We start from the raw sequence: 57,671 nt of genomic DNA, 5'->3' as shown, positions 1-57,671 counted from the left end.
GTTTCCAGTAATTTCTGGTACGCCAGCGCAGCATCCGCTTTTGCATTCGATACATTGATCTTTGATGATAACAGCGCCACATTAGCATCCAGCAGATCCGTGATCGTCACAAGGCTATTGTCATATTTATTCTTGGTGATGCGGTAGTTTTCTGCGGCCTGTATCTCTGCTTTATTGTATACTTCTATCTTGCGCCGCGCCAGTATCGAATTCTGATAGTCGCGGTTGATCTGCAGCCGGACATTATCATTTAATAATTCCCTGGAAGCCGAAAGTTCCAGTGCCTGGGCCTTGGCTTTCCTTACTGCTGCACCGGCTTTCCAGAGGCTCGATACATTGTACTGAAGACCGATCCCTCCATTGATGGCATTGGTTACTGTTAAGAACTTGGGAACATTCACCGCAATATAGCCACCGGTAAGGGCCAGTGAGGGCAGGTAATCTGCCCTGGCAGATTTGATGCCCAGCGCTGCTGCTTTTTGCTGATAATCCAGGGCCTGTATATCATTTCTGCTCTGAAAGGCTTTGTCTTCATAATACACCAGCGATTGTTCCTCAGCAGTTGCACTGATGAAGGCACTGTCCACCTCGATAACGGTGCTTTCCGGCAGTCCCAGCAGGAGGTCCATGTTCACATTGGCGATGGTATAGTTATTTTGTGCTTCCAGCAGCTGTAATTCAATATCCGATGTCTGAAGCTGCGCTTTCAGCCGGTCATTACGCGCCATCAGCCCGTTGTCCTCCAGCCGTATAAAATTGGAGTCCCGGTTTTGTGAGGCCGCCAGGTTCTCTTTGATCACCTGGATGGCCTGGGCGGCTTTAAACAGGTTGGCATAGGCCTCAATCAGGTTATAGGCAATGGCATTTTTATCATTACCGGTATTCAGTCGCGCTGCTTCAAGCAGGTATTTTGCCGACTGGATGCCATACCGGATCTTTCCACCTGCATAAAGCGGCATGGTAAGGTTGGCCATACCATACATCGCCTGCGATATCTTTGGCATTGCCGATCCGCTGCCGGATCCGTCTGCCGGCTCCTGTGCGCTTTTCATATTGATGTGTGCACTGGTGAGCCGCATATAGGACCCGCTGATCTTTAGATCAGGTAATTGATGATTCTTTGCTTCTTCAACCGCGGCAGTAGCCTGCAGGATCTTTGCCTCGTCTATCTTTAAATGCTTGCTGCTTTCCAGGCCCAGCGTTACCGCTTCCTCTACCGAAAGCTTTTTCACTTCCTGTGCGGAGAGATTACCGCTCAAAACCACAAGTGCCAAAAACAGGGCAATGATGGTTGTGATTCTTTTATTCATACATTCGATCGCTTTACTTTTGTACATTGTTTTATGATTCTTTAACCAGCAGATAACTTTTCACTACTGCTTTTAAATGTGCCTTCAGCTTCGGAATGATCAGGGTCAGAAATTCCTGGTCATTGTTAGGATCAATATGGAACTGCTCACACAAAAACCGCTTGGTATTAAAGGCCTGGTTAATGGTTCCGAAAACGGTCAGGGCCAGTATCATCATATCTACGTTCTTCCGGAATATCCCGGCCTTCACACCCGCTTTTACAGCGCTCTTCATCAGCGCGTTGTTCTTCAGCTTCATACTTTTCACTGCCTCATATAAAACCGGGTTCTTCATTACCCCCTGCTCCCGTACCATCAGCAGGTGAAAGCTGCGGTTGGCCGCGATGGTATCGATATAGGTATCAATGATCAGATCGATCTTCTGCACCGGAGCCAGGTCGCTGGCAAAAACAATTTCTTCCAGCTTGCTGCGGATCATTAATACATGCCGCATAAAAATGGCCTCCAGCAATTTCTCTTTTGATCCGAAATAGTAGGAGATCATCGCCACATTTACATCAGCCGCTTTTGCAATGTCACGCACAGACGCATTGTCAAATCCCTTGTCGGCAAACAGCCTTACTGCTGCTTCCATGATCTCGATCTGTTTTTGTGTGAATTCTGTGGACACTATAAATAAATTGCAGGCACAAAGGTATTTAAACAATTGTTTAATTAATCAAACACTTGTTTAATTTTTTTATTGCAAGCCGAAAAAATAACCCACATCAAGTCCTGAGTTCCAGCCGGTTGTATAACCCGGAACTTGGGCATAAAGACCTTATTTTATATATATAATTGAATATTAAATAAAAAAGAGGCCGGGATGGCCTCTGGAGATCATATCATTACTGAAACAGTGACGAACAATTGTTATTGCAGTCCGTAACGGTGTTTATAGCGTTCGTACAATTGTGTATGCTTGTTACTCAGATCGATTTGCCGTCCCTGGATATAGGCAGCGGTGATGATGCTTTGATCCATGTCCAGGATATCACCCGCCGCTATAACGATATTGGCATCCTTTCCTTCTTCAAGGGAACCCGTACGGTCGTCAATCCCCAGTATCTTCGCAGCATCCAGTGTAATGGCCTGCAGGGCCTCTTCTTTGGAAAGTCCGTAGGCCGCAGCCGTTCCTGCCATGAATGCCAGGTTCCGGTAACGGGGGGTGCTTTCATTATCATTCAGTGCGAAAAGCACACCTGCCTTCTTCAGCTGGGCGGGGGTTTTGAAAGGCTGGTCCACATCATCGTCTTCCAGTGTGGGCAGCACATGTACCGAATTTAAGATCACCGGTATATTATTCTGCTTCAGCAGGTCGGCCAGCAGGTAGCTGTCGCTGCCGCCTACGATCACCACATTGATGTCGAACGTTTTTACAAAATCGATCGCCATCAATATCTGACGGGAAATATCCGCATTGATAAACAGTTTTTGTTTCTTTTCAAACAGGGGCCGCAGGGCTTCAAATTTCAGGTTTGTTTCCTTTTTCTCCGGGGCAGCGGCATATGCCTTTGCTTCCCTGAAAAATGCTTTCAGGTCTTCGATCCGCTTCATACCTGCTTTTACAGGATCGGAAGCGCCGGCGGTTTCACGAGGGGAGCGCAGTAACGCGGGAAGGTCCAGGAACATACCGTTATCTGCTTTGTACAGGGCATCTTCCCAGGTCCAGGCATCCAGCTGCACCACCGACGAAGAGCCGGTCAGCAGGCGTCCGGCCGGAACGATATTCGCCAGCAGGATCCCGTTGGACCGGAGCGTGTTGATCACTTTGGAATCGGTATTGTAGGCCACTACAGACCGCACATCCGGATTATAGTCCCCGATCTCATAATAATCGTTACTGCCCCGCACTCCGCTGATGATCTCACGCAGTCCCAGGTCAGTACTCGATAATATCAGCCCCGGATAAATATGCTTCCCGGTGGCATCCACCACTGTTGCGCCCGCAATGGTTTCCGGCTGTCCGCTTACTTTCCGGATCTTACCATTTTCAACAACAACTGTTCCCTGCGGGATCACCTGTCCTGTACCGGTGTGGATGGTGCCGTTATTGATCACCAGCACCCCTTCCTGTTTTTTTGCGGGGTAGATATCATCCTGTGCCATTACCGGAAGTGCCAGGAGCAGGATGCCTATATATATCAGAAATTTCATTGAATGTTGATTTAAGGATTAGAAATCGAATGCATCGGCGGCCAGCACCCCGTCTGCATGTTCATGATCTTCGCAATGCAATACTACCTGTGCGGTTGGTTTTGCAGGCACTGCAGGAGCTCCGCCTTTTACCGCTGCCAGCATCTTCTGTATGAGCCGGTTCCGTTCTGCAGCGATCTGCTGCCGTTGCTGCCGGTCTTTTTCCTGGTCGAAATAAACCGTTCCGTCCACCAGTGTATACAGCGCACGTGCATAAATACTCAGCGGCGGGGCACTCCACAATACCAGGTCCGCATCCTTCCCTACTTTTATACTTCCCGTGCGGTCATCGATGTGCAGGGCCTTTGCAGGGTTAAGCGTTACCATTTTGAACGCTTCTTCTTCCGGCACGTTCCCGTATTTGACGGTCTTTGCTGCTTCCTGGTTCAGCCTGCGGGCCATCTCCGCATCATCGCTGTTGATGCAGACATTCAGTCCCAGCCGGTACATGATGGCTGCATTATAGGGTATGGCATCCTGCACTTCATTTTTGTAGGCCCACCAGTCGGAGAAAGTAGATACATTGGCACCGTGCTGTTTGATCCGGTCGGCCACTTTATACCCTTCCAGGATATGGGTAAAGGTATTGACCTTAAAACCGAATTTTTCTGCCACACTGATGAGCCCCAGTATCTCACTCTGAACATAGCTGTGACAGGTAATGAACCGTTTTTTATCCAGGATCTCCACCAGAGCATCCAGCTCCAGGTCGCGCCGCAGGGTTTTATCCCCGGCTTTCAGCGCCTTCTCATAATCCCGCGCCCGCTGAAAGGCGTCATTGAGCACTTCATATACGCCCATACGCGTATCCGGGTAACGGCTGTTTCCCTGTGTGGCCGCAGTGCGTTTTACATTTTCGCCAAGCGCAAACTTGATGAACGGATCCGCTCCTTTGAACTTCAGCCCTTCTGCATCCGCACCCCAGCGCAGTTTGATCAGCTGACTTTGCCCGCCAATGGTATTGGCAGATCCGTGCAGGATCTGCGAACTGGTAACACCACCACTCAGCTGACGGTAGATATTGATATCATCCGGGTTGAGGTTGTCGCCGATCCTTACTTCTGAAGTAACAGATTGCGCGCCCTCGTTAATGGAGAACGCCGCAATATGGGAGTGCTCATCAATAATGCCCGGTGTAAGGTATTTTCCGGTACCATCGATCACCCGGGCACCGGCCGCGGAAAGCCCTTTACCGATCTGCGCGATCTTTCCTGCCTTTACGAGCACATCCGTTTGTTCCTGTACACCGTCCGCTTCATTGGTCCATACCGTGGCATTTTTGATCAGTATGGTTTCCTGTTGCGGCAGGGCTGCATTCCCATAGGCATTGAAGGGGTATACAACAGGTGCTTCGGGCTTTGTCCAGACCGGGCGGGAGGAATCCTTACCGGCTGCGGTTTCCCCGACAAGCGTTGCCGTCCAGCTTACGGGCGCGCCGTTTTCGTTTGTTCCCACGCCCTGCCAGTTCGTGCCGTAGTTCATACCACTCAACCGGATCAGCGCACCGGCCTGTTTGTTTTCAAAAACCGAGTCCTTCTGCCCGGTACCGATCACTTTGGTGGTAGGTTTCAAAGAAAAGCTGAGTGCAATAAGATTGCCGTCGGAACTGAACTTGGTGGTAAGAGGCCCCTGTGCGGTAACGGTTGCCAGGCTGTTGCTTTTTACCTCCAGCCGGTACTGTGTTACGCCCTCCCCGGTGATGTTCAGGGTATATTGTCCTTTTAACTCCGTACTGTTCTTGGCATTCACATCATAGCGTTCGCCCTGGATCCAGTTCTCAAGCAGGGTGGTCTTCTCTGCAAAAAGATTACCGGTCGTGATCAGGAAATTGGCCACATAACCGGGCTCCAGGCGCCCTACCTTATCTGCTATTTTTAAAAAGGCAGCCGGTGTGGTGGTCAGCGCCTCCAGGGCCGTTTTCTCTGAAAGCCCCGCCAGGATGGCCTTCCGCAGGTTGGGCCAGAAGGTCTTGGGGTCTTTCAGATCCGCTGTAGTCAATGCAAAGGGGATCTTTTCCTTTTCAAAAGCCGCCGGATTTACCGGCGCCAGCTCCCAGTGCGCCAGGTCGCTCCAGGCCACAAAACGGGCATCGGCCGGATCCTCCACCTTCTGGGCATCCGGAAAATTCAGCGACAGGATATAGGGGGCCTTTGTGGCCGCGATCTCCTTTATCCGCTGGTATTCATTTCCACCTCCTTTAATTATGTACTGCACGCCGAACTCATCGCCGATGCGGTCGGCCCTCAGACCACTCCATTTATCAGCCGTTTCAAAGATCTGCGGCAGGGCCTGTACTTCATTCCACGCCTCCAGGGTTTTATTGATCCCTTCTTTTTCCGGCCGGGTCTTATACCATTGCGCATCCAGGTAGTTCTGTCGCAGCAATGCCACGGCCCCCATCATACTGGTAGGATAGCTTTGCGTGGAGGAGCCTTTGGAAAAAGAATAAAAAGCTGCCGCTTTTTCTTTTAAAATAACGAGGTTCTCTTTTTTACCGGACAGCGTGGCCACGACACCGGTGCCCCGGGCGATACCGTCTTTCTGATGTGACAGCACCGTCCCGAATCCCAGCTCCCGCAGGGGTTGCGCTTTGGAATCATTGGCTCCGAACAGATCTGCAGCATTCACTTCACTGTGGATGGCCTGGTTCCAGTTATACGGACCTTTTGTATTGCTGTTGAATTGCTGCGGACCAAAAAAGGCAAAGGAGCCGCCCTGCCGCTGTACTTCGGGCAAGCCATAATCGCTGTAGCTGTCGATAAGGGAGGGATAAATATATTTTCCTTTACAATCGACCACTACTGCATCACGGGGAATACTGCCATTACCCACACTTACGATCCTGCCCTCTTTTATAACGAGTGTGGCCTTCTGAAGCGTGGTGGAAGGGTCTTTTACAATGGTGGCATTGGTAAAGGCAAAACTTCCGGACCGGGGATCTGCCACGCCATTCACCGGGAAGGTGACCTGGGACGCCGCCATCAGCCCCGGAAGCAAATTCAGGAGCAGCAACAATTTTTTCATCCGCAATAATTTTTCAGGAAAATAGCAAAAATAATCGGTATCCGTATGATGAATGTTGCAGGGCTTAAATAGTTGTAGGAGACCAGTTGGTCTCCTACGGTATTGCTGCATCCTTGCAGCAGTATTATTAAATACTATTTATAAACTCTCTCCGTGCTGCGACCGGTCAAGGCCTTCCAGTTCTTCATCCTCGCTGGCGCGTAACGGAGTGATCAGGTCGGTTATTTTTAAAAGTATAAAGGACATTACCAGCACAAAAACGATCACACCCAGCAACACCAGCACATGGGTGGTGAACAGCTTGGTTTCACCAAAGAACAAACCATTGCCGGTTGCATTCCCGGTATTGATCGCCTGGTTGGCAAAAACACCGGTCAGCAGCATACCAACCATTCCACCTATCCCATGACAGGGAAATACATCCAGTGTATCATCGATACCGGTCTTTGTTCTCCACTCCACCATCAGGTTGCTGATAATGGCCGCCACCACACCAATTACCAGTGCATGCGGAAGACTTACAAAACCTGCTGCAGGAGTGATGGCCACCAGTCCCACAACAGCGCCGATACTGGTTCCCATTGCGGAAGGCTTTTTTCCTCTCAGTGCATCGAAGATGATCCAGGCAAAGGCCGCAGCGCCCGATGCCACAGCGGTAGTAGCCAGCGCAGAAGCAGCCAGTGCATTGGCTCCCATTGCAGAACCGCCGTTAAATCCGAACCAGCCAAACCAGAGCAGGCCGGTACCCAATAATACATAGGTGATCCGGGCGGGCTTGTTCTCTCCGGTATCCGTCCGTTTTTTCAGGTATATGGCACCTGCCAGCGCTGCCAGACCGGCACTCATATGTACTACGGTTCCTCCGGCAAAATCAAGTACGCCCAGCTTGGCCAGGATACCATCCGGATGCCAGGTGGCATGTGCCAGGGGACAATAGATAAAAATAATAAACAGGCAGATAAAGAAAATATAAGAGGTAAACCGGATGCGCTCAGAGAATGCCCCGGTAACCAGCGCCGGTGTGATGATGGCAAACTTCAGCTGGAAAAAAGCAAAGACCACCAGGGGCACAGTGGGAGCCAGCTTCCAGGGCTGACTTTCCAGCACGTTATTCATCAGGAAAAAAGTGCGGGGGTTCCCGATCACACCACCTATAGAATCTCCAAAAGCCAGACTAAACCCGAAAACCACCCAGATGATCGAAACGATTGCCATACAGATAAAGCTTTGCAGCATCGTGGAGATCACATTCTTCTTTTTAACCATACCTCCGTAAAAAAAAGCCAGTCCCGGTGTCATGATCAGTACCAGGGCTGCCGAGGTCAGCATCCAGGCGGTATCGCCGGAATTGATCTCCGCATATTGTTTTATCTCCGTGGGGTTATGCCCAAACAAAAGACTTAAGATTACAATAAGAATTAATAAGGCAAAAGGGATGATAGCTAGTTTTCGAGTCATTGACATATTATATATATTTTGTATTTTATATAATTAATAGAATAAGAGGAGATATATCTTGTGATGAAATTAATTTCATACCAAAAATAAGTATCACACATTAAATTTCAATGAATATAAATAACAAAATATTATATATTATTTTTTATAATTTATTAAAATAGAACTTTATCAGTATTTATCAACGTTTTAGCTTAAAAAACATTACATATCATTTAATTACAATATAACGTTTTGATGTCTTTTATCTTGTTTTTTATCAAAAAAATTAAAAAAAAGAGTCTGGAATCCAGACTCTCTAAAATTGATCCTAAAAATATATAGCTTATTGCCGGCCGGGGTATTCTTTCAGGGCCTGTTCCAGGCAATCCATAGCCGTATTGATGGCATCCGTATTCAGCACATAGGCAAGCCTTACCTCGTTGAGGCCCAATCCGGGTGTGGCATAGAATCCGGTGGCCGGCGCCAGCATCAATGTCTGGTTCTTATAGCTGAACGACTCCAGGAGCCACTGGCAAAACCGGTCGCAATCATCAACCGGTAAACGGGCAATGGTATAAAAAGCCCCGCCGGGGTTGGGACAAAACACACCATCCATCGCATTGAGACGCTGTACAAGCAGATCCCTGCGTTTCCGGTATTCCTCTCTTGTTCCGTCGAAATAATTTTCCGGAAGATCCACCGCCGCTTCACCCAGCACCTGGGCCAGTCCGGGCGGACTTAACCGCGCCTGGGCGAATTTCAGTGCCGTCTGGTATACTTCTTTATTATGCGTGACCAGGGCCCCGATCCGTGCGCCACAGGCACTGTAGCGTTTGCTGATGGTATCCATCACCACCACATGCTCTTCCAGTCCGGGCAACTGAAGCGGGCTGAGGTATTCGCTGTCGTCTTCATACCGGAACTCCCGGTATGCTTCATCAGAAAAAAAGTACAGGCTGTGTTTCTTACAGATACTTCCAAGCGCCTCCACTTCCTCCCTGCTGTACAGATAACCGGTAGGATTATTGGGGTTACAGATAAGAATGGCTTTGGTCTTTTCGGTGATCACCCGTTCAAAGTCCCCGATCGGCGGCAGCGCAAAGCCGGTATCAATCCCGGAGGGAATGGGTGTTACCTTTATACCTGCCGTACACGCAAAACCATTGTAATTGGCATAGAACGGCTCGGGAATAATGACTTCATCCCCGGGATTCAGGCAGGCAAAAAATGCGAACAGGATCGCTTCGCTCCCCCCGGTGGTGATCATGATCTCCTCGTGGGTAACGGCTATCCCGATCCGTTTATAATATTCCATCAGCTTGCGCCGATAACTTTCATTTCCCGCACTGTGACTGTATTCCAGCACCCGCATATGTACGTCTCTTACCGCCTGCATAATGGCCGGCGGCGTTTCAATATCCGGTTGCCCGATATTTAAATGATATACAGTTACCCCCCTGCGCTTTGCATCCTCCGCATACGGGACCAGCTTGCGGATCGGCGAAGCCGGCATCTCCACTCCTCTTTGAGAAATTCTAATCATACATAAAAATAAGAGGGCAAAAATAAAAAAATTCCATCTTTACAGATGGAATAAGTTGAAACTGTTCAATAAAACTAAAAAAACTAAACTCTTAGATGATCTCCCCGGTAAAATATACCGTTTTGGCCTGGGCGCCTTTGATCTTTATGGTTACATCTTTATTAAAAGGCTGACCGGCAGGAGCCGTAGCATCATAACCTACTTTTATTTTACCTACTTTCCCCGGCATTACAGGCGCTGCGGGCTTTTCTGCCACTGTACAGCCGCAACCCACCAGCACATTCTCCACGATCACCGGTTTTTTGCTGATATTGGTGAACTCCATAAAAAAGGTAGTTCCCTCCTTATACTTGATCTTTCCCAGATCATATTTTTCTTTTGACATTTTGATCACCTGATCCGCTGGTACAGCATCCTGCGCTTTGGTTGTTACAGCAAATCCCAGAAAAAATAAAACGGCCAGAAGGTAAAATTTCCTCATATTCTTATTATTTTATGACAACTGATATAAAAACAACAAAATTACGATATAGATGTTCAACAGTTTCCAAAAGTTGCAAGGTTCTTTGAAAAATTATTCAGCAATGAGTATATTGTGATATCCCTATTTTTGCCAATATGGAGCAGATCACTTCCAACCTTACTACCCCGGGCGAAATGCTGTCTTTTGAAAAATTCAAAGATGGCATCCTGCACGACTATTATATTGCCTGCCTCAGTCGTGAAACCAGCTTGCTGGGCCGTAGAGAAGTACTGACAGGTAAAGCGAAGTTCGGAATTTTTGGAGACGGAAAAGAGGTGGCCCAGGTTGCCATGGCAAAATTTTTCAAACCGGGCGACTGGCGCAGCGGTTATTACCGCGATCAGACCTTTATGTTCGCCCTTGGAATAGGTACACCACAGCAATATTTTTCGCAGTTATATGCCGACCCCGACCCACAGAATGAGCCGTTCAGTCTGGGGCGGCAGATGAACAGCCATTATACCAGCAGGAATGTAGACGAGGAGGGTAACTGGCTGAACCTGGCGGAAATAAAAAATACCGCCACAGACATGGCCCCCACTGCGGCCCAGATGCCGCGCTCCTTTGGCCTGGCCTATGCCTCCAAAAGCTTCCGGGAAGTGGAGGAACTGCAGCAATTCAAAAACCTGTCGAACAACGGGAACGAGGTATGCTTCTGTACCATCGGTGACGCGTCCACCAGCGAAGGCCATTTCTGGGAAACGGTAAATGCCGCCGGCGTGGCGCAGGTACCCCTGGTGATCTTTGTATGGGATGATGGTTATGGCATTTCCGTTCCGAGAGAAATGCAAACAACCAAAGGGTCGATCTCCGCTGCATTGAAAGGTTTTGAGAAAGAAGAAGGTACGAACGGATTTTATATTTCAAAGGTGAAGGGATGGGACTATATGGGAATGATCGAAGCGTTTGAAGAAGGCGTCAGCCTGGCGCGGGAAACGCATACTCCCGTCCTTTTTCATGTAGATGAACTGACCCAGCCACAGGGTCACAGCACTTCCGGCAGTCACGAGCGGTACAAATCCACCGAACGCCTGGAATGGGAACGGGAACGGGATTGCCTAAAAAAAATGAAGGAATGGGTGCTCAAGAACGGACTGGCGGATGAAGCCACCCTCGAAAAAATAGAAACAGACGCCCGAAAAAACGTAAGGGAAGGCAGGGATCATGCCTGGAAAGCCTACCTCAAACCCATCAAGGAGCAGGTAGAACACACCAGGAATCTGTTGAACCAACTGATACAGGAGCTGCCGGAGAAAGGGCCGGAATTAAAAAAACTCATCCCCGACCTGGTAACCAACCGGGAACCGCTCCGTAAAAATGTATTACAAACATTATACAATGCGATCCTGATCGGCGGGGAAAAGGCCGGTCGTTTGCAGGCGTATTACCACCAGCTCCAAAAAGAAAATGCGGCCATTTATAATTCGCATTTATATAATGAAGGACCTAAAAGCGCACTGAAGGTGGCACCTGTTGCTCCCGTGGTAACAGAACAGTCGCCGTTGCTGAACGGCTATGAGATCCTGAACCGCTATTTTGACCAGCTTTTCGCCCATAACCCAAAGGTGCTTGCTTTTGGCGAGGACCTGGGCCAGATCGGCGATGTAAATCAGGGATTTGCCGGCCTGCAGAAAAAACACGGCACAGGCAGGATCTCCGACACCGGCATCCATGAGCTGGCTATTATGGGCCGGGGCATCGGACTGGCATTAAGAGGGCTGCGCCCGATTGCTGAGATCCAGTACCTGGATTACCTGGTTTACGGCCTGCAGCCGCTCACCGATGATGTAGCCTCCCTGCAATACCGTACCGGAGGCCAGCAGTTCTGCCCGCTGATCATCAGAAGCCGGGGCCACCGGCTGGAAGGGATCTGGCATTCCGGGTCCCCCATGGGGATGATCATAAACGCATTAAGAGGCATTCATGTTTGTGTGCCCCGGAATATGGTACAGGCCGCTGGTATGTACAATACCTTATTACAAAGCAATGATCCCGGGTTAGTGATTGAAAGCCTTAATGGGTACCGGCTGAAGGAACAGCTTCCGGAAAACCTGGACACCATGCGCGTGCCCCTGGGGATCCCCGAGATCCTCCGGGAAGGCACCGATATTACTATTGTGAGCTATGGCTCCATCCTGCGTATCATACAGGATGCGCTGGGTAAGGTCGCTCCACTGGGCATCAGCTGTGAGCTGATCGATGTGCAGACGTTGCTGCCATTTGATATTCATCACAGTATCCTGGCCTCCCTGAAGAAGACCAACCGCATTGTATTTATAGATGAGGATGTTCCGGGAGGAGCTGCCGCCTATATGTTCAATAAAGTAATGGAAAAGCAGGGCGGATACCGGCACCTGGATGTGTCGCCACGGACCATTACCGCAAAGGAACACCGGCCGGGCTATGGAAGCGATGGAGACTATTTCAGCAAACCGAACGCAGAAGAAATTGCAGCTGTGCTGATCGATATGATGCGGGAGTAGATTTAGTTGCTCCCCGGAGTTTGGAACCCGATCCTGATTTTTAGAATTTAGCTTTTGAATTTTGGTATTGGTATTTGGCCCTTAGCTGACGAATGGATCAAAACGGATAAAAAATGGAAATAATGAAGAGATATTGCCTGGCATTGGATCTCAAAAATGACCCGGTACTGATCGCCGAGTATGAGGCCCATCACCGGGCAGTGTGGCCGGAGATCCTGCAGAGCATAAAATCATCCGGTATCCGGCATATGGAGATCTACCGGGTGGAGAGCCGTCTTTTTATGATCATTGAGGCCGGACCGGAGTTCTCATTTGAAAAAAAACAGGCGGCAGATGCGCAAAATGCCAAAGTACAGGAGTGGGAAGAACTGATGTGGAAGTACCAGCAGGCACTCCCTACTGCAAAACCTGGTGAAAAGTGGATCCCGGCACAATTGATTTTTCAGATCTGATTGATCCTGATTAACTAATGCAGCAGAACGACTTTCAGCAGGCTTTTTTAACAACGGGCAGCGAACCTTTCTTTGCAGCAGGCCGTCTATTTTCAAAATTTGGCATTTCAATTGCATAAAGCATAAAAACATTGATTATGAAAAGAATTTCACAGATCGCTTTGCTCCTGATCACCGTTTCCATCATAGGCGCTGCCTGCTCCAATACCAAGAAAAGTGCTTCAAATACCGTACCCCGCCAGGACTTTAAGGGCACCTGGGTAGTTACCGGTACCAGCATTGAAGGAACAGACACCAAAAACCTGAAGGTTGAGGCATTTGATGATGTAGCGCTCAGTTGTTTTGACGGCAGTGTATGGGTATTTCCCAACAATGGTTATGGTACCTACACCATCAATTCACAGGACTGCTCCGGAGGCGCCCGTGAAATATTATGGTCTACCAGGAATATTAACGGCGCCACCAACCTGAACTTTAAACGAGTGGACGGCTTGAAGAAGAACCAGTCAAAAAATGTTGCGGAAGGCTATTCGCTGGAAGTTACTTCTTCCGGGGATGGTCATTTTGTGGCGCAGTCACCGGTTTCATTTGAAGGAAAAACGATTTATATCGTTTATAATTTTGAGCGGAGATAACCCATTAACCTTTCCGATAAGAAACACCGTTTCAGTTTTTGAAACGGTTTTTTATTGACACTTCTTTTTTCCGTACAAGCTTTAACATTGTTTTTTATACCCGCCCGGCTGCTGTAAAACGGGCTGATACAATCATGCTTCGTAGTTTGATGTTAAAAAACGACGGTTCCGCAAACGGAAAAAACTTACTGGCATATCCCTTGCAATAGAAACAGCATGTTAAGAAAAAATAAGCAGAACGAATGGATCCCCTGGGAGCTGCGGCGCACCAATCCGGATATTTTTTATTTCCGGGAAGACCAGCAGATTCCCAATAGCCCGTTCCCTCTGTTGGTATACCGGGGCTTTTTTGACAAGGACTATGCTGCCTGCGAAAGCTGGCTTCAGAAAAAATTCACGGCGAATAAATGGTTCCCGCTTCCGGCGTTTAAAATCTTTGACGATACCCACTATTATTCCAATACGCATATTGCACTGGGGGTATGTGCCGGTGAAGCGCAATTGCAGCTTGGCGGTACCCTGGGCATCACCACCACGGTTGAAAAAGGCGATGTGGTGATCCTTCCCGCAGGTGTGGCACTGCGGCTCATCGGATCCGGCAGCAGTTTTAGCATGGTAGCTGCCAGCTCCGTAAAAGTACCGCTTGAGATGCACCGGGAACAGAACGGTCAGGCTGCAGGAAGTGCGTTACACAATATCATTCCCGACACAGACCCGATCCTTGGAAGAAAGGAAGGATTGCAGGATATCTGGCAACCCGTGGATACTTATTCCAGGTAACACAATGATAAAAAAGAAACGCTATCAAAATACGCTGAAATAACCCCGAGTTATCGAACAGACATCAAGTTACTGTTGCCATCAGAGCGTTGCGCTGCAGCGCTAATATTACAAGTAGTGGGCAACAACAGGCCATAAAGGTGCAGCGCACCGGGAATAGCGTAAACAGCGGGTTATCGCCGCGCTGCGGCTGGGATGGTCGCCAGGTACCCGGATTACAAAGAGGAGCGGCGCGCTGCACCTGTTTTGATAAATTGTAAGGGAGATTCCTATCTGCCGGACGTTTCAGCCGGACGAGGGCTTTCTTATCCTGACGCATACACGATTCATCAGGGCAACAGGACATTTCATTTTAAAATACCTTTTGCAACCGTCTCGCTTCAGAATACAAATGCTGTTTTATTTTAAATAGGAGGCCATCTCTTCCTGATAGGCGGCTGCGGCAGTGGCTGCGGCAGTGGCGAAGTCCGGCCCGGCTGAAGCATAGATCACGGCCCTGCTGGCATTTACCAGCAATCCGCAGTCCCTGTTCATTGCCTGCCGGGAAATGGCTTCCAGGCTGCCTCCCTGGGCACCCACACCGGGCACCAGTAAAAAATGATCCGGCACCAGTTCACGGATCCTTTTGAATGCTTCCGCCTGCGTAGCCCCTACCACAAACATCAGGTTCTTATCCGTTCCCCATGCAGCAACCGTCTTTAAAACCTTTTCATACAGCAATTCCTCACCGGCCTGCTGCAATTCAAAATCCTGTGCGCCTTTATTGGAGGTAAGTCCCAGCACAATGGCCCATTTGCCTTCATATTCCAGGAAGGGGCGCACGCTGTCTTCCCCCATATATGGAGCTACCGTTACCGCATCAAAAGGCAGGGTCTCAAAAAATGCCCGTGCATACTGATCGCTGGTATTGCCGATATCTCCCCGTTTTGCATCAGCTATTTTAAAATGACCAGGGCCGATATAATGTACTGTCCGCTCCATTACATCCCAGCCCTTTGTACCCATCGCTTCATAAAAAGCGGTATTGATCTTATACGCCACACAGGTAGCGCGTGTAGCGTCAATAATGGCTTTATTAAAAAGAAATACTGCATCCGCATCCCCGGATAAATGAGCGGGGATCTTTTTCGGATCGGTGTCCAGTCCCACACAGAGGTAGGAGCGCTTTTCATCAATCAGGGAAACCAGTTGTTCTCGGGTCATTCTTATTTCTGTTTATTAAATATTTATTAATTCTACCGGAACCGTTGCCCGGAACAGCCGGGAGCTGGCGCCGGCCAGTACTTTTATAACAGCACCCGGAAAAGCTGCTGCTGCAATCGTTCCGGACTTCAGTACCACACGGCTGTCTGCTGCCGACAATTCCACCTCTCCGTCCGTCAGTAAAAAGATCTCGGCGGTGGAAGGCTGCAGCGTGATCTCATCGCCGGTTTTAAGATCGTAGGAACGCAATTCAAAATCCGGAACAGGTGCCGGATAGACCCGTTCCTTTCCTTTTGTATTACTGATCACCTGGGGATGTGTTGCTTCGCATTTTGTATGTTTCAACAGCTCCGCCGTATCGATGTGTTTTGCGGTCAGTCCGCCCCTCAGCACATTATCGGAGCTGGCCATGATCTCCACATTATACCCTTCCAGATAGGCATGCGGCACACCCGCGTCCTGGAAGATCGCCTCACCTGTTTTCAGGTGCACGATATTGAAAAAGTAGATGGAAAAGATCCCCCTGTCGATGGAACCGGGTTGTATAAAGGTTTGTGCGGCGCGGGCTGCCCAGAAATCTTCTGATACTTTATCCAGCTTCTCCTGCAGGTACAGCGGTATGATGCGGTTGATCAGCGGCTGCAGCAGTTCGTTCACTTCCTCCTGCGGCAATTCCATGGCCATCTTATACAAGCCTTTGTATCCTTCCTCTTTGAATACCGGCAGAAATACGTGCAGCTCCGGCACTGCTTCGAGTGTCTGTACTAATTTCTTTTCCGGCTTGAATCCATGCAGGAGGTAAAACGGGCTCAGCGCTACCATCAGCTCCGGCTTATGATTGGCATCCTTGTAATTGCGGTCGGGCGCATTCAGCGGCACCCCTTTCTGATTCTCCGTCTCAAAATCAAGCGCAGCCTGCGTTTTAGAAGGGTGCACCTGTATAGAAAGCATGTCCTTTACATCCAGCACCTTCAGCAAATAAGGCATCTGGCCAAAGGAGCGTTTCACCGCCGGTCCCAGTAATGCTTCCGGATCTGCATTGATAAAGTCCCGGAGCAATACATTGTCCCCCTTATCCAGCAGCAGCCGGCACTTGGCAGCGGGATGCACTCCCATCCAGTATTCGGCAAATGGTTTCATTTGCGGATTTTCTACCTGAAGCAGGGAAGGGATAAAGGTAACGCCACCCCAGTCGTAATGCTTGACCTCTCCTTCCAGTAAAGCCAGTTTCTGCATATTAAAACATTAGATTAACTTGGGGGTAAAGATAACTGAATGGCCACACATAATCAATTGGGAAAACACGGAGAACAGCTGGCCGCTGCTTACCTGGAAGAAAAAGCATACACCATCCTCTTCCGGAACTGGCGTTATTCCTATTATGAAATTGATATTATTGCCAGCCAAAACAACAAATTACATTTTATAGAAGTGAAAACCCGGAGCAGCAGCCGGTTCGGACATCCGGAAGAAAGCGTTACCAAAAAGAAATTCCGGTACCTGCAGCAGGCCGCAGATGAATTCCTGCATCAGCATCCCGGGCATTACCGCATCCAGTATGATATCCTTTCCATCACCTTCCGGCCGCATCAGCCTCCCGAATACTTTTTGATCGAGGATGTTTTTCTGTGAGCTGTAAGGGGTTGAGGTTCGAGAGTTGAGAGTTGAGATTCGAGATAGCAGGTTGCAGTTCCACAGGAAATACCATCAGAACCAATATGCTTCCGGCCTTCAAAAAACCCGATCAAACTCATTGATAATTTGTAAATTAGCGAACTGCATTTATTTTATAACGATCTTAAACAACAAGAATGAAACTGAAATCCTTTTCATTTAGTGCAATCGCACTGGCTGCGCTGCTTGCCTCCTGTGGTGGTGCCGAAGGAACAGCCGAAACAGCCCCTACCTCTTTCTGCAACGATTCTGCCTGTATCACCGAGCCCCTCCGCCTGGGAAGTCCGACACCCGACAAACCCTTTGTGACCCTGAGCTTTAAAGACTGCAAGATCGATTCCATCCATTTCGATAAAGCAAAGGCGGGAAAAACCGATATCGTTTTCTCTGAATTCTTTGAAGGCAGCGACGTAAAACCCAGCAAATCGCTTTTTGGATTTGATTATGGTGAAGGACAAAGCGCCTGGCTGAAATTTAATGATTGTGCTACCGGTCGTGGCTACCTGATAAAGATGCCGATGACAAAGGAAGGTACCCCTACGAAGTACAAAAGCGCCGTCAACAGCTTTGACCCCAAGTTCAAAGTGGCCGACGGGCTGGTTTCCTATTATGACAATACTTTTATTTATGTAGAAGATATCCAGACCGGAAAGGTGGCCAAGACCCTGCTCACCGACAAAGGAGTAAAAGGAGTAGATCATGACAATGTGCATTCGTTCCTGGACTCTGTAAACATCAGCAAAGATCATATCTACGCAAAAATCAAATACGAGGGGGAAGACATCATACATGACGATCCGCTCTCCTTTAAATAAACAAAAATCAAAAAAGCCTGTTAGTGATCTGACAGGCTTTTATCTTTATGTGGGAATCGTATAAAAAAAGTTTTCAGGCATATTTAAAACTGGAAAAATCGCTTTCCGGTAATTCCACCGAAGCATACATGAGGGATGTGGAGAAGCTGACGGACTACCTGCAAACGCAGTCGCTGGCCCTGGCCCCTGCCGATATTACACTCAAAAACCTCCAGGGCTTCCTCGCCTGGATCGCCGAACTGGGCATGCAGCCCGCCTCACAGGCCAGGGTGATCTCGGGCATCCGGGCATTTTACCGGTTCTGCCTGATGGAAAACATCGTACAGCAGGATCCCGCATTGCTCCTCGAGGCGCCCAAGACCCGGCGCTCCCTGCCGGATGTGCTCAGCTTTGAAGAAATCGAACAGCTTCTTTCCGTTATTGATCTCAGCAAACCCGAAGGCACACGCAATAAGGCCATCCTTGAGATCCTCTATGGCTGTGGCCTGCGGGTGAGCGAGCTGGTAAACCTGCGCATTTCTCAGCTCTACCTCGATGTGGGCTATGTACGGGTAATCGGCAAGGGCGATAAAGAGCGGCTGGTTCCTGTTGGAGATGCAGCAGCCCGGTATGTAAAAATATACCTTAAAGAGATCCGGAACCATTTAACCGTAAAGCCAGGCAACGAGGACATTGTTTTTTTAAACAAACGCGGCGCACAACTTACCCGGGTGATGATCTTTCTGATCATAAAAGACCTTGCGGCAAAAGCGCAGATCCAGAAAACGATCTCCCCACACACGTTCCGGCATTCGTTTGCCACCCACCTCATCGAAGGCGGTGCCAACCTCCGTGCCGTACAGGAAATGCTGGGCCATGAAAGCATTACCACCACCGAGATCTACACCCACCTGGACCGGGAGTTCCTCCGAAAAACACTGGATCAGTTTCACCCGCTTTTCAGCAAAAACAGCTAACGCTCCGCCTGTTGCCGGTTATGCTTAACAAAATAAGCATCCAAGTTGGAACATTCCTCTATTTTCGCGGTACAACAATCAAGTAACAAAATGAAACGTATTTTATTTTCCTCTTTTCTGGCGGGTATATGCTTCTGTGTGCAAAGCCAGGTGAAATTACCGGCTGCCAGTCCGGCCCAGACAGCAAAACAACATTTCGGACTGGGCACCATTGAATGGTCCTATAGCCGCCCCAGCCTTAAAGGCCGCCAGCTTTATACCGACCTGGCGCCTGCTGGCAAGCTGTGGAGGACCGGTGCCAATGGTGCTACCACGCTCACCGTAAGCGACGCCATCACCATGGGTGGCCAAACAGTTCCTGCCGGCACGTATGGTCTGCTTACCATTCCCGACAGGAATGCCTGGACCATTATCCTTACCAAACAGACAGACGTAACCAGCAACCCCACCGCCTATAAAGAATCGGAAGATGTGGTGCGGATCAAGGTAACACCTGTTACCACCAAAACCATTACGGAAAATTTTACCATCCAGCTGGAGAACATTACCCCCACAACTGCCGAGCTGCAGCTCTCCTGGGGCAATGTACGGGTTCCCGTACCGGTAAAAACCACCATCGATGAAAGGATCCAGGCCTCCATTGACGCTTCCATGCAATCGGATAAACCCGACTATTTTGCAGCAGCCACCTATTACCTGGAAAACAATAAGGATCTTGGAAAAGCCGTTGAATGGTTTGGAAAAGCGGCTGAAGCACAGCCGAAAGCCTACTGGATCCATTACCAGCATGCAAGAGCGCTGGCCAAAGCCGGTAAAAAGCAGGAAGCAAAAGTGGCGGCTGAGCGGTCGATGCAACTGGCTAAAGAGAACAATAACGACGATTATGTACGCAACAATCAAAAGCTGATCGCTACCTTATAATGTTTTAATCTTTAAAATCAAACAAATGAAGAAAATCACCTTAGCATTATTCAGTGCTGCCATGCTGGCTGCTTCTGCCCTGCAGGCGCAAAAGATCACGCTCCGGTTCAGCCCTGCAAACGGCAGCCGCTATGATGTAGCTACTGTAACGGCGATGAATATCAAACAGACGGTTATGGGCCAGCCGGCAAACGCCGATGTCAACAATACCGTAGCAGCACTCTATGAAATTGCAGATGCGGGCGCCGATAAAAACCTGACGATGACCTACGGGGCGGTAAAAACAAATATGAGCTTCATGGGTAAGGACATCTCCATCGACAGCGAAAGTCCTGACACCGCCAATGCCGGCAACAAAATGTTCCGGTCGATAAAGGGCCAGAAGATAACCGCCACCATTGCCAGCGATGGCAGCGTAAAAAAAGTGGAGGGCTTTGAAGCTATCAAGCAGCAACTGAACGCCGACAACAGTCCTGCCCGGCAGATGACGGAAGAGATGTTCTCGGATGCCACGATAAAGAGCTTGCTGGAACAGAGCCTGAAAATGTATCCCAAAGAAGCGGTATCCGCCGGCAGCACCTGGGCCTCCACCGTTCAGATCGAAAAGCCGTATAAACTGACCATGCAAAACAACTATACCTTGAAAAAAACAGAAGGTGGTAAAAGTTTTATAGACGTAACGGGGAAAGTGGGCACCAACGGGGCTACAAAAATGCAACAGCAGGGCATGGAAGTGGAAATAAATCTTGATGGAACCGTTACCGGCACCCTTACGATGGACAATGCTAGCGGCATCACGGATACCTCCGAGCTCACCCAGCTGCTTAAGGGTACTGCAAAAGTTCAGGGAATGGAAGTACCTATGGAGATCACCGTGAAGACGACCATCGATATGAAAAAATTATAAGGGCCATCGGCGGCAGATGGTTTATTGGCTGGAACAGGGTGGAACTTGCATGACAGGGGTCTGGCTTGCGTAAGAGCCGGACAAGTTTCTTCAGCCTTGCTGATCAGTGCGCAGTGACGCCGATCAGCTGTTGAAACATCCGCCCTTGCCCGGCTCGTATCCTCACCATTGCCGTCAACTTATGGGCCGAACCTATGGTTCTCCTGTTTTCATTGCGGGTTTTTTACAACGAACCCGGTTCGTTGTTGGCATATAAGGGCGACGCGATGCGTCTTCTGGCTTGCCTGCTTTTTTACAACAATACTTTATCCGGGCTTGCGTAAGAGCCGGACAAATTTCTTCAACCTTGCTGACCAGTGCGTAGTGACGCCGATCAGCTGTTGAAACATCCGCTCTTGCCCGGCTCGTATCCTCACCATTGCCGTCAATTTATGGGCCGAACCTATGATTCTCCTGTTTTCATTGCAGGTTTTTTACAACGAACCCGGTTCGTTGTTGGCATATAAGGGCGACGCGATGCGTCTTCCGGCTTGCCTGTTTTTTTACAACAATGCTTGATCCGGGCTTGCGTAAGAGCCGGACAAGTTTCTTCAGCCTTGCTGATCAGTGCGCAGTGACACCGATCAGCTGTTGAAACATTCCCCTTGCCCGGCTCGTATCCTCACCATTGCTGTCAACTTATGGGCCGAACCTATGGTTCTCCTGTTATCATTGCAGGTTTTTTACAACGAACCCGGTTCGTTGTTGGCATATAAGCACGACGCGATGCGTCTTCCGAGCTTGCCTGCTTTTTTACAACAATACTTTATCCGGGCTTGCGTAAGAGCCGGGCAAGTTTCTTCAGCCTTGCTGATCAGTGCGCAGTGACGCCGATCAGCTGTTGAAACATCCCCCCTTGCCCGGCTCGTATCCTCACCATTGCCATCAACTTATGGTCCGAATCTATGGTTCTCCTGTTTTCATTACAGGTTTTTTACAACGAACCAGGTTCGTTTTTGGCATATAAGGACGACGCGATGCGTCTTCCGGCTTGCCTGCTTTTTTACAACAATAGTTTATCCGGGCTTATAAAAGGCCAGCGGCCTGCATATACATAAAACTCCGGAATTTATTCCGGAGACTGCAACATGCTGCGGAACGCAGGAGTGCCGTAGGCACGACGCATAAATATCATCGGCCCGGCAGGTGGGGTACAACCCCTGTACTCCACCTTTAAGGTGGGGGGAGGCATCTAAAACCTAAACTGTTGAAGCAAATTCCTAAACCGTTGAAACAAAAAGCTAAACTGACCCACCTAAAAGTCTTTGCGTGCGAAACTTTTAGGTGGGTGGGGGGTATACAAAACCTAAACTGACCAATGGCGGGAGGTGGGCACCCCCACTTGTACGGGTAGGTCTGTTTAGGAAAAAGCTTCGACAGTTTAGCAAATTGCTTTGTGATTTAAGGTAAAAGCCTGGCGCGGTTGGTTATCAGGTACGGCGGAGTACCTGACAGGTGGGGGAAGTAGCCCGGAAGTAAAATGGACGGACGCCGAAGAACTCCTGTAAATACCGGATTGTACAACAGCTGTAAGAGTTTTGGCTGCATTGTGCCGCTCGCGGTGGTTATCGGTACAGAGTGTTAGAGAGCCTTCTTCCGTCTTGTTGTGTAGTGCAGGTAGCAGGCAGGTCATTTAATAGCTCATATCGTTTTTAATACTCACAGTTTTTCAGAATCGAACATAAACGGGAACTGTTTAAAAGGATTCATGCGGGCACGAACCAAGGCATTGTTTTCCGTTTATTATTCTCTTCCCTTCTCATATTGTTTAAAGCCTATTTTATTACGGGGTTTTGGAGTGCTTTGCTGACTGATCAGCTCTCTGAGGACGGTGAAAATGTTTTCAATATCCCTGCTGTTGCCTTTTACCTCTTTTTCCAGTTTTGCAAGTTGCATTAGTATTTCGGTATGGGTAAGTGTGTATTCCCGGAGCCTGGTAAATACGCGGATGATGCGGATATTGACCTCAATGGCGATTTTACTGTTTAATATACTGGAGAGCATGGCTACTCCCTGCTCTGTAAATACATTGGGGCGATAGCGGGTGCCTCCCCAACCTGCCTTGCCGGGCGGCAGACTTGAGGTCACAATTTGTGACCTCAACTTTTCCCATTCTTTTTCGGTAAGCGTACTCGCGCAGGTCTCCGACCTGTGCCTGCCTATTACTTGAGCTGTTGTTAATCTGTGGTAATTTATGGCCGTTATACAATACTACGCTCTTGCAATCAATAAGAAGCTAAGTAGGGTTGCTGCACCTTCTTTCATTCAAACTTAAGATGCCAGAATGTCACCTCTAAATAGTTAGTTTCTAATCAATTTGCAGAAGTCTCTTTTTCTTCTCCTGTGTGAGGGGATTAGCTCGTTTCTTTTTTTATGTTTTTAATGGTCTCGCTGAGGGCTTCGCCGTTGTCTGACCGCTGCCGTGCAGCTGGCCCCATTGCAGCACCAGGGGCAGCGGGCACGCCCTAATAATTATTTACTTCGCAGGTATTAGCTTGTTTAATTCGGCCATCATCTCATCCTTCTCCTTCAACATCCTTTCATACAACGCAATTTTTTCCTCATGCAGTTGAACCAATTTATCAATAGGATTAAAGGTGCAGTCCACATAACTAGCATTGTTATTCAGTGTGCCACTTCCCGAGTTAGCTCCTTCATAATTATTTTGAATATTGACAATAGCCTGTTCCTCATCAAAATTCTGAAACGCTTCCACAGGTATTTTTAATACAGTGGATATCTGTTGCAGCAAGGGCACATCAATGGTTTCTTTGGTTTCCAGTATGGATATTTTCTTTTGGTTCCAGTCGTCGCCTAGTTCCAGGGCCAGTGTTTCCTGTTTAATGCCCAGCATTTCGCGGAAGCGCTTTACGTTACGGCCTTCGTGTATCTTTTTCTCCATAATAGCTAAAAATTGTATTTATCAAAGGTTCAAATTTAGGCTTTTACGTTAATAATCCGTCTTGATAAAGGTAGCTAAAATATGCCGCAAATGGAATAAAATATCCGGGTAAACGCATCTGAATTGCAGCAGGAAGCATTGCCCGGATCCTGCGCTTCAGGCACAACGCATGATGCGCCGGGCCTGCAACAGCTTTCCAGGCACCTTTTTTCAATATTCCTTATTGAATCGTTATCTTATAATCCTTGGGAGGCACTGCTCCTAAAAGATGCTGCACAAAATAGTCCCAGCGGCGGCGGGTCATATAATACGAATCGGCACCATAGCCATGCCGCGCATTGGGGAATACCAGCAGGTCAAAGGATTTATTGGCCTTTATCAGGTCCTCCGCTACCAGGTAGGTATTATAGGGCGGCACATTATCGTCCATTCCTCCGGTAACCAGCAATAATTTTCCCTGCAGGTTGCCGGCATACAGCTGGTTGGCCTGCTTTTCATAATTATCCCCTTCCAGCAAACCGATATAGCGTTCGCCCCAGTCGTCCTCATAGTTCCGGTTATCATGATTGCCGGATTCGGCAATACCTACTTTAAAGAATTCCGGGTATTTAAACATGGCGGCGGCCGTGGCAAATCCGCCACCGGAATGCCCCCATATCCCTACCCGGTCCAGGTCCATAAAGCGGTTCTTTTCTGCCAGCTGCCGCAGCCCGGCGATCTGGTCCGGAAGCGTATTCTCGCCCATATTTCCGTAACAGGCATCGTGAAACGCTTTCGAGCGGTTGGGATTACAACTGCCTTCCAGTCGCACCACGATAAATCCCAATTCAGCAAGCGCCTGGAAGTCGCCGCTGGCAGCGCTGAACGACCAGCTGCCTACACTGCCCCCCTGCGGACCGGGGTAGATGTACAATACCACCGGATATTTCTTTGAAGGATCCAGGTGATGCGGCTTATATAACAATCCGTAGAGATCAAACTGCTGACTGGCGGATTTTACCGTAAACACTTCCGGCGCCTGCCATCCGGCGTTCTTCAGCTTATCCAGCTCCACTGTTCCCAGTTCGTGAAGGGTTTTTCCACTGTTGTTTTTCAGTTTTACCACGGGCGGAATAAGCGGGGTGGAATACCGGTCGGTGAAATAATTACCATCCGGCGACAGCACGATGGAATGGTTGCCCGGCTCCGGGGTCAGTGCTGTTACGCTTTTTCCGCTGAAATCAGTAATATAATAATGACTGAAATAGGGATTTTCACCCGGATCTTTTCCTTTGGCCTCAAAAAGGAGCTGTCTTTTCCCCGGGTTTACCTGCAGCATTTTTGTTACTACAAAATCGCCTTTGGTGATTTGCTGTTTTACCGTGCCGGTGGTCAGATCATACAGGTACAAATGCCCCCAGCCGCTGCGCTCGGAATACCAGATCGCCTCATTCGTTTCCGGCAAAAACCTCCAGTTCGTCATTCCCTGGCCGGATTCATATTGTGTAGGCACTTTTTCTTCAAACACCGTACGCACTTCACCGGTAGCAGTAGCAGCGATACGGAAGCGGGCGATCTTATGATCGCGGCTTACGGATACAAAGGCCAGTTGTGTTCCATCGGTGCTCCATTCCGTGTCGCCCAGATCTCCGTCGCAGGCAATATCATCACAAAGCGTGCCCCTCCGTTCATCGGGCTCCATTTTAAAACGGACGGTGGTTCCTTTTTCCGCATCGATCACCACCCGTTGTATTTTTATGATGGCACTGTCGCCCGGAAGGGGGTATTTCCATTGCTCCAGTTCCGGAGCGCCTACTTTTGTGCGCACCAGGTACATATCTTCTACATGCCGCTGATCCTGCTGAAAGGTGGCGATCTTTTTACTGTCCGGCGACCATAGTACAACGGGCCGGTCGGAATGTTTCCAGCCCGCGTTATCCGTGGCGTACCCGAAGTCCTTTATCCCGTCGGTGGTGAGCTGCCTGTCGGTACCGGCGTCCATATCCTTTACCCAAAGATTCCAGTCTTTAATGTATACCGCTTTCTTCCCATCCGGCGATACCACGCTTTGCGGCGGAGCCGGTCTTCTGTCTGAAGAACGCGGTTCCGCAGGTGCTTCTGTGCTCGTAACCGGCCGGGCATTCCGGGCGGCGGGATCAATGTACACATACTGTGCAGTGCCCGGCACCCGGTACCACAACCGGCCATCCTTCAGCCATTGCGGGTTTACCGTCATGGAATTATACGCTTTGGCCGCGGGGCCGCCGCTCATAGTGCTCACCGCGCGATCATAGTCGGCGCTGGTCAGTACTTTTTTTTCCTGGGCAGGCAGCTGGGTACAAAGGCTGAAAAGCCCTGCCAGTAGTATATATTGCTTCATAAACAAACGATTAAACTGCTGAAAAAAATTTCCGGCCAAAATAGTTTAAATTTTCGGAAATTTGTACAGCTTCCGTAAAGGAAGGTGAAAGCCATTGATTGCCGGCTGTAGGGTTAATGGACTTTCTGTTTCACCAATAAGACCAATGCGTTTACTGTTAAAGGAATTGAATGAAGGCACGCAGGTATATACGGTTTTTGCTGATTCTTTCGGCAGCCGGGTTTCTTGCCGGATGTCAAAAGAACGGGGATAGTACGCCCTCGAGCTACACGCTTACCACTATCTATGAAAATCCTTTACCTGAACCCGTCAGTATACAATATATGAGCGGCCGGATCAATCCGGAAGGCGACACCACGATTCTTTTAACCGGTGAAAAGATACTCGTGGATGCCAATTCCAGCACCCAGGTGGTGGAAACGATCTGCTTAAAAGATTGTCCTCCGTCCTCAGTACTTCTGCCTTTTAATATTGCAAAAATCATTATTGGTGAAAAGCAGCGGACAGCCGTCAATTGCAGTCTGATGCCTGCTGCTGCCGGCGCACCAGCTTGCAGCGATACTTCCAATATATTCAATATAGCCCGCTGGTCTGTCAGTTCAAAGAACCCGGGAGAAATGCTGAAAACCTATACATTGACCAACCAGGATATTGGCGAGGCCCGTTAAAGCTCCTGCTTCGCTTTAACAAAAGATTGGATACGGCGCTGTTTCCCGATCAAAAAGCCGGCTTAATTTTATTTAATATATGTGGCGCATCCTTTTCATACTACTTACGGGAACAACGCTGTTGCCTGCAGCGGCTATCGGACAAACTCACCTCAGAGGCAATATTTTTTTATACACCAACGACACACCGGTGCCCGGAGCTTCGGTCACCAATCTGACCAGCGGAAAGACCACCGTGGCGACACCTGCCGGTACTTATGTGATTGAAGCAAAGAACCGGGATCTTGTTGTTTTTTCGTTTACCGGCATGACCAGCGATACGGTGAAGGTGGAAGAGCAGTTATTAAAAACAGGCTATGATGTAGGCCTTAAAGAGGATCCCCGCACGTTACGGACGGTTACGGTGTCCAGTAATTATCAGCTGGATTCCTTACGGCGCCGGAAAGAATACAGTGATTATTTCGAAAAAGGGCCGGGCATTACCGGTGGCAATCGTCCTTCGGACGGATTTGGAATTTCTGTAAGTCCCATCAGCCATTTTTCCAAAAAGGCAAAGGAGCAGCGTAAATTCAGGAAGCAGCTGATCAAGAATGAAGAGGAAGCCTATATTGATTATGTTTTTTCACCGGGCTGGGTAAGCCGGCTTACCGGTTTAAAAAATGATTCGCTGCAGCAATTCATGTACCAGTACCGTCCCTCCTATCAACTGGCGCGGACGCTTGACCGGCCCAGTATGACTGCCTATATTAATGACCGGTATAAAGAATTTATCCGCAGAAAAAAATAAAAAGCTAAGAAGCAGAAACCTTTTTCAGGTGCAGCAACGGGTAGGGCTTGCCGGCACCATCGGTAGCAGCACGCCCGGTAATTTCAAATCGCTGGTGCAGGTAAAAACCGATCGCCTGTATATTCTGCTCGTTTACATCAACGGCATCGCATCCCAGCGTTACTGCATGCTCCAGCAGCTGCTTTCCCACACCCTTTCCCCGCGCGGCCTCATCTACAAAAAGCATTTGAACCTGTTTGTCCGTTATACCAAGAAAGCCGGTCAGCGTGCCGGTGGTCACATCCCGGTAAACAAACAACCGCACCATTCCGAAATATTCCGGCATCCGCGCCTTGTAATAATCAAAATCTTCCCGGCGGAGAAAATCGTGCGTGGCATGCACTGCAGATTCCCATATCGCTAGAAGCCTCGGATACTGTCCGGGAACGGCCGGCAAGATCATATGGATGCTGTTTGTTGAGCCGCAAATATACGGTTTCGGCCGGACCGTTTGCAGCAGCGGTCAACCATTTCCATAGCAGGCAATACCAGTCCGGAAACACTTACAGCCGCCAATGGAAACGCATACCTGTTACCGGTGTGATCCGGCAAAACAGTATCTGCAAAGAATAAGGATCAATAACCTGCATATAAAAGTCCGTTTTTACCAAAACAAAGCGATTTTTGCAATTGCGGGTTCAACCCGTATAACACATATGAACCGATACCTGAAAGCATTTTTGATCGCTGCCTGCATCCTGCTTGCTCTTGTTCTGATAGGCATCGGAGGCACTTACTGGTCCATGCAACGGAGACAGAAGCAGGCAGAAAAAGACGGTGAAAGATTTTCTGCCGAATGTGATACGGTACGTATCATCACGGAGCAGCCCAATATCCGTTTTTCAGGGTTTAACCGCAAAGAGCTGTCAGCACTGCGTTTCCGGCTGCTCCGGGGCGGAACGTTCTGTCAGGACACGATGCTCCGTCCTTCATTTGATGATCAGAAGGGGAACGACATATCTTATTCTTTACAGGTTCCCTACCGCAGTTTTCTGAAGCAGGATACCATTGTATTAACCACTGCAAACGGGCTGCATTATTTTATATCCGGCTATCATCATTATGCCTATCTGCATTATGGTATGTTTGGATACCTGGGCAGTCATGACTGCCGTTTTTCCGACGACTGTGTCATCAACAACAGCAGCTCCTCCGGCGGTGTCATTGTCCGGAATGAAGGCTGGGTGCACCCCGAGCGTTCGCGGCTGGTACGCAGGTTCCGCGCAACCACCGCGGAATTTGACAGTATCGCCAACCAGTCGGCCATTAACTATGCCGCGGCACACCAGATTTTTGAACAGCACCGAGCCAACCGGCAGCTCTATTCGTTGCTCACCTTTCGCATAGAAACGGGCCCCGAAGGCGTTTTTTATATATTCGGCGAAGAACGGGAAACAAGGAACCGGGCCCTTGAGGTACTAAAGATCGATGCGCAGACCGGCGAGTGCCGGCGCCTCCGGAATTACCCGTTTGATGAGCAATAAAAAAGCCACCTGCAGTAACAGGCGGCCTATTTAAATAATAACAACTAAAAACCTAATTCTGTGCCGCAAGGCTGCGAAAATCCACGCTTACCAGTTTGCTTACACCCGGCTCCTGCATCGTTACCCCATAGATCACATCCACCGTGCTCATCGTGGTTTTGTTGTGCGTAACGATAATGAACTGGGAATTCTGACTGAACTGGCGGATCATATTGGTGAACTTGCCCACGTTGGCATCATCCAGCGGAGCATCCACCTCATCGAGGATACAGAACGGTGCCGGTTTGATCAGGTAGATGGCAAACAACAGCGCGGTTGCCGTCAGGGTCCGTTCTCCCCCGCTCAGCTGTGTTAATGAGGTCGGGCGTTTCCCTTTTGGTTTTGCCACTACATCGATCCCCGTATCTGCAAGGTTTTCCGGGTTCTCCAGTACAAGGTCACACTGATCGTCCTCTGTAAACAGCGATTTAAATACTTTCTGAAAATTCTCCCGCACCTGGTTAAAGGTATCGAGGAATTTCTGGTTGGCCGTAGCTTCTACTTCTTCAATGGTCTTTAACAGGCTTTCCTTTGCATTTACCAGGTCGCTTTTCTGTTCTACAATAAACTCATAGCGCTTCTTCATTTCCGTAAATGCTTCAATGGCCGTAGGGTTCACTTCACCAAGGTTCTCCAGCCGCTTTTTCATCCGGTCGGCCTTTTCCTGCAATTCTTCCACGGCTGTTTCCGAACTGCGCGGATCATCCAGGATATCTTCGATCTGGATCTTGAACTCCACGTTCAGCCGCTCCCGTGTGCCGGCCAGCTGCAGCTTCAGCTCATTCAATTTGTCTTTAATGGCTGCCAGCAAATGCTCTACCTGCTCCTTCTCACGGATCTTATGCCGCAGTTCGCTTTCTTTTTCGTTCAGCACGTTCCGCATATTGTAGTACGACTGATCGGCTTCGTTCAATGTTTGCTGGTCCTGTTCGCGGCTGCGGATCAGGTTCAGCAATGTTTCTTCGACCTCTTTCAGGGCGCTCTCAGAACTGATGATCTCGCCGCCGGTATCCGATAACTGGGTCGTGCTTTGTTCGATCTGGCGCTTCAGTTCGTCCAGCTGGTTGGTCTTAAAATTCAGTTCCTGCTTCAGGGCTGTCACTTTGCTTTGCTGCCGGGTTACGTTCAGGTTAAATTCGTTAAACTGTGTTGTAGCTTCCTGGTATCCGCCTTCGGCCTGTTTAAACGTCTCTTCTGCTTCAGAAAGCTTGTTGGCATTCTGCTGCAGGATTTCGGTAAATTCCGCCAGCGACTGCCGTACACCGGCAACCGAGCTTTGTGTATTCTGTAATTGCTCTGTAAGTTCTTCTACCCGGTTCTTTGCAGTACCCTGCTGGCTTTGCAGGTTCTCCGACCGGTTCTGCAATGCAAATACCGCGTTGGTCAGTTCCTGGATCTCCTTCTGCGTTTCTTTGATGGCATTTTCGCGCAGGTCTTCATTAAAGGCGATCACTTCATTGTGCCTTGCCTGTATCTGCGCCCGCAGGTTTTGTACCACTTCATCCTGCGCCGCTATATCTTCCTGCAGTTTTTCCAGGTTCTTTACCCGGCCGATCTTCTTTCCTTCGATCAGGCCCACGCTGCCACCGGTAAGGGTGAACTTGCCTTTTACAAACTTGCCCTGTTTTTCGATCACTACAGAACCGTTGCTGTTCTCCAGCGCTTCTTCTCCTTCTGCAATAAATACATTGCCCAGCAGGTGTTCTGCCAGCTTGCGGTATCGTGCCTCCACCTCGATCACTTCCAGCGCCGGGATGGCGCCCTGTAAACTGTGACCATTGCTGTTATCCGCTTCAATCTTATTCAGCAAAAAGAAATTGGCCTTCCCTTTTTTCTGATCGCTCAGCAGATGAACGGCCTGCAGTCCCTGTTGCAGGTCTTCCACTACGTAATAGTTCAGATAAGGTTCCAGCACATTCTCCAGCGCCGTGCGGTATTCTTCTTTTACATAAAGAATATCAGAAAGGATGGGCGCCTGGGTATTCCATTCTTTATTGTTGTGCAGGAATTTTACGCTTTCGGGGTAGCCCTCCATCGAATCGATCATACTTTTCAGCAGGTCGTGTTCATTCCGCTTTGCATCCAGGGTACGGTTTTCATCTGCCAGCTTATTGCGCAGCTCTTCCACAATACCCTGTGTTTGCAGGATCTGTTCCTTGGTATGATCGTGATGTGCCTGCAGCTGTTCCAGGGAAGCGTTCTTTTCTTCCAGCTCCCGTTCCTTCAGGGCGTGATCGGATTGTACTTTTTGTAAGTGTTCTTCCCGTTGCGCCGATTCATCCTCGATCTGGTGAATGGCCCGTTGCAGGTTCTGTACCGAAGTATCGGCTACCGCTACTTTCTTCTCCGCCTCAAACTGTTCGCGCTGCACCTGCTGGTATTCCATACGCAGACTGTCCACACCGTGGCGCTGCTCATCCAGTATGTTACGTTTGCGGGTCACTTCATCCCGGAAATTCTCCAGTTGTTCCGTGAGTCCCTCATATGCTTTTTCTTCATCACCCACCTGCTGTTGTGTAAAGCCGATGCTTTCTTCGATGCCCTTTAGTTGTGCGTCGGATTTGGAAAGGAATTCCTGCAGACCGGTTTCCCGTTCTTTCAGGTATTGCAGGCGTTGTACGGCCAGGTTCTTATCGCCCTCTTTGGTGCGCACCTGTTGTACCAGCTCGTTATAGGCGGCCTGCATGCTTTGCAGGGCGCGTTCTTTTTCAATAAACACCAGCTTCTCCTGCTCTATATGCGCTTCGGCAGTAGCAATCTCCGCTTCCAGTCGTACCGACTTATCCGTCTCCGCCTGCTGCTGTTCATTCAGTTCTTTATAGGTAAGGTTAAACCCTTCCAGTGCCGCTTTGGCCAGTTCAATGCTTACCTCACGGTATTCTTTTTTTATCTCGTGGTATTTTTCTGCTTTTTTAGCCTGACTTTCCAGGGCCTTCAGCTGGTTGTTGATCTCAAACAGCAGGTCTTCGATCCGGTTCAGGTCCTGCTCGGTAGCATCCAGCTTTTGCTTGGCCTCTTTTTTACGCGTCTTATAAATGGAAATACCGGCAGCCTGCTCCAGCATCCGGCGGCGGCTGTTGTCCTTGTCTTTGATAAGGTCATCCACCATGTCCAGGGCAATGATGGCATAAGAGTCCGTACTCACCCCGGTATCCATAAACAGGTTCTGGATATCCTTCAGCCGGCACTGCACATCATTCAGCCGGTATTCACTTTCCCCGCTTTTATAAAATTTGCGGGTAATGCGCACGGTGCTGAATTCGGTAGGCAGCAGGTTCTTGGTATTCTCAAAGGTCAGACTCACCTCTGCCAATCCGCTTGCCGAACGGGTTTTCGATCCGTTAAACACCAGCGAATCCAGGTTCTCGCTCCGGAGGGCGCTGATCTTCTGTTCCCCGATCACCCAGCGGATGCTGTCCACAATATTGGATTTTCCGCAACCGTTCGGTCCCACAATGCCGGTAATATTGTCGTCGAAATTAACGACCGTTTTATCGGCAAAACTTTTAAACCCTTTTATTTCAAGACTTTTTAAGCGCACAGTATTTTTCTGTTTTAATGTAAAGGCGAAAATAACGGTTCCGGCCCCAATGCGAAAGCCTGTTTTTGCACACATAAGGGTGGAAAACAAGGCAAAAACGTGGAAAAGCTGTGGATAACCCTCAATATTACATTCCCCGGGCCCGCGGGATATGGATCACCGCCGGCGGTTGAATATGGGGGATAATTCCAGGAAATATTGTGCTATCGGGCCGGTTCTTTGGTAATAACACGCTTTCTTACAGATTGTTGCTACCTGAAAAACAGATTATTTTATTGTTATCAACGAGGGCCACTCCCTTATGCGGCTCCATCACTGTTTGGCCGCTGAGGTGCGCTGAACTGCTGAAAGACGGTAGGGCCATCTACCGGGTAATGATCCCGGCCCAGGATAGTATTAATGATCACCGCATTCCGGTAAGGCCCCAGTCCCAGCTCGGGTGCCGTAAATCCATGGGTATGCATTTCTGCATTCTGTACAAACAGGGTATGATCCGGATCGATTGCATACCGGCGTGTTATTTTAAAGTTGCCCGCAGTATCGTAACAGATCCGGTTGTGCAGCGGCTCCAGGAAGGATGGCTGTGTGGTCTTATAGCCGGTGGCCAGTATAACATGACGAGAATGCTGTTCAAACCATGCATCCTGTTCTTCCTGATAAAAGCGGAGCAGCCAGTTTCCTCCGGCAGGCCGGATCTCCCGTAATGCTACATTGGTCATCAGCGTTGCGGGCATTACGTTTCCCTCCGTCATCCGATCGTACAGATGATCATAAACAGCATTGATCAATTCATAATTAATACCCCGGTACAATGAATCCTGCCGTTGAAGGATGGCTGTTTTCTGATGTTCCGGCAGCCGGTAAAAATGATCGATATAGGCAGGCGTGGCCATTTCAAAACTCAACTTCGTATGCTCCATCGCATAGAAGCGCGCCGACCGCGTCATCCAGGCCAGCTGCTGATCCCCTTCCCGGCCGGTCTGTAACAGGTCATAAAAAATTTCCGCTGCACTCTGGCCCGATCCCACTACCGTTACCTGTTTTGAATGCTGTATCATCGCACGGTGGGATAAATATTGTGAAGAATGCAGGATACGATCGCCCAGCAGGGGCATTGCAAAACCGGGCACCGACGGTTGTGTGCCCACGCCGATAACCACATGCCGGGCAACAACTTTCTGTATAGCGCCGGTTTGCGGGTTGCTACCGGTGATGGTATAGCATTGCCGGGCAGCTTCGTAACAGACCATCGTCACCTTCCAGTTGAACCTGAGGTTGGATAACCGGCTGCAAACCCAGCGGCAATACCGGTTGTATTCACGCCGGGTGATCACATTGCTTTCATGAATACCAAACTGCAGCAAACGTCCGTGCTGTCTTAAAAAATTAAGATAGGTATACGGACTGCAGGGATCAGCCAGTGTCACCAGGTCCGCCAGGTAAGATACCTGTAAGGTGCTGCCCGGCAGCAGCATGCCTTCATGCCAGTTGAATTCCGGTTTTGCATCCAGGAAAATCGTTTGCAATTCCGACAGTGGTGCACACAGTGCTGCCAGTCCCAGGTTGAACGGACCGATGCCGATACCTGCGATATCATAGATCCGGTTGTCTTCTTTCATAAAACCGCTTTATTTTTTTTGATCCGCTCAGTATAAAAAACAACAACAGGAAGCTGGTGGTGGCAGTGGCATATACTGCAAGCAGCGAAGAAAACAGTTGCAGTCGGTTGTAACCGAACAACGGAAAACACCAGAAGATAACGATCCATTGCAGGATATAAGCCAGCAGGATATTGTCGCTCAGCCATTGCAGCAGATCAAAGAAATAATTCTTCCTTATTTTTTTTGCCAGCCCTATAAACAACAGCACCCAGCCCATTGCCAGTCCGATATGAAACAAGGTGCCGCCCCGGCCCAGGCGGTAAAATTCCGTTTTCCATTCAGGCGGCTCTGCAAGCGATAATAAATAGCCTGCCAAAGCAAGGCCTGTCGTCAATATTATCAGCAGTTTATTAAAATCAGTACCGTTCAAGCGCGTAAGCAGCGCACCGGTTATTAAGCCCGCCAACGGATATAATAACCAGGGAAACAACGGAAAGAAGGCCTGCGGCGGTTTTCCGTTCAGCAATGCAAGGGGAATCGCCGGTATTCCGTCGCACTGCAGCTTCCAGGCAAATGGTGTTATCAACAATACTATAAGGAATGCAAGGCCGTACCAGGTTACGCTTGTGATACGTTTTCTGAGCACAGCGCAACAGGCATAGGCAATGGCTGCAAACTGGAGGATATCCCCGGTTAAAAACAGTTGTGTTGCGGTATTTTCGGTCACTCCGCTATCCGTTAAAAATTGTTGCGGGATCCATCCCCAATGGTAAGGCAACAGCAGTTTGCATCCATTCAGCAGGTAACCCGCTGCCAACAGCATGCCCATTCGTTTTAAAATATAGGCCGTTGTTTTTTCGCGTCCCAGGGCGATGAACAGTCCCATCAGCAGCATAAACAAAGGAGCCCCCGATGTTTCTGCCAGGAAACCGAGTAGCATGCCCAGTGGCCCCTGTTTTACGGGCAGTGTGCTGTATAATAACACTGCGTGGATGGCCGGCATTACCAGCACCACAAAACCGCGGGCCAGTGAAAAACCTTGTCGTTGATATTGTGTTAGCATCAGATATTGATTTACTGGATGTATAAGAAAGTTTTAGTTTTCATCACGTGCGATCATATACAGGCGTGCCCTTTTATCGTGCAGCGGCAATGTTTTTATATAGCGGAAGCCCGCCTTTTCCGCCAGGCGGCAGGCGTTGGTATTGCGTTCATCCGGTTCGGCAACAATACGCACAACGGAAGTGAATTCAAACAGCATCCGTTGAACAACCCTTAATACCCTCAGCGATAAACCGGCAGCCGATTCAGCAGCTACCGTTTTTATTTCCCTGTAAGGCGCCATCAGCAAATGAATGCCATAATCGCCGCCGGTAAAATCCGCCATGCCTGCCAGCTCCGATTCCAGCACGGGATATACTTCAACCAGTGCCACCGGAACATTTCCGATACAGGCAAAAAAGAGCTGCAATCCGTTGCTGGTGATCTTTGGTTCATAAAATTCATACAGCATTTTCAGCGATCCCTGCATGCCCCAGAAACGGTGCGCATAAGGCTGATTGACCCAGCGGTAAAGCACTGCCAGGTCCTTCCGCAATACCACCAACCGTATACCCAGGGCCTGAGGGGAATTTTCAGCAGCATCCCGGTACAGGAACAATTCATCCAGACTACCTGTAAAAATTCCGGCAGACCGGTCTTTTCTATGTTTATTCATATTTTAATTATTTTTTATATTATTTTTATGTTATATAAATAACCGCCGGAACACCCCGGACATCCCTAACCCAACCTGTTGTTGTATGGATCACCTTTTTGAGATCACCTCACCCGATAACGACTCTTTTTTCTGGTCGGCGCCGGAGGCTTACCGGCACCAATCCCTGCTCATCCCTTCCATGTCTGCCCTCGCCGTATCCGGCGGATGGGGTCATATGTTGTTTCAGCACCGGCAACAGGAAGACTTTACGATCTGGTACAGCACTTACTGTGTAGAGCAGCGGCGCCGGTTTAAGGTCCGTGCTGATGTGCCTGTTATCGAATTCAGCTTTCTGCTGCGCAACAGTGTAATGCAACAAATGAATTCCCTTTACGATAAGCTGGTGGAAGAAACCCAGTTCAACATCTTTTATCTTCCCTATATCGAAGACCGGGTATCGTTTGAACCCGGATTGCCCTATACCACGCTGGACATTCATTGCACGCCTTCCTTTTTACAAAAGCTGGAGCCTTACTATCCCGGTGTTGTCCATCCTTTCCTCGATGCTATTGCTGCCAACACCGCCACCCAGGTATTTCCACAGCACCTGTTTGCCACGCAGAACATGGTATTCCTGGCGCAATGGATCCTGCGGCTGCTGCGGGCAGCTGTAGTGAATAACCTGGAGCTGGAGCTTGCGGTAAAGCTGCTGCTTTGCGCTGCCCTGGAATGCAAAACACCCCTGCAGCTCGGCGGCCGCATCATCACGCTGAGCGAGCTCAGCCGGGTAAACCGCGTCAGCATCCAATTGCTCAAATGCTTTACCCGGGAGCCCAACCTGCGTATACTGGCCCGGCAGGCCGGTATGAACGAGACCTTCCTCAAAAAACTGTTTGCCCTCCGGTTTCAGCAGCCGCCCTACCGCTACTGGAACACCTACCGGATGGATGAAGCGTTTACCCGCGTTATCAGCACCGATGAACCCCTTACGGATATTGCGCTGGATATGGGTTTTTCTGCGCTCTCCAATTTTTCCAAGACTTTTAAAAAGTTCTATGGCCTCAGTCCGGTCCGCTATCGTAAATAAAAACACGATTGGATAACAACAACGGCTCTCCGGCATTGCATCTTTGGATCCGGGAACAATAAAAAAGAAACAGGGATTCACAGCCTTCTTCCGTTCCCGACAGGCGGTGCCGAACACCTGTAAAAAATAGTAGGCAATATCTCTGAACTGGATCGCTGCATCAAACTCAATGCGGCGACCCACGGCTTTTTACTGCGCAGTAAAACAAGTTTGATGTTCTAATCATTTTTTTCAAATCATTCAAATTCATTCAAATGTTTAAGTTTAAATGGCTCCTGCCCTTAGTAGCAGTTTTATTCACTGCGGCAGGTGTTTTTGCGATCAATCAACAGTCAGCACCGGAACAACAGGAAAGCAAAGCGCTTGTTACAAAACATTTTCGTTTTACCGGTACTTCGGCAAACTATACCGATCCCGAAATGTGGGAGGTAAGTGATGAACCGTATCCTTCCTGTGGCATAAATGGTATTGTTTGTACTGTAAGTTCTGAATCGCTGGAAACCCCGGAGGACATCGCAGGCTATCTTAGTACGAACGATGCCAATACAAACAATGGCGAAGATTATAAGATCTTAAGCCGGAAACCCTAGCACCTGTAGTAAGATTCTTCTTCTTTAAAAGCCGGGCTTTATCTCCCGGCTTTTTTACCTGGGGTTCTGCGGCATGCCGGTAATATTGATCACGCTTTCCGGAATCGGCAATGCATAGCGGGAATCATTGGGATGCAGTATATATTCTTTGCCGTTTACGATCCGCTTCAGTTCTATGTTCGCTCCTTCCTTATTCAACCGTTTCAGGTCCATCCAGCGGGTATCTGTAAAAACGAGTTCTTTTCTCCGTTCCTTTAAAATAAGGTTTAGCAATTCTTTATCCGGCAAAGACACAACAGGCTCAAATTGCCCTTTTTTCCATCGTTTGGATAACAACGCATTCAGGTCGTTGATCGCCTCCTCTTTTTTCCCAAGACGGGCGGCACACTCGGCACGCATTAAATACCCCTCATTAACAGAAAAAGCGCTGCTTGTCAATGTACCCAATCTTGATCCCTTAAAACTGTGCACATCCTTGCCGGTATTCGCGAAATAAACAACCTTCCTCAAATCATCTTCAGCATATGACTTATACAGGTTGGAATCTATTTTTGCTTTAGGCAAACCCGAAATTGGAAGGCCGAGCATTTGATAATACAGCACCTCAGGGTTATCTTCGAAATTTACTGCTTCAAATGGAAAAGGAGCATCCGGATTCAGCAGGCTAAAATCAAAAAGCTCCTGCCGCATCGATAAACAAAGACTGGTGTATTTATAACAACTGTCATAACTTCTCATATACAGATAAGTTCTTGCCAGTGCCAAGCAGGCCACAGGTTTTGACGCCCTGGTCTTTGCCAGCGGCGTTACAGGGAGTAATGCAATGGCCTCTTTGAGATCATTTATGATCTGTTCATAGGTTTGTTTTACCGAACTTCTTACCGAAGGAATATTAAAATCAGGAGTTAGCCGCAATGGTATCCCCAGGTCTTTATCCGCAGTACCGGCATCATAGGCCGGGCACCAGATAGAAGCAACATTTAAAAAACTAATCCCTCTTAAAAAGAACGCCTGCCCTTTTACATTGGCCACCTCGGCAGCAGTATAAGCGGCACCGGCAACAACCTTATCAATATGAAACAACACTGTATTAGCCCGGTACACATTATTGTAGCAAAGCGCCCAGGGGTTAAAATATTCCTCCCTAAATACGTGATCATTATTCCAGCTGTACATATTGCGGTCATACTCATTCAATGCCGCAAAGTCGGCATCGGTTATGTAATAATTATCTGCCGCGTCTTCACCCGAGCCGGCAGATGCATTTACCCAGCTATCAAATTCAAGAATTCCCTGTAAATCCTTCAGGCTGGATATGATCACCATTCTTTTATTCGGCCGTTCTTCCAGGTACCTGGTACATCCAGCTACAGCAAGCAGCAGGCAGAACAGTACCAATTGATTGACTTTATTTTTCATTTGCTTAATTTTTGGTTTGAAAAAAATGATTATCATCTGCTGTCCCCAGACCGATATTGCCGCATCTCCCCTTTCCGGGCTATAATGTCATACGCAACCCCAGCGAGTAACTCCGGGGTGGCAGAAAAGTGGAGGAGACATACTCCGGATCGATTCCCTGCCGGTTTGCCCGCCAAAGGATACCGAGGTTATTGACATAGCAATAAAGCTGTACTGCGCTGAACGGAAGACGGGGTAATAACTGTTTTGTAAAGTCATAAGCCAGGTTTACATATTGCCAGCGGATGTGATCGCCTTTTTCAACAAGCACATCCGAGTTCAGGTAGAAATTAGTCCGGCTGGCTACATCCGGGTAAGCAAAGGAAGGCACATTGGTATGCAGTTCATCTCCGGGCTTTTGCCAGCGCTTCTGGTAGTCGGCATGCCCGTTTCCGGAGGAGATCAGGCCGCTGTAAATAATGGATGGCCGTTTGAAATAATATCCGAATTTGTACAGGATAGCGGTGGATAAGCTGAATCCCTTCCAGCTGATGGTGTTACCCAGATTACCAAACCATACCGGATTGGCCGGCCCTCGGTAATGCAGGTCCTCAACAGGAAGACTGGCGCTGGTTAGCGCCACATAGTCTTTACTCAGTTTTCCTTGGTAATAGCCCTGGGGGTCACCCTGGTTATTCAGACCGGCCCAGCGGTAGGCGTATACACTTCTTACCGGGTTGCCTTTTACCCCTGCCACACCCTGTCCGGCTACGATGGTACCGGCATTCGATACGGCATAATAATCGGTAACAGCATCTTTGCTCATAGAAAGGTTCAGCGTGGTATTCCATTCCAGTGCGCTGCTTTTAAGCGTTACCGTGTTCAGCATCAGGTCCCAGCCCCGGCCCTTCATTTTGGCCACATTCCGGGTCAGGGTATTTACATCCAGCCCCCAGGTATAATCCACCGGCACAGGCCCCAACAGGTCGGCCGCATACTTGCGGTAATATTCGATACTGCCAGATACCCGCCGATCATTAAAAGCAAAATCAATACCCAGGTTCAGCATGCCCACTTTTTCCCAGCGCAGCAATGGGTTATAAAACCTGGACACTATTGCAACCGGCTGGCCGCTGAAATAACTCGAGCCCAAATAGGTAATGGTGGTAACAGCAGATTGCGAGGGATCCATATTACCGCTGTACCCGTAAGTGCCGCGCAACCGCAGGTAGGATAGTTTTTTTATTTTGTAAAAACGTTCGCGGCTCAGGTCCCATGCCAGTCCGGCCGACCATAACGGTTTCCATTTGTTATTGGTGGTAGCCCCCAGTATATTGGAGCCGTCCTTGCGGGCACTGGCCGTAACCGTATATTTATCCTTATAAGTATACGCCAGGTTGCCGTAATAGGAAATATACCGGTTGAGTGTGGAGCTGAAACCCTCGCCATTTGAGATCAGCGCTTTGGTTCCCCTTATATAGGTGGGAAAGCGGGTTACATAGTCCACCGGCGTAGTCGTGAGGATATCATCATTATAACCATAAGTTCTGTTTTCGCTGCCTTCATTTTTTACCTGCCGTACTTCTGCCCCCGCAAGCATGGCCAACCGCTGCTTTGCCCATGTTTTTAAAAAACTGAGCTGCCCTCTTAATGCCTGTGCGGTTAGTGTGGCCTGGCTCGTATTTAGTATAGCCCCCGGGGGCAGGGCATAGGTAACGGTGCCGGAAGAGCGGTCTACCTGGCTGTAATAATTGATCAGGTCCCGGGTATAAAAGCTTTCCTCATCATACAGGGTACGGTCTTTACTTTGCTGCACCTGGTGCTGATAGCGTACATCTGCCGATAGCCAGGGCTGCACCTGGTAACTAATGCCCAGGTTGGTATTTACATCCAGCACGCTTTCCTTTTCATGTACATACCGGTGTTCCGTAAGCGGGTAATAATTCCAATTCATCAGGTAACCTCCCCCTGCGGTATCCAGGTAGGGTTGCCGGTATTTATTGGCAAAGGCCACCGGGTTGCCGGTATCATCTGCCAGCCGCAGATACGGCCGCGAACCGGAAAGATTGGTAAACCCGCCATATCCGGTCCGCCCGCTACCGCTGGTATTGCTTGACAAATAAGCGGCCGCGGCCACTACCAGGTTTTTAACCGGTTTATAGGTGTTGTCAAAACGGAGCGTTATACGTTCCGACGGGGCATCCAGTTCGCTGATGCGTTTATCGTACCCGCCCGACAACAACCAGGTGGTTTTAGTGTTGCCGCCCCGCAATGTTAATGCATACTGCTGTGCCAGCGCTTTGCGATACATGTAGCGGCTGAAATCTTCCCGGTACGTATCTTTACGGAAACCGTCGATCAGTGTAGCAGAATCTGCTGCGGATATCAACCCGTTTCTTCGCCGGAACAGCGTTTCATAAACCGGAGAAAATGGCGGCCGGTTCTTATTGCTTGTATCGGAAAAGCGGTATTGTTGTTGAAACAGGTAAAGCTCCAGGTCTACAATATCGGTAGCAGGTACCTCGGGTTGGTAATACAGGTCCGGCTTTTCGTCAACTGTAATATTGGTATTGAATTCGATACGCATGGGCTGATCTGCCGGGCCTTTTTTTGTGGTGATCACGATCACCCCGTTGCCGGCCCTGGCGCCCCATATGGAAGCCGCTGCTGCATCTTTTAAAAGCGTAATACTTTCCACATCATTGGGGTTGATATTATTAATATCTCCTTCGTAAGGAAAATTGTCCAGTATAATCAGTACATCCTTTACACCATTAATGGTACTGAGGCCACGTATCTGCAGGGTGCTGCTGCGGTTGCGCTGGTGCAGCGCGTTCAACCCGTTTGCGGTGGCTTCCAGCCGGCTCAGCACATCGCGGCTCACCTGCTGGTTAAAACGCGTGTTGCTGATCACATCAAAAGAGCCCGTTACCCGCTCGCGTGGCAGGGTTTGGTAACCGGTGCTTACTTCCACATTTTCCATTATATGGTCTTCGGGTTCCAGCATAACAAAAAGATTGTCTCCGGGGTGCACCGGCAGGCGCACCTCCTTATAACCAATTGCTGTTATCCAAAGGGTGTCCATCGGTTGTACCGTAATGGCAAAGTCTCCCTGCACACCGGTTTGCGTTTGGGAAATGGAGGAGTGCACAGTTACTCCATGCAGCCGCTCCCCTTCTTTATTTTTAATAACTCCCGTGGCGGTCTTCTGGCCTTGTGCCAGGGCAGCACCAGGTATACAGCAGCAGCTGTATATAAACAGGAACAAAAAATTTTTCATAGCAGTATTTTTAAAGGGTTAGCTGTACGGTGCGGTTTTTAACAGGTGGCAAGGTATCCAGCGGAATATAAGTGGGTTTCATCTGCATTGTCACCGGTCTGCCATCCAGCAGCGCTTTTATAGTTGCGGCCGTTACCGCCTCCGCACCGGTAGCAGCAATGATCCTCCGGTTGGCATCCAGCCATATATAATGTGGCGTGTTCACCTGGAAAAAGAACAGGCTGGTAGCCTGGCGCGTAAGGGACACGGAGGGCAGTAATAGCTTTTTTCCCCTGCCGGCTTCCAGCTGGTGCAGCACGGCTTCCGCATGGGCCGCCTCTTTTGCATTACCATTTATAGTAACCAGCAGCAGCTGCAAGGCCCCTTTAAACTCCTGTTGCAGGCTGTCCAGTTTGGGAAACTGGCGGATACAGGGCACACAGGTAGTGCTCCATACATCCAGCAGCACCAAGCGGGCTTTTAGGGAGGATAGCTTAAAAGAATCTGTTGCGCAGGCCGTTGGGTAAAGCGTTATATCCGGCACGGTATCTCCTATGGTAAGGTAGGCCGTATCCGGTTTCTCCACAGGGATAAAAACAGCATCCTGGGCATGAGCCCTTGGTAGCAGCAGGCAGCAAAAGGTAACCGGTAGTGTTTTTTTAACAAGTGTGCATAGGGTAGCCGCCACGCCGGTAAGCGTTGTTTTTTTCATATACAAGTATTTTAGGTAAAGCAATATTGTTCAGGTACTATATGGGCATAGTATATAATATAGTGTTAGCGATTAATTATTTTTGCCCTGGTGCCGGGTTGTGGGAGGCTTAGCATGAGAGAACGGCCGCCTCCCGCCCGGCAATAAATTATACGGGGTTTTTAGGCTTGCAGGCAAACCGTGCATTGTACAAAGCATGGTCCATATTGCCTGAATAGTGAGCCTCACTATGAAAGCATGATAAAAAATGTAACTGCAATTTATTCATTATGCAAGGCTTTTCCTTAAAGGTCATTTGTAAAGAAGAGTAAAAATATTAAATATTTTAATATATATTCAAAGAATTTGTTGCGTATTCACGATAATAATTTGCAGTTTTTATAAGTATTTTGGATAGCACATAGAAAAAGGAAAAGTAATCTAAACTAAACTAATTAAAGATAAAAGTTGCATTTCGCAAATATTGTTCAATTCCATTTTTCCAAAATACAACTTCCTAATTCAGACTTTTGAATTTCGCACAAAGAAGCTAATTATTCAGACTTGTGGAAATCACCTTCGTTTCTGCTTTATAAATCCTATAAACCACCTTCGCCTTATTTCTAGTCCTTTTATCATTTGATACAAAATAATCACAATAAGATGCATTAAAGCAATGATCAGCATCCCATAACCTCGCATAATTAGAAGTATTTGTTTCCTTATCCTTCCAGTACCCAAGCATATCAAGTAGCTCAAATATAGCAGCAATACGATTATGCAACCCAAAAGTGCTTCCATCAGGATGGCAATTTATACTCATTTCTATTAGTTCCATAAAGGAAATATCCATTCCTAATCCTGGTAATTTTGCATTTAAGTGTTCGAGAACATTCTCCTCTGTATAGTTATTAAGCTTATGTACTTCAATACCCAAAGAATCGCGAATTTGTTCCTTTAGCTCTTTTGAAATAAAATTCATAAAACCCTTCATAGCAGTAATAGCAGAAGGAATCTCTGTAATAGTATTATACACGTTCTGAGGGTCTTCAACCAATCTCCTTACTATATTTCCATTCAAGTCTAAGTACAAATAATTATTCTTGAAAAGATTTCGAATAGTTTGAAATCTTCTATTCAAGAAAGTCTCCCTTGATAAGATTAAATTCCCCGGAAAACTCTCAGCTTCATATAAATGAGCTGCTGAATAAAAAAGATTTATTTCTTTATTGGGGAGCAAGGTTTTGAGTTCATTAAGGGAATATTCACCATTCTCCACAGAAACTACAATATTATTATCAAGATAAACATTCAATACATTAGAATTCGATTTTCCAATATTTTTATTGCCTTCCGATGGCTTTAAATGTTTGTAAATACTCATGACATCCTTATTAAAGACTAATCATAACCAAATAAATCATTGATCTTCTCTACCAAAACTACCAAAGAATTAACATATCTATTATAGTTTTTCCTCCTACAGTTAGAATTTATATAATTAATTATCAGCTTTCTAAAACGTCACTTTAATAACTTAGCATTTTGTAAAAATGCCAGCCAAGCACTGGAGCAACTCCATTAATTAACATTAGCATGATAGTAGAAATATCCAAAATAAAAGTGCTGTTACGCAACCACACACCCAAATTCATGTAAGCAAAAAATTTGTAGGCGAAAAAACTGCTTACATTAAACTTGCTTACAAATTGTAAGCAAATACTGCGCAAGCATTTCAAATGCTTACACTAAATACGCTTACAATTCGGATTAATCAAAACAAGAAAAATGAAGTCATTAAGAACTCAACTACATCTTACACAACGAGAAATGGCAGACCTAATTGGTGTTTCTTATTCTGTTATTGCCCTTTATGAAAAAGGGAGGCGAAACCTGCCCACCAAAGCTTCGATAAAACTGGCTCAATTGCAGTTGTCTTTACAACAGCAACCTCTAACAAAAAAAAGAACAGAAGATATTATATTTAATCAGCAGCAAAGTAAACTACTGAAGTTAGAAAAAGTGCTAAACTCCCATGCACGTAAGGCTGCGGCAAAAGAGATAAATACTAGCTTTATTTTAGGTAAAATGGAAGATCGATATAAGCGACTTATCGAAAAGCTAGCTTTCATACATCGTCTTATGGAAGACACGTCCCCCACATCAAAAGAAATGAGTTTGCTTCAAAATATGGAACTTACTGTAATGGAAGGGTTGGACAATTGCAGCTATGCCAAACAGAGAATTACAAAATATAAATTGGAAGTTTTAAAGGGACGGAAACAAGCTGCATTGCAAACTATGGAAAACATACAACAAACTATTGCCGTTGTTAAAAGTTCTTAAATACTAACATAACGTATTGCTACGCATAACAAAGGAATGTAGTTTCGAAGTATTAATTAATCTTTTAAAACTAAAAAAATGGCTAACTACTCTTTTGATCAATTGACCACCCAAGCTGATTTTGATGCCATATTGAGCATTGCCCGTAAAGAACAAAAAGACCTAGAATGGAAAAAACTTTCTATTGAGCGCCAAAAGGACCAGTATACCGAAAACGCTGTAGAGATTGCCACCGAGCTGACGGCTAAGCAAGCTGAATTAGCTACGCTTGATAGTATTATTGCTAATCTTCCAGATGGAGAGTTAAAGGAAGAGAACATTAAAAAGAAAAAGCGTACAGAGTATAGTATCTTTTTATTGACAGACCGAAAGGCCAACTACGGTGCAGTAGCCCTGCTGGAAAAGGAATATGACCTGGAGCGGGTGCTAAGAGAGCTGGAAGAAACTACAGCATTTATTACCGCCATAGGAAACAACCGACCTGCTGAACTTTAATCACAATAAGAACCGCCTTTCGGGGCGGTTTTTATTTGCGAAGCGATTCAAAACAAGCCTCCATCTTGTCTTTAAAAACTATTTTTATTGATACCTTCGATTGTATTTTCTCAATTTCGGAAGAGTATCTGATTCCATAACAGAAGAAGAGATCGGCGACTATATGGAAACGCTTGCAAAAGAAAAATGATGTAGTCGTCAATGGGACTGGGGCGACCCGCACGACAATTGAAGGCTTTCACTGGTCCAACAAGTCTCATTGGTCCCACCAAGCCACAAGCCTATTTATTCACCCTTCCGCTTTTCCATCCTGGCGCGCAGCATCCGCTCTCTTATTCCTCCTTCATTAATAAATGCCTGCTCCAAAGCTATCAATTGCCTTCTTAACAGATAAAGCGTAACATTAATCAGGCAATACATAAAGTTCGCGCTGATTTCCGGGTCTTCATGCTCTATTGCCTTTTTAAATGTTTCATAACTGGCATTCGGTATTTTATTCAGTTCGCTAAAGCGAAGCGACAGCCGGTCATTCCTGTCCCACTTTTTCAGCTTGTTGATCCGCAGAAAATCTTCATAATCCAGCAACAGCTCTTCCAGACTGGCGCGGGCCACACTGGTCAGCTTTATTTCCATTTCCTTGGATGTAGCCGATACCATGCTGGCTTCCGCAATATTCTGCTTACCGGATCGTGCTGCCTGGGTCATCTGATCAATAGTGCGATCATATTTTTTGAAAAAACGACGACAAAAGAAAACGGTTCCATCAAAAATGATCTCCGCCTTTTGAAAGGAAAGCAAACTACGGTATCCGCCATGAGCGGGTATAAATCCCCGGGGGTCTTCAGGTGCTGTCATTACCGGTGTTTTTTATAAAATAAAATTATTAAAAAATATCATATATTACCCAATAAAATTGCACGACAGATCTGACATCCAGCGAACCATTGTTCCCGGCCTTAACGTTGCACGATAAACCATCCTATAAATGAACGATCACTGTATCAAAAACGCACATTTTTCATTTTTGATAACTTTATATTCGGCTGCCTTTCAACCTGCTAGGCAACTGGCATTTTTATTGAAGTTTTTGGCTGATTCGTTTTTGCAGACACTTTAACTTTACTCCGGTTATGTTCAAAAATCATTTTAAAACTGCCTGGCAGAATTTACGCCGCCACAAGTCCTATGTTGCCATTAATACGATCGGCCTGGCAGTGGGTATTGCCGCCTGCCTGCTTGTTTTCCTGCTGATCCGATATGAAACCAGCTTTGATAATTTTCATAACAACAAGGAACGCATATACCGGGTGGTGGCCGCCACAAAAACACCGGAGGGAATGAACTACTCCCAGGGCAGCGCCTTACCTGTAGCTGAGGCCCTGCGGCTGGACTATCCGCAACTGGAGCAGGTAGCCCGCATCTATGCACGGAAGGATAAACAGCTAAGCCCGCTGAATGATGCCGCCGATACACCGCAAAAAAAGTTTAAGGAAAATAAAGTGCTTTATGCAGAGCCGGAGTTTTTCAGCATCTTTAACTTCCCCTTTATTGCGGGCGATCCTAAAACAGCATTAGCAGAACCCAACACCGCAGTGCTTACACAGGAGACCGCGGAGAAATATTTTGGCAACTGGCAAAACGCCGTTGGCAAACTGATTAAGTATGATAATGACCTGGTATGTAAAGTGACCGGCATCCTTAAAAATACGCCGGCCAATACCGACTTTCCCCTGAACGTTGTGCTTTCTTTTAAAACCGCCGCTGCACACGAGGACATTTCAAAAGACTGGGCGGGCCAGGACGGATCTTTAAACACCTTTGTGGTGCTTCCCAAAAACATGCCGGCAGCTCAATTTGATAACGGCCTTAAAGCTTTTGTAAAAAAACACAGTCCTGCCGAGTATGCGAACCAGGGCTATATGGTACAGCCGCTAAGCAATATCCATTATGAGAGCCGGTTTGGCACACTTAGCGGCGGCACCTTCAGTAGAGAACTGATCACCGCATTAAGCCTGATCGGTCTGTTCCTTTTAATTATCGCCTGCATCAACTTTATAAACCTTGCTACCGCACAGGCCGTGACCCGTGCCAAGGAAGTAGGCATCCGGAAAGTACTGGGCAGCAGTAAAAAACAGCTGATCCTTCAGTTTTTAAGTGAAACCTTTTTGATCACGCTTGCCTCAGCGCTTATCGCGCTGGGGATCGCATTTATTGTGCTGCCGCTGATGAACAACCTCCTGCAGATATCCGTGCATCTGCAATTTCGTTTCCCTCTGATCGCATTTTTGATCTCTACTGTTATTACGGTTACGCTTTTATCCGGTTTCTATCCTGCATTGGTGCTTTCAGGTTTTAATCCCATCACTGCGTTAAAGAGTAAATTCACCAGCAAAACGACAGGCGGATTTTCCATGCGGAGAGTACTGGTAGTGTTCCAGTTTGCCATTGCACAGCTACTGATCATCGGGACATTGATCGTTGTAAGCCAGATGGACTTTTTTCAAAATGCCGCCGTGGGTTTTGACAAAGAAGCTGTCATTACGGTGCCGATGGCCAATGACCAGTCGCGCCCCCCGCAGGGAGATGCGCTAAAAACAGCACTGCTGCAACAGGCGGGGGTAAAAGATGTAAGTCTCAGTGCATTCAGTCCGATGGACGTAGCCGGCTGGGACGATGATTTTAAATTTGATAACGCTGCAAAAAAAGCCGGTTTCAGAACCGATTTTAAATGGGCGGATGCCGATTATTTTAAAACCTATAATATTCAGTTCCTAGCAGGGGCTCCCTATAACCAGACCGACACTACTATAAAAGGATTTGTGGTAAATGAAATGCTGACAAAGAAACTGGGTTTTAAAAACCCGGAAGCGATCATTGGTAAAAAAATAAGCTTTTGGGATGGCAAAATTGCGGCACCTGTTGTGGGAGTGGTAAAAGATTTTAACAGCTACTCGCTGAAGGATGAAATGAAGCCGGTAGTGCTTGGGGGAAACAAAATGTTTTACCGGCTGATGAATATAAAAATAGAACCGCAACAGATGCAGCAAACACTGGCTGCAATAGAACGGATCTGGAGTAAGACCTATCCTGACTTCGTTTATGAATACCAGTTCCTGGATGAAAAGATCGCCAGCTTTTACAAACAGGAACGCCAGCTTTCCTTATTATATCAACTGTTTGCAGGTGTTGCCATTTTTATTTCCTGTCTTGGTTTGTATGGCTTTGTTTCTTTTATGGCGGTACAGCGCATCAAAGAAGTGGGCATCCGGAAAGTGCTGGGCGCATCGGCAGGTAATATCGTTTATTTATTCTCGAAAGAATTCACATTGCTTATCGGCATTGCATTTTTGATCGCAGCGCCGTTAGCCTACTATTTCATGCACCGGTGGCTGCAAAACTTCGCCTACCGGATAGAGATCGGCGTAGGAATATTTGTGTCCACCATCCTTATTGCCGAAATCATCGCCTGGCTTACGGTGGGCTACCGGGCAATTAAAGCAGCAGTGGCCAACCCGGTGAAGAGCTTGAGAACAGAGTGATAGCAGCTTAATAGCGGGCATTTTTGCTTTTCTCCGTCCCCCGGACTTGGAACCGTGGATCTAAAGTGGAAATACCTGCTTCCGATGGTCATCAAATCCATCACCCGTAATATCACTATATAGAAATAGCATTATAGTTCCGAAACAATTCGATCATTCAATATCATCTGCATTTAATTCACCTCACCATCCGCTGGAATCCAAACGGATGCATCTAACCGCGTAGTATCAGCCCTGGTCACCCAAATAAAACAAGGCCTAATCGTTGTTATTTTACTAACATTATAGATAGGAGGGCCTCCGTCTGTAGCTCCGCAACCAAACTCCCTGATGACAATCCTTGTTCCTTTATCTTTTCTATTATAAAAAAGTACTTTATCAACTGACCAGCCGCACATTCCGCCAGCGAAAGCCCCAATATAAAGCACTACGACCGAAACAAAAGCCGCTCCAACAGTTATGACAATCTTTATAGCCTTTACAGCTTCCGAATCTGTTTTTTTTAACGTACCCAATAAGGTTAGAACAATGGCAGCTGGTAAACAGGCAAAACGAATTGCCTCATACCGCTCCATATAATTATCATCAGCAAACTTCAATGGAGTAACAAGAAGAACCACGGTCATAACTATAAATACAGCAATCAGAATTATTGTCATCCGGAATATAGATTTATTAAAATAATTCATCATAAAAAATTCACTTGGTTTATTCACTTATTCTATAGCTTTTTCACCCCTCCTCAATCCATCACTCCTTATTTTTCTCCATTTATGCCAATAAAGTATCCTCCCGGCGAAGGCAATCTGACGTATACCGGTAATTGTCATTCATTTTCTCTTTTCCGTGACCGATCCTCCCTTCTGAGCATTTTTTTTCGTCCTCTGCTGTCCGGCCACGTGGTGCAGGTAGTTCATTTTTTATGAATAGAATAACAAAAAGGTGCATTGACTTACTCTTCAAAAGGCTGGCCAGGATCCGGGTCGGTACCAAAACGCAGCACATGCCCGTCCGGGTCCTCCACCAAAAGCTCCATTGCCCAGACTCGGTTAACGGGCGGTTGTCGAATGATAACGCCTTTTGCTTTTAGTTGCTCATAAAGGTTGAAAATATCTCCTTCAAAACCGATCCAGACCCAGGTACCCGGGCTGCCCTGCGCACCCCGGCAAAGATAGATGCCTGCATTTTCCCGGTTCATGCTTGTAAAATCATCACTGCCCCACTCCGCCTCCTCAAATCCCAATATGTCTTTATAAAATGCACGGCTGGCATTCATATCCTTCACTGAAAGAATGACCTGCACACCTTCTATCCGAATACCTAACGGACTACGATTGTTTTTTGAATCCATAATACTAAAATTTAATAAAGCATCGGCGTTGGACCAGACTACCCTGCTGCCAACGATCAACTGAACTGTTTATTTTTTTCCCAGCAGGAAAGGCCTCCAGGCACACTATAATATTACAGAAAAATATTTCAACCTGTTGCAGGCGACACATAAAAAGATATTCTGGCTGAACGATGCCGGTCATCTGATACCCGATAAAGCTCCGGGTCAACTTCAAAAAATCATTATCAACGAAATACTTCCCAAAACACAGCAGCTATAGCAGCTGGTGATCACTGCGCCACATCCGCGTAGCTGGTACCAATCCGGATCCCCTTAACAATATGAGTAGCCTGCTCTTCATCCCCGCCATATACGCCCCATTTGGGATCGCAGTAATCTGCGTCCATGGTGCGGCAATAATAGCGCTGGCTGCCATTGGAGAAGGTTTGCTTTATACCGTTGTACCAAAGTTCAATATAGCCGGTGGCGGCGCTGTAAGACAGTTTCATACGGAGTACGAACTTTTGCCAGGTGGCGGTGGACAGCGAAACCGACCAGGGTACAGCAGCCACATGGTTGATGTCGAAATACTGTAACTCGAGGTTGCCGCTTTTTGTACGCAGCATTATGGGATGATTGGCCGTAGTACCTGTGGGATAAGACTTCCATTGAAATACCGCATCGGTTTTTAAGGCAGAAGGCATATACAGTTTACTCGTCCAGCCGATGTAGATCTCGTCCCCGTCCGCCGCCTGGTAATTTTTGGCGCCATGCCCTTCTGTACGATGACTACCGGCAGGTTTTAAAAATTTCCAGCACAATGTGGCGGTCTCATCATTAATGGCAGTAACGGTTCCGCTCCCTTCAATATTAATGTCCTTCCACACATTTGAAGAACCCTGCGACGCGTCTCCATTGAACAACACCGATAGTATTCCAATGGCGCCTCTGGCGGATACAAGTGCCATTTCATCCGGATTCTGAGGTGCAGCAGTTCTATCTTTTTTACATTGGGACAGGGAGCATACACAGGCGAAGCCTAACAGGCAGGTTACAAGTTTTTTCATTGTTGCAGGAATTAGAGGTTTATAATGCAAGCGTTTGCATAAATATAAAACTAAAACATCAATCCCCGGTATAAATAATGAATCTTTCCCGATAAATTCAACGGGTCTTCCGGCTCTTATTCCCAGCCGCCGTTCTGTGGATCGTACTTTGCAAATTCGTCAGTGTCGGTAAATTCAGAGGCCGTCATTCCTGCCTCAAAGATGCTGTCCGTATCCCAGCCTGCAGTGAAATACAATCCACGTTCCGTCAGCAATACCGTGATGGTATATTCCGCATGCCGGTATTCCATACCGTCCGGACTTTCCCGTACCAGTTCGTAGTCGTAGCCCAGCAGCCGGTCTTTAAGCTCCGCGATCTGCTGTTCTGTGAACGGCTCCAGCTGCTCCGCGTCATCGAAGAAATGCTCATCATTGCATTGCTGCTCCCGGTCCTTTGTTTCCAATCTGAACAATTGTATATCGTAACTCATCTGCGCTTTATTCTGTTTTTAAAAAGAGTTCACTTACCCCGTTATGCATTACAATCATTGTAAGCATTTAGATCCATCGGTCTGTTGCCGTTATGCGCTCGTATTTAAAAGTTCAGCAACCGTATCGCTTTGCTGGTGCTTCCGGAATACCTCATTCAACTTGCCTTCAAAAATACTCCATCGCTTTTCCGAACCAAAATCCTGGTGCAGTTCTTTCACATAGCGCACCTGGCCATCCCGGTTTGTTGTCCGTACCAGGTATTCGAACAACTCCAGGTAGTTATTCAGTTTATTCTGTCCGATCATCAGGTTTACCAGATCTCCGGTAGTGCCGATGGAGTCAAACAATTGCAAGGCGGTTCCCAGATCTGCCATAAGCTTTGCTGCCAATGCTGCCGGCTCCGTTGCTTCATTTATAATATAACCGTCTTTTTCAGCTTTTGTGATGGCAGAGATCCTGCTTTTGAAATAACACTCATATTCCTTTACCATTTCCGGACGGTCCACTGCTATCGCCCGGTCGATCGCTGCGGAATGTATCCCGCAGTTAATATAAAAACGCAGCTGACCGGGGTGGTTTCCCTGGCTCAGTTGAAAATTAAACAGGAATACCAGGTCGCTGTTAGTCCTGTAAAAGTTCAGCCCTTTTTTTACGAATCCCTTTTCTTTTAATAATAGCTTGGCTGTTTCTGAAATTAATTGTTTGAAGCGTTCTTTCATTTTCCAGCTTTTAATGACACAAGTTACAAACTGCCATTTGTTATCCGCTGATTTTTTATTGCCGGAGAAAACCGAAGCCGGCACACACAGATCCCCCTGGCCGGTTTTGGTGCAATCCGGTTTAATTAATGATTTCATAATACCGCTTTTCCCGGAAGCACCATTACCATTCCAGGTTCCCCTATAATCCTTTCCCGACGGCATTTCCGGCCGTTTGGTACAGATGGGGTTCTAAAACCGGTAAAGATTCAGGGGTGTACAGGGAGGCCATGCCGTTGCTGCTTCACACATTGTTTTTTTTATCATACAACGGATTTACCGTATCTTACGGCGCCGAAACTTTGTAAAGCCATGCTGAAGCATAAAACCTCTATACTGTTCGTTAATAATGCCGGCAAAGAAAAAAAAGCGATCCAGGTGCCTACCGTGCTGCTCACGGCCTGGCGAAAATGGCTGATCACTCTTGTATCGGTCATCGTACTGCTATGCGTTCTTGTCTGCTTTGTCATCTTCAAAAGAACAAGCCATTTTTATTCCGCAGCCTATAAGAACCGGCTGGAACAGGCTACCCGCGTACAGCATGAGGTTAATATGGAAAAGGTAAAGGCTTCTTTTAGATCCATCGATCAGCGGATGAAGCAGCTGAACCAGCTTTTGGGAGAAAGAGGTCTGTCAAAACTGGCAGTGGAAAACGCCGGCGGGCCGGAGGAGTTTGATCTGACGGATATTGAAGATGTGGCCTCGGTTTACGACAGCGGTCTGGGTAAAATGGCGGAAGTGATCCGAAACACGCCCATCGGAAGACCCCACTTCGGCGATCAGACCTCGGGCTTTGGGCATCGCTATAATCCTTTCGGAACGGGGTCCGTGGAAAGCCACAGCGGACTTGATTTCCGGGGTGCTGTGGGTGATATGGTAAAGGTTACTGCTGATGGGGTGGTTGCTTTTGCGGGAACAAAAGGTGGTTATGGAAACTGCATTATCATTCAACATAAGAACGGGTTCCAGACCCTGTACGGACATTTATCGAAGATCCTTGTAAAAGAGCATCAGCCGGTAAAATCCGGGGAAAAAATCGGAGAAGTGGGCAGCACAGGAAGAAGCACCGGTCCGCATTTACATTATGAGGTATGGGTTAACGGTGTAAGAACAGACCCCTCCCGCTTTACAAAACTATAGCACTATGTTTAATAAAACTACAGCTGTGAAGGATAAAAAGACCACACTGGATAATATAGCCATCAATACGGTCATTGATGAAGGTATGCTGATCAAAGGAAATATTTCCGGCGAAGGGGCTATAAGGATCGATGGAAAAGTAGAAGGCAATATCGATCTGAAAGAGGGCATTATCCTTGGCGAAAAAGCCGAGATCACCGGCGCGGTAAAAAGCAATATAATTGTAGTGCACGGAAAATTATATGGCAATATCAACTGCCGTTATCTCTACATCAAAAGCACCGGGCTGATCGATGGGGATATTGAAGTAGGCGCTTTTGAAGTGGAGCTGGGTGGCAAGTACAACGGTACGCTCAAAATGTTCAACCAGGAACCTTCCGAGAACGGCATTTCAAAATCAAAGAAAACAGCGGAAGTAAAGGTCTGAACCCGGGTCAACCAAATCCCTTTCTATACTGTGATAAGAGGACTGTCGAAGACGGTACCGGTATTTATTCTTTTAAAAAATCGAGATCAAAATAATATAAGGTCCTGTTTTCCCGGTCAACATAAAGCGTAGTGGTTTTTTGCTGATCCAGATAGAACTGCAGTGTAACACGGTCCTTCGGAACGATCTGGCTGATAAATTTCTCTGTTTTCCCGGTCATGGGATTCTGTCTTTCAAAGAGAAGCACCGTTTGCTTTGTCTGCACCTGCTTCACATTTCTGATCCCCTGCCCTCCCAGCGCATTCCATGCCTGGATATCCTGTTCAAATCCAAATGACAGCAGTGGATTTTCGTGCCCGTAGCGTTGTTTCTCTTCATAAAAACTATGTTCCTTCAGTTCACATGCGGTCAGGTCAACCTGGATACGTTCACCCGTTGCTTTCAGGTCCTTAAGCAACTTTAAAAGCCGTTGCTGTTCTCTGAATTCTTTTGCTGAGGGTGCAGACCGAAACAGGAGAAGGCCGCTTACAGACATGACCATCCCCGCTATTAAAAACACAGACCGGTATGGAATCACAGTTCCATTGTAATACTTAAAAAAGGTTGCTGTCAAAATGCCGAGTCCCAGCAGCAGACCAGCTAAAATTTTTCTTCCCATTTTTAAAGCAGTTTTACGGCATATTTTTTATTGCAAAATAATCGTTGCTGCCGGTCCTTAAAGTTAGCAGGTTTCAATTTTTCAGCAGCCGATATCAGTAATAAAGTGCATTAAATAAACGCAAAAAAATAAAGCAACAGTAACAGCACTATGCACAGGCTATAAAAAAGAAAGCCGATATTCCTGTTCTTTACTGATAAAAAAGTTCCGACCGCCCCAATAAACAAACCCCAGCCGGCAAATGTTTCCAGGTGGTTCCAAAGGGGAGTGGTTAAAAGCAGGAGTACCAATACTCCCATCAATGCATAGTAGGCGATCCGGATCCCTTTTTCAACAGCAGTATTTTCAAATATTTTGTTGCTCCACATACCCACTTATTATAAAAAAGGCAGGATCATCAAAAAACTACTGATGCCGCTCGCCTCTTTTTTTGTAAAATTTTTTCTTTGGCGGTCCGCCGGGGCGTTTGGAGCGGACAGGGTTGTATGCCGGTTGTTTGCCTAGTTGCTCGGGCAGCGGCATCTTTTCCACTTCCCTCCCGATCAGTTTTTCAATGGCCAGGAACTTTCGCTGGTCTTTCTGATTCACCAGCGTAAAAGCACTGCCTTCGGCTTCCGCACGTGCCGTACGTCCGATACGGTGTACATAATCCTCACCCGCGCGCGGCACGTCAAAATTGATGATCAGATCAATATGGTCGATATCGATACCGCGGCTCAGGATATCAGTAGCCACAAGAACCGGCACGCGACCACTTTTGTATTTCATCAAAACAGCTTCCCGCTCTTCCTGTTCCAGGTCGCTGTGAATCTCTCCAGCTTTGATCCCCTTCCTGCGCAGATCGCGTGTCAGCTGTTTTACATTCAGTTTGCTGCTGCAGAATATCAGTACGGCCTTGTATTGTTTTGCCGCCAGCAGGTGCTGGATCAGCGGAATCTTTTGTTCGTCATATACCATGTACGCCTGCTGTACGATCTTCTCCGGAGGCTTGCTCATAGCTATGCTCACTTCAACCGGGTTATGCAAAATCGTATTGGCCAGTTTTTTTATTTCGGGTGGCATGGTTGCCGAAAAAAGCAGGTTCTGTCTTTTCTTGGGAAGATGATTGATGATAAACATTATGTCACCATAGAATCCCATATCGAGCATGCGGTCCGCTTCATCCAGTACCAGGCATTGCAGGCGATCCAGTTTTACATAGCCCATTTTTATATGCGCCATCATTTTACCGGGTGTACAGATCACTATATCGGCGCCTGCTGTCAGTGCTTTCTTTTCCTGTATAAAATTATTCCCGTCGCCACCGCCATATACGGCAACAGAACTCACGTCGGTAAAATAAGAAAGGCCATCCAGGTGCTGTGCGATCTGCACTGCCAGTTCCCTGGTCGGTACAATGACGATGGCTTTGATTCCCTCGGGCTGTGTTTCATTTATGGTTAATAACCGGTTGATCAGGGGCAGCAAAAATGCCGCGGTTTTCCCGGTACCTGTCTGTGCAAATGCCAGTACATCCTTTCCTTCCAGGATATGCGGAATCACCTGTTCCTGTACCGGAGTGGCCTGCTGATAATTAGAGGCCTCTATGCCTTCCATCAGGCGATCGTCAAACCCAAACTCTGTAAACTTCACGTATTTCGATTAAAAATTTAAGCTGCAAAGATACCGCCTTTACTGCATAAAACAGCAGGTGAATCATAGCTTCTATTCGTCTTCCTCAATTACTGTCATTGCTGGTATTCTTTCAGCATTTGTGCGCCGGAACCGGCGTTAACTGTTACTCAATAATAAATAGCAATCCGAAGGCTTTGTGTGCCCATATTCCTGACCCGTAGTGCCCCTGCCCTCGGTATATAAAGATCAAAACCCCGTTGTGCCGCATCGGGCAGCTCCGTATAGTCGTACATTTTAAACGGGCTGTTGTTCAAGTAGAGTTGCAAGCCAATGCTTGGCTTCGATTCGCATTCGATCCTTATATTTTGAGGCTGAAGAATCTTTAGGACGGTCGTTCCACCGGAGGCAGCAAGCACTATGTTTTTAACGGCATAAGGTAATTTTACAGTGAGGCCGGCAGGACAAGACAGCAGTTTTACGGTCTTGTAAAGATACAGGTATAAAAGCCGGGACCTATGTAATTACCACGGACAGAATACGGACAATCGTCCTGGTATGATTCTTTGTCGATTGTTGTTTACCCGTCAGGTTGCCAGCCTGGGTTCTGCGGGGTTTCCAGGTCCATGAGGCATACAGACAAAAAAAAGCCTCACATTTCTGTGAGGCGCTTCAATAAGAATGGCAGCTACCTACTCTCCCGCATTGTGGTGCAGTACCATCGGCCATAAGGGGCTTAACT

Annotated in this window: 49 protein-coding genes (1 of these 49 running past the window's edge); 19 read left to right on the top strand and 30 right to left on the bottom strand. The window is 47.6% G+C overall.

The genetic code is table 11. From position 1 onward, the window contains the following. From K7B07_RS16350 to K7B07_RS16320, 7 genes are all read right to left on the bottom strand, one after another. Positions 1–1,310 carry the 5' portion of a TolC family protein gene (locus tag K7B07_RS16350; protein ID WP_223711495.1) on the bottom strand. The gene continues 34 nt to the left of window position 1, outside the view, so 1,310 of the gene's 1,344 nt are visible here — the first part of the coding sequence; the start codon lies at positions 1,308–1,310; the stop codon falls past the left edge of the window. A 31-nt stretch (positions 1,311–1,341) separates the two neighbouring features. Continuing rightward, positions 1,342–1,980, bottom strand: coding sequence for a TetR/AcrR family transcriptional regulator (locus tag K7B07_RS16345; RefSeq protein ID WP_223711493.1), 639 nt, complete (start codon positions 1,978–1,980; stop codon positions 1,342–1,344). A gap of 242 nt (positions 1,981–2,222) precedes the next feature. Further along, positions 2,223–3,506: an amidohydrolase family protein gene (locus K7B07_RS16340; RefSeq protein ID WP_223711491.1), complete on the bottom strand. Its 1,284-nt coding sequence runs from the start codon at positions 3,504–3,506 to the stop codon at positions 2,223–2,225. An 18-nt stretch (positions 3,507–3,524) separates the two neighbouring features. Continuing rightward, positions 3,525–6,569: an amidohydrolase family protein gene (locus K7B07_RS16335; protein WP_223711489.1), complete on the bottom strand. Its 3,045-nt coding sequence runs from the start codon at positions 6,567–6,569 to the stop codon at positions 3,525–3,527. A gap of 138 nt (positions 6,570–6,707) precedes the next feature. Beyond that, positions 6,708–8,027 carry an ammonium transporter gene (locus K7B07_RS16330; protein WP_223711487.1) on the bottom strand — a complete coding sequence of 440 codons (1,320 nt, stop codon included), beginning with the start codon at positions 8,025–8,027 and terminating at the stop codon, positions 6,708–6,710. Between the two features lie 325 nt (positions 8,028–8,352). After that, positions 8,353–9,552 carry a pyridoxal phosphate-dependent aminotransferase gene (locus tag K7B07_RS16325; RefSeq protein ID WP_223711485.1) on the bottom strand — a complete coding sequence of 400 codons (1,200 nt, stop codon included), beginning with the start codon at positions 9,550–9,552 and terminating at the stop codon, positions 8,353–8,355. Positions 9,553–9,643: 91 nt separating this feature from the next. Beyond that, entirely contained in the window at positions 9,644–10,033 is a 390-nt protein-coding gene (locus K7B07_RS16320; RefSeq protein WP_223711483.1) for a DUF1573 domain-containing protein, read from the bottom strand. 137 nt (positions 10,034–10,170) lie between these two features. Here K7B07_RS16320 and K7B07_RS16315 point away from each other — a divergent pair, with 137 nt between their 5' ends. The 4 genes from K7B07_RS16315 (at position 10,171) to K7B07_RS16300 (ending at position 14,425) form a co-directional block, all read left to right on the top strand. Continuing rightward, on the top strand, positions 10,171–12,558 hold the full coding sequence (locus tag K7B07_RS16315; RefSeq protein WP_223711481.1) for an alpha-ketoacid dehydrogenase subunit alpha/beta: 2,388 nt from the start codon (positions 10,171–10,173) through the stop codon (positions 12,556–12,558). A 122-nt stretch (positions 12,559–12,680) separates the two neighbouring features. Next, complete coding sequence (locus K7B07_RS16310; protein WP_223711479.1) at positions 12,681–13,010, top strand: L-rhamnose mutarotase; 330 nt, start codon at positions 12,681–12,683, stop codon at positions 13,008–13,010. 137 nt (positions 13,011–13,147) lie between these two features. Further along, a complete protein-coding gene (locus K7B07_RS16305; RefSeq protein WP_223711477.1) occupies positions 13,148–13,645 on the top strand; it encodes a hypothetical protein in 498 nt (165 codons plus the stop codon). Between the two features lie 216 nt (positions 13,646–13,861). After that, on the top strand, positions 13,862–14,425 hold the full coding sequence (locus K7B07_RS16300) for a cupin domain-containing protein (protein WP_223711475.1): 564 nt from the start codon (positions 13,862–13,864) through the stop codon (positions 14,423–14,425). A 399-nt stretch (positions 14,426–14,824) separates the two neighbouring features. Here the strand turns inward: K7B07_RS16300 and pyrF are convergent, their stop codons facing one another. Both pyrF and manA read right to left on the bottom strand, forming a co-directional pair. Continuing rightward, complete coding sequence (gene pyrF, locus K7B07_RS16295; protein WP_223711473.1) at positions 14,825–15,628, bottom strand: orotidine-5'-phosphate decarboxylase; 804 nt, start codon at positions 15,626–15,628, stop codon at positions 14,825–14,827. Positions 15,629–15,643: 15 nt separating this feature from the next. Then, on the bottom strand, positions 15,644–16,864 hold the full coding sequence (manA, locus tag K7B07_RS16290) for a mannose-6-phosphate isomerase, class I (RefSeq protein ID WP_223711471.1): 1,221 nt from the start codon (positions 16,862–16,864) through the stop codon (positions 15,644–15,646). Positions 16,865–16,903: 39 nt separating this feature from the next. Between manA and K7B07_RS16285 the strand changes: the two genes are divergently transcribed. From K7B07_RS16285 to K7B07_RS16265, 5 genes are all read left to right on the top strand, one after another. Then, complete coding sequence (locus tag K7B07_RS16285) at positions 16,904–17,260, top strand: YraN family protein (RefSeq protein WP_223711469.1); 357 nt, start codon at positions 16,904–16,906, stop codon at positions 17,258–17,260. 179 nt (positions 17,261–17,439) lie between these two features. Further along, positions 17,440–18,117 (top strand): hypothetical protein, encoded by a 678-nt coding sequence (locus K7B07_RS16280; RefSeq protein ID WP_223711468.1) that lies wholly within the window; start codon positions 17,440–17,442, stop codon positions 18,115–18,117. A 47-nt stretch (positions 18,118–18,164) separates the two neighbouring features. Further along, complete coding sequence (gene xerD, locus K7B07_RS16275) at positions 18,165–19,073, top strand: site-specific tyrosine recombinase XerD (RefSeq protein ID WP_223711466.1); 909 nt, start codon at positions 18,165–18,167, stop codon at positions 19,071–19,073. Positions 19,074–19,163: 90 nt separating this feature from the next. After that, complete coding sequence (locus K7B07_RS16270; RefSeq protein WP_223711464.1) at positions 19,164–19,994, top strand: DUF2911 domain-containing protein; 831 nt, start codon at positions 19,164–19,166, stop codon at positions 19,992–19,994. A gap of 25 nt (positions 19,995–20,019) precedes the next feature. Continuing rightward, positions 20,020–20,901, top strand: coding sequence for a DUF6263 family protein (locus tag K7B07_RS16265; protein ID WP_223711462.1), 882 nt, complete (start codon positions 20,020–20,022; stop codon positions 20,899–20,901). Between the two features lie 1,782 nt (positions 20,902–22,683). Here K7B07_RS16265 and K7B07_RS16260 read toward each other — a convergent pair. From K7B07_RS16260 to K7B07_RS16250, 3 genes are all read right to left on the bottom strand, one after another. Next, entirely contained in the window at positions 22,684–23,103 is a 420-nt protein-coding gene (locus tag K7B07_RS16260) for an ORF6N domain-containing protein (protein ID WP_223713912.1), read from the bottom strand. A gap of 313 nt (positions 23,104–23,416) precedes the next feature. Further along, the gene (locus K7B07_RS16255) at positions 23,417–23,842 is read right to left on the bottom strand and encodes a helix-turn-helix domain-containing protein (protein ID WP_223711460.1); all 426 of its coding nucleotides are present in this window, start codon (positions 23,840–23,842) and stop codon (positions 23,417–23,419) included. Positions 23,843–24,062: 220 nt separating this feature from the next. Beyond that, positions 24,063–26,201, bottom strand: coding sequence for a S9 family peptidase (locus tag K7B07_RS16250; protein ID WP_223711458.1), 2,139 nt, complete (start codon positions 26,199–26,201; stop codon positions 24,063–24,065). A 170-nt stretch (positions 26,202–26,371) separates the two neighbouring features. On the opposite strand from K7B07_RS16250, the gene K7B07_RS16245 reads away from it, so the two are divergent. Further along, positions 26,372–26,869: a hypothetical protein gene (locus K7B07_RS16245; protein WP_223711456.1), complete on the top strand. Its 498-nt coding sequence runs from the start codon at positions 26,372–26,374 to the stop codon at positions 26,867–26,869. A 79-nt stretch (positions 26,870–26,948) separates the two neighbouring features. Next, positions 26,949–27,656 carry a carboxypeptidase-like regulatory domain-containing protein gene (locus K7B07_RS16240; RefSeq protein WP_223711454.1) on the top strand — a complete coding sequence of 236 codons (708 nt, stop codon included), beginning with the start codon at positions 26,949–26,951 and terminating at the stop codon, positions 27,654–27,656. A gap of 4 nt (positions 27,657–27,660) precedes the next feature. On the opposite strand, the gene K7B07_RS16235 is transcribed toward K7B07_RS16240, so the two are convergent. After that, a complete protein-coding gene (locus K7B07_RS16235; protein WP_223711452.1) occupies positions 27,661–28,098 on the bottom strand; it encodes a GNAT family N-acetyltransferase in 438 nt (145 codons plus the stop codon). Between the two features lie 253 nt (positions 28,099–28,351). Here K7B07_RS16235 and K7B07_RS16230 point away from each other — a divergent pair, with 253 nt between their 5' ends. Next, positions 28,352–29,179 carry a hypothetical protein gene (locus tag K7B07_RS16230; protein WP_223711450.1) on the top strand — a complete coding sequence of 276 codons (828 nt, stop codon included), beginning with the start codon at positions 28,352–28,354 and terminating at the stop codon, positions 29,177–29,179. A 52-nt stretch (positions 29,180–29,231) separates the two neighbouring features. On the opposite strand, the gene smc is transcribed toward K7B07_RS16230, so the two are convergent. The 4 genes from smc to K7B07_RS16210 form a co-directional block, all read right to left on the bottom strand. Beyond that, entirely contained in the window at positions 29,232–32,759 is a 3,528-nt protein-coding gene (smc, locus tag K7B07_RS16225; protein ID WP_223711449.1) for a chromosome segregation protein SMC, read from the bottom strand. A gap of 299 nt (positions 32,760–33,058) precedes the next feature. Further along, the gene (locus K7B07_RS16220; RefSeq protein WP_223711447.1) at positions 33,059–34,378 is read right to left on the bottom strand and encodes a lysine N(6)-hydroxylase/L-ornithine N(5)-oxygenase family protein; all 1,320 of its coding nucleotides are present in this window, start codon (positions 34,376–34,378) and stop codon (positions 33,059–33,061) included. After that, positions 34,353–35,423, bottom strand: a complete 1,071-nt coding sequence (locus K7B07_RS16215; protein WP_223711445.1) for an acyltransferase family protein — start codon at positions 35,421–35,423, stop codon at positions 34,353–34,355. Before K7B07_RS16215 ends, K7B07_RS16220 begins: the two co-directional genes overlap by 26 nt. A 33-nt stretch (positions 35,424–35,456) precedes the next feature. Then, a complete protein-coding gene (locus K7B07_RS16210; protein WP_223711443.1) occupies positions 35,457–36,077 on the bottom strand; it encodes a GNAT family N-acetyltransferase in 621 nt (206 codons plus the stop codon). A gap of 85 nt (positions 36,078–36,162) precedes the next feature. Between K7B07_RS16210 and K7B07_RS16205 the strand changes: the two genes are divergently transcribed. Together K7B07_RS16205 and K7B07_RS16200 are read left to right on the top strand one after the other, a co-directional pair. After that, positions 36,163–37,146 carry a helix-turn-helix domain-containing protein gene (locus tag K7B07_RS16205; RefSeq protein WP_223711441.1) on the top strand — a complete coding sequence of 328 codons (984 nt, stop codon included), beginning with the start codon at positions 36,163–36,165 and terminating at the stop codon, positions 37,144–37,146. Between the two features lie 254 nt (positions 37,147–37,400). Beyond that, a complete protein-coding gene (locus K7B07_RS16200) occupies positions 37,401–37,736 on the top strand; it encodes a hypothetical protein (protein WP_223711439.1) in 336 nt (111 codons plus the stop codon). 54 nt (positions 37,737–37,790) lie between these two features. On the opposite strand, the gene K7B07_RS16195 is transcribed toward K7B07_RS16200, so the two are convergent. From K7B07_RS16195 to K7B07_RS16180, 4 genes are all read right to left on the bottom strand, one after another. Beyond that, positions 37,791–39,155: a RagB/SusD family nutrient uptake outer membrane protein gene (locus tag K7B07_RS16195; RefSeq protein ID WP_223711437.1), complete on the bottom strand. Its 1,365-nt coding sequence runs from the start codon at positions 39,153–39,155 to the stop codon at positions 37,791–37,793. Positions 39,156–39,234: 79 nt separating this feature from the next. Continuing rightward, positions 39,235–42,414 carry a SusC/RagA family TonB-linked outer membrane protein gene (locus tag K7B07_RS16190; RefSeq protein ID WP_223711435.1) on the bottom strand — a complete coding sequence of 1,060 codons (3,180 nt, stop codon included), beginning with the start codon at positions 42,412–42,414 and terminating at the stop codon, positions 39,235–39,237. Positions 42,415–42,424: 10 nt separating this feature from the next. Continuing rightward, entirely contained in the window at positions 42,425–43,105 is a 681-nt protein-coding gene (locus tag K7B07_RS16185; protein ID WP_223711433.1) for a TlpA family protein disulfide reductase, read from the bottom strand. Between the two features lie 529 nt (positions 43,106–43,634). Next, complete coding sequence (locus K7B07_RS16180) at positions 43,635–44,468, bottom strand: hypothetical protein (protein ID WP_223711431.1); 834 nt, start codon at positions 44,466–44,468, stop codon at positions 43,635–43,637. A gap of 404 nt (positions 44,469–44,872) precedes the next feature. On the opposite strand from K7B07_RS16180, the gene K7B07_RS16175 reads away from it, so the two are divergent. Both K7B07_RS16175 and K7B07_RS16170 read left to right on the top strand, forming a co-directional pair. Beyond that, positions 44,873–45,430: a helix-turn-helix transcriptional regulator gene (locus tag K7B07_RS16175; RefSeq protein ID WP_223711429.1), complete on the top strand. Its 558-nt coding sequence runs from the start codon at positions 44,873–44,875 to the stop codon at positions 45,428–45,430. A gap of 78 nt (positions 45,431–45,508) precedes the next feature. Further along, on the top strand, positions 45,509–45,925 hold the full coding sequence (locus K7B07_RS16170; RefSeq protein ID WP_223711427.1) for a hypothetical protein: 417 nt from the start codon (positions 45,509–45,511) through the stop codon (positions 45,923–45,925). Positions 45,926–46,210: 285 nt separating this feature from the next. On the opposite strand, the gene K7B07_RS16165 is transcribed toward K7B07_RS16170, so the two are convergent. Continuing rightward, a complete protein-coding gene (locus K7B07_RS16165) occupies positions 46,211–46,780 on the bottom strand; it encodes a four helix bundle suffix domain-containing protein (protein ID WP_223711425.1) in 570 nt (189 codons plus the stop codon). A gap of 275 nt (positions 46,781–47,055) precedes the next feature. Here K7B07_RS16165 and K7B07_RS16160 point away from each other — a divergent pair, with 275 nt between their 5' ends. Next, complete coding sequence (locus K7B07_RS16160) at positions 47,056–49,464, top strand: ABC transporter permease (RefSeq protein WP_223711423.1); 2,409 nt, start codon at positions 47,056–47,058, stop codon at positions 49,462–49,464. 173 nt (positions 49,465–49,637) lie between these two features. On the opposite strand, the gene K7B07_RS16155 is transcribed toward K7B07_RS16160, so the two are convergent. The 5 genes from K7B07_RS16155 to K7B07_RS16135 form a co-directional block, all read right to left on the bottom strand. After that, positions 49,638–50,156, bottom strand: a complete 519-nt coding sequence (locus K7B07_RS16155) for a hypothetical protein (RefSeq protein ID WP_223711421.1) — start codon at positions 50,154–50,156, stop codon at positions 49,638–49,640. A gap of 260 nt (positions 50,157–50,416) precedes the next feature. Beyond that, positions 50,417–50,815 carry a VOC family protein gene (locus K7B07_RS16150; RefSeq protein ID WP_223711419.1) on the bottom strand — a complete coding sequence of 133 codons (399 nt, stop codon included), beginning with the start codon at positions 50,813–50,815 and terminating at the stop codon, positions 50,417–50,419. 272 nt (positions 50,816–51,087) lie between these two features. Further along, complete coding sequence (locus K7B07_RS16145) at positions 51,088–51,864, bottom strand: heparin lyase I family protein (protein ID WP_223711418.1); 777 nt, start codon at positions 51,862–51,864, stop codon at positions 51,088–51,090. Between the two features lie 116 nt (positions 51,865–51,980). Beyond that, positions 51,981–52,334 (bottom strand): hypothetical protein, encoded by a 354-nt coding sequence (locus K7B07_RS16140; RefSeq protein ID WP_223711416.1) that lies wholly within the window; start codon positions 52,332–52,334, stop codon positions 51,981–51,983. 90 nt (positions 52,335–52,424) lie between these two features. Further along, on the bottom strand, positions 52,425–53,192 hold the full coding sequence (locus K7B07_RS16135) for a DUF4304 domain-containing protein (RefSeq protein ID WP_223711414.1): 768 nt from the start codon (positions 53,190–53,192) through the stop codon (positions 52,425–52,427). 213 nt (positions 53,193–53,405) lie between these two features. Here K7B07_RS16135 and K7B07_RS16130 point away from each other — a divergent pair, with 213 nt between their 5' ends. Both K7B07_RS16130 and K7B07_RS16125 read left to right on the top strand, forming a co-directional pair. Next, on the top strand, positions 53,406–54,233 hold the full coding sequence (locus K7B07_RS16130; protein WP_223711412.1) for a M23 family metallopeptidase: 828 nt from the start codon (positions 53,406–53,408) through the stop codon (positions 54,231–54,233). A 4-nt stretch (positions 54,234–54,237) separates the two neighbouring features. Then, positions 54,238–54,660, top strand: coding sequence for a bactofilin family protein (locus tag K7B07_RS16125; RefSeq protein WP_223711409.1), 423 nt, complete (start codon positions 54,238–54,240; stop codon positions 54,658–54,660). A 64-nt stretch (positions 54,661–54,724) separates the two neighbouring features. Here K7B07_RS16125 and K7B07_RS16120 read toward each other — a convergent pair whose 3' ends face one another. The 3 genes from K7B07_RS16120 to K7B07_RS16110 form a co-directional block, all read right to left on the bottom strand. Continuing rightward, positions 54,725–55,318, bottom strand: a complete 594-nt coding sequence (locus tag K7B07_RS16120) for a hypothetical protein (protein ID WP_223711408.1) — start codon at positions 55,316–55,318, stop codon at positions 54,725–54,727. A gap of 110 nt (positions 55,319–55,428) precedes the next feature. Continuing rightward, positions 55,429–55,686, bottom strand: coding sequence for a hypothetical protein (locus K7B07_RS16115; protein WP_223711406.1), 258 nt, complete (start codon positions 55,684–55,686; stop codon positions 55,429–55,431). Between the two features lie 37 nt (positions 55,687–55,723). Next, positions 55,724–56,950 carry a DEAD/DEAH box helicase gene (locus K7B07_RS16110; protein WP_223711404.1) on the bottom strand — a complete coding sequence of 409 codons (1,227 nt, stop codon included), beginning with the start codon at positions 56,948–56,950 and terminating at the stop codon, positions 55,724–55,726. Between the last annotated feature and the right edge of the window lie 721 nt (positions 56,951–57,671).

The organism is Niabella beijingensis, assembly GCF_020034665.1.
Classification (GTDB): Bacteria; Bacteroidota; Bacteroidia; order Chitinophagales; family Chitinophagaceae; genus Niabella; species Niabella beijingensis.
This window is presented reverse-complemented; position numbering and strand designations above follow the sequence as displayed.

Coding starts and splice junctions, on each gene's coding strand:
- K7B07_RS16340 (WP_223711491.1), bottom strand. CDS start 3,506: ATGAAATTTCTGATATATATAGGCATCCTGCTCCTGGCACTTCCGGTA.
- K7B07_RS16335 (WP_223711489.1), bottom strand. CDS start 6,569: ATGAAAAAATTGTTGCTGCTCCTGAATTTGCTTCCGGGGCTGATGGCG.
- K7B07_RS16330 (WP_223711487.1), bottom strand. CDS start 8,027: ATGACTCGAAAACTAGCTATCATCCCTTTTGCCTTATTAATTCTTATT.
- K7B07_RS16325 (WP_223711485.1), bottom strand. CDS start 9,552: ATGATTAGAATTTCTCAAAGAGGAGTGGAGATGCCGGCTTCGCCGATC.
- K7B07_RS16320 (WP_223711483.1), bottom strand. CDS start 10,033: ATGAGGAAATTTTACCTTCTGGCCGTTTTATTTTTTCTGGGATTTGCT.
- K7B07_RS16315 (WP_223711481.1), top strand. CDS start 10,171: ATGGAGCAGATCACTTCCAACCTTACTACCCCGGGCGAAATGCTGTCT.
- K7B07_RS16310 (WP_223711479.1), top strand. CDS start 12,681: ATGAAGAGATATTGCCTGGCATTGGATCTCAAAAATGACCCGGTACTG.
- K7B07_RS16305 (WP_223711477.1), top strand. CDS start 13,148: ATGAAAAGAATTTCACAGATCGCTTTGCTCCTGATCACCGTTTCCATC.
- K7B07_RS16300 (WP_223711475.1), top strand. CDS start 13,862: ATGTTAAGAAAAAATAAGCAGAACGAATGGATCCCCTGGGAGCTGCGG.
- pyrF (WP_223711473.1), bottom strand. CDS start 15,628: ATGACCCGAGAACAACTGGTTTCCCTGATTGATGAAAAGCGCTCCTAC.
- manA (WP_223711471.1), bottom strand. CDS start 16,864: ATGCAGAAACTGGCTTTACTGGAAGGAGAGGTCAAGCATTACGACTGG.
- K7B07_RS16285 (WP_223711469.1), top strand. CDS start 16,904: ATGGCCACACATAATCAATTGGGAAAACACGGAGAACAGCTGGCCGCT.
- K7B07_RS16280 (WP_223711468.1), top strand. CDS start 17,440: ATGAAACTGAAATCCTTTTCATTTAGTGCAATCGCACTGGCTGCGCTG.
- xerD (WP_223711466.1), top strand. CDS start 18,165: ATGTGGGAATCGTATAAAAAAAGTTTTCAGGCATATTTAAAACTGGAA.
- K7B07_RS16270 (WP_223711464.1), top strand. CDS start 19,164: ATGAAACGTATTTTATTTTCCTCTTTTCTGGCGGGTATATGCTTCTGT.
- K7B07_RS16265 (WP_223711462.1), top strand. CDS start 20,020: ATGAAGAAAATCACCTTAGCATTATTCAGTGCTGCCATGCTGGCTGCT.
- K7B07_RS16255 (WP_223711460.1), bottom strand. CDS start 23,842: ATGGAGAAAAAGATACACGAAGGCCGTAACGTAAAGCGCTTCCGCGAA.
- K7B07_RS16250 (WP_223711458.1), bottom strand. CDS start 26,201: ATGAAGCAATATATACTACTGGCAGGGCTTTTCAGCCTTTGTACCCAG.
- K7B07_RS16245 (WP_223711456.1), top strand. CDS start 26,372: ATGAAGGCACGCAGGTATATACGGTTTTTGCTGATTCTTTCGGCAGCC.
- K7B07_RS16240 (WP_223711454.1), top strand. CDS start 26,949: ATGTGGCGCATCCTTTTCATACTACTTACGGGAACAACGCTGTTGCCT.
- K7B07_RS16235 (WP_223711452.1), bottom strand. CDS start 28,098: ATGATCTTGCCGGCCGTTCCCGGACAGTATCCGAGGCTTCTAGCGATA.
- K7B07_RS16230 (WP_223711450.1), top strand. CDS start 28,352: ATGAACCGATACCTGAAAGCATTTTTGATCGCTGCCTGCATCCTGCTT.
- K7B07_RS16220 (WP_223711447.1), bottom strand. CDS start 34,378: ATGAAAGAAGACAACCGGATCTATGATATCGCAGGTATCGGCATCGGT.
- K7B07_RS16215 (WP_223711445.1), bottom strand. CDS start 35,423: ATGCTAACACAATATCAACGACAAGGTTTTTCACTGGCCCGCGGTTTT.
- K7B07_RS16210 (WP_223711443.1), bottom strand. CDS start 36,077: ATGAATAAACATAGAAAAGACCGGTCTGCCGGAATTTTTACAGGTAGT.
- K7B07_RS16205 (WP_223711441.1), top strand. CDS start 36,163: ATGGATCACCTTTTTGAGATCACCTCACCCGATAACGACTCTTTTTTC.
- K7B07_RS16200 (WP_223711439.1), top strand. CDS start 37,401: ATGTTTAAGTTTAAATGGCTCCTGCCCTTAGTAGCAGTTTTATTCACT.
- K7B07_RS16195 (WP_223711437.1), bottom strand. CDS start 39,155: ATGAAAAATAAAGTCAATCAATTGGTACTGTTCTGCCTGCTGCTTGCT.
- K7B07_RS16190 (WP_223711435.1), bottom strand. CDS start 42,414: ATGAAAAATTTTTTGTTCCTGTTTATATACAGCTGCTGCTGTATACCT.
- K7B07_RS16185 (WP_223711433.1), bottom strand. CDS start 43,105: ATGAAAAAAACAACGCTTACCGGCGTGGCGGCTACCCTATGCACACTT.
- K7B07_RS16180 (WP_223711431.1), bottom strand. CDS start 44,468: ATGAGTATTTACAAACATTTAAAGCCATCGGAAGGCAATAAAAATATT.
- K7B07_RS16175 (WP_223711429.1), top strand. CDS start 44,873: ATGAAGTCATTAAGAACTCAACTACATCTTACACAACGAGAAATGGCA.
- K7B07_RS16170 (WP_223711427.1), top strand. CDS start 45,509: ATGGCTAACTACTCTTTTGATCAATTGACCACCCAAGCTGATTTTGAT.
- K7B07_RS16165 (WP_223711425.1), bottom strand. CDS start 46,780: ATGACAGCACCTGAAGACCCCCGGGGATTTATACCCGCTCATGGCGGA.
- K7B07_RS16160 (WP_223711423.1), top strand. CDS start 47,056: ATGTTCAAAAATCATTTTAAAACTGCCTGGCAGAATTTACGCCGCCAC.
- K7B07_RS16155 (WP_223711421.1), bottom strand. CDS start 50,156: ATGATGAATTATTTTAATAAATCTATATTCCGGATGACAATAATTCTG.
- K7B07_RS16150 (WP_223711419.1), bottom strand. CDS start 50,815: ATGGATTCAAAAAACAATCGTAGTCCGTTAGGTATTCGGATAGAAGGT.
- K7B07_RS16145 (WP_223711418.1), bottom strand. CDS start 51,864: ATGAAAAAACTTGTAACCTGCCTGTTAGGCTTCGCCTGTGTATGCTCC.
- K7B07_RS16140 (WP_223711416.1), bottom strand. CDS start 52,334: ATGAGTTACGATATACAATTGTTCAGATTGGAAACAAAGGACCGGGAG.
- K7B07_RS16135 (WP_223711414.1), bottom strand. CDS start 53,192: ATGAAATCATTAATTAAACCGGATTGCACCAAAACCGGCCAGGGGGAT.
- K7B07_RS16130 (WP_223711412.1), top strand. CDS start 53,406: ATGCTGAAGCATAAAACCTCTATACTGTTCGTTAATAATGCCGGCAAA.
- K7B07_RS16125 (WP_223711409.1), top strand. CDS start 54,238: ATGTTTAATAAAACTACAGCTGTGAAGGATAAAAAGACCACACTGGAT.
- K7B07_RS16120 (WP_223711408.1), bottom strand. CDS start 55,318: ATGGGAAGAAAAATTTTAGCTGGTCTGCTGCTGGGACTCGGCATTTTG.
- K7B07_RS16115 (WP_223711406.1), bottom strand. CDS start 55,686: ATGTGGAGCAACAAAATATTTGAAAATACTGCTGTTGAAAAAGGGATC.